The organism is Streptococcus hillyeri (genome assembly GCF_003686955.1).
Lineage (GTDB): Bacteria > Bacillota > Bacilli > Lactobacillales > Streptococcaceae > Streptococcus > Streptococcus hillyeri.
This window is the reverse complement of sequence record NZ_RCVM01000002.1, coordinates 1-57,227: the sequence shown is the minus strand read 5'-3', so window position 1 is coordinate 57,227 and position 57,227 is coordinate 1. Positions and strand designations below refer to the sequence as shown.

Below are 57,227 nucleotides of genomic sequence, written 5' to 3'. Positions count from 1 at the left end.
ACTCCTCCTTCCTTTACACCGTAATCGCCCTGCAAGAATTTTTCGGAAAAAGTCAAATTCTCATGGGAAAATACTTTGAAACAGGACAAGTATTTACCCTTTATGCTATCGTTGCAGGAACCTACTTCCTCATCAATTTTGCCATTTCAAGCTACTCCCGCCACTTAGCCAAAAGCTGGGCAAGTAGTTTAGAGTAAACCAAAAGGCAGAACCCTTTGTTCTAGCCTTTTTTCATATCTTCTAGGGCAAATACAATCCTTTTTCGACACTTTGATCAATCATATCAAGTACCCATTGCCACAAATCTGGACTCTCAGCTTCAATGAAGGCTTTCTTAGCTAAGACCTGAGTTTTAGTCAGTCCGTCTGGATTATCACCTTCTTCTGCAATTAAAAGATGGTTCATCAGCGGTGCTATGGCATCAACACATCTTGCATATCTAGCCTCAACCGAATGACCTTTCTCGAACTCTTGCCAAAGATTTAGATAATATTCTTTTTGTTCCATTGGTAAAAAAGAAAAGGTCTGTGTTACTGATGCCAACTCTCGTTCATAAGAGTCTAACTTTCCAATCTCATCAAATGCAGAAGTATCACCTACTCCAATTTCACCGACATCATGCAAGAGTAACATGGTCATCACTTTTTCCATGTCAACTGTTTCTGAAAAATACTGACGTAGTGTGACCGCCATCAGCGCTAATTGCCAAGAATGCTCTGCCGAATTTTCAAATCGCTTGTCCAAGGTTTGATTTTGACGCGTAATGGTTTTAAGTTTTTCGACTTCGTTAAAAAAGTTCCATTGGGCTTGTAATTCTGTCACATTGTCCTCCTAGTCTCTCTCAACTGGCTGTGGACCAAAACTTTGTGAAGTTGGCATGATTTCAATGCGGTTAATATTGACATGTTCTGGTTGCTCTGCGATCCATAGAACGGTATTAGCAATATCTTCTGGCTGAATACTGTTAGCCCCTTCGTACAGCTTTTCTGCTCTGCTATTGTCCCCTTTAAAACGGACATTTGAAAACTCCGTGCCTCCGCAAAGTCCTGGTTCAACATTGGTCACGCGCACCTTAGTTCCTGCCAAATCCGCACGCAACTCTAAGCTAAACTGCTTAACGTAGGCCTTTGTCGCTCCATAAACATTGCCCCCTGGATATGGGTAAGTTCCTGCTGTTGAGCCGATGTTGATGATGTGACCGGACTGTCTTTCTACCATTTGGGGTAAAAGCTGACGCGTTAAATATGTCAGACCTACGATATTGGTCATAATCATGGTCTGCCAGTCTGCAAAATTGGCCTCATAAGCCTTATCAAGTCCCAGAGCAAGGCCAGCGTTATTAACCAAAATATCAATCTGCTGCCACTCTCTAGGCAAGCTAGCTAGCGCTGTGTCAATAGATGTCAAATCTGTCATATCCATCATCAAAGGGTAAAAATTCTCCCCATACTGCTCTTTTAAGTTCATCAGTTTCTCAAAGCGCCTTGCAGCACCAATCACTCGATAACCTTTGTTAATAAAACTTGCTGTCATCGCCGTGCCAAAACCAGCTGAAGCTCCTGTAAGCAATACCGTCTTTGTCATATCTCATCCTCCTTTTTAGTTATCATATCACTTTTTGTAAAAAAAATCATGTAAGTGCTTTACTTTTGTGTGACTAAAGTAGTATAATAAACAAAAAGATTAAAGGAGATTTTAGGATGATTACATTTGACCATGTTTCTAAGCAATATGGAGATAAATTTGCCCTTAGTGACCTTAATGTAACCATTGATAATGGGGAAATTTTTGGGCTCATTGGGCACAATGGTGCTGGTAAAACCACGACAATTTCTACGCTGACCTCTATTATTGAGCCAACCTACGGTGAGATTAGTGTTGACGGTATGAAACTAACTGAGCATCGTGATGAGATTAAACGTAAAATTGCCTATGTACCTGATTCTCCAGATATTTTCTTGAATTTAACTGCCGATGAATACTGGCATTTTTTAGCAAAAATTTATGGTGTTTCAGATGAAGAGACTGAAAAACGTATCGAAGAACTTGCTAATCTTTTTGACATCTATGATCGTCGCTTTGAAACCATTAGCAGTTACTCACACGGTATGCGACAAAAGGCTATCATTATCGGTGCCCTAGTGCCAAATCCTGATATTTGGATTTTAGATGAGCCTTTGACTGGTTTAGATCCACAGGCGTCATTTGATTTGAAAGAAATGATGAAAAAGCACGCTAGCGATGGCAATACCGTCATTTTTTCAACCCACGTTCTAGCTGTTGCTGAACAACTCTGTGACCGTATTGGTATTCTTCGTCAAGGAAAGCTAATTTTCGTTGGAACCTTGGAAGAACTCAAAGCAGACCATCCAGACAAAGATTTAGAAACCATCTATCTGGAACTAGCCGGTCGGAAAACAGAGGAAAAGGCAGGTGAGGCTTAATGAACTGGGCAATTATTTGGGAGTTGGTTAAAATCAACTTGCTCTACTCTAATCCTCAGGCCTTAGGGGCTATTCGTCAAAAACAATCAAAACGGCCAACCAAAAAGATTTCAGCCTACAAGAGCATGTTGCGTCAGCAAGTTTTTCTGGCACTTTTCCTAGGGCTCATCTATAGTGTTCTCTTCATCGGCATTGACTTCTCCAAGACACCAGGGCTGTTCACCGTTTACCTATTGACCTTCATGGGAATCTCTATCCTAAATGCTTTCCCGGCTGTCTTTACAGTTTTCTATGATAGCAAGGATAGCCAACTCTATCTTCCTTTGCCTATCAAACCGGGAGAGTTGCTTATTGCCAAAACTTTATCAACATTGGGCATGATTTTAGGATACCTTGTCCCTGCACTTGGGTTGCTTATTCTGTGTTACCTCCAGCTCAGTAACCCAGTCATTGCAGTTCTGCTAGGGCTATTCAATTTCCTTTTAATCACCCTAGCAGTGCTTGGGATTTCTGTGGTTTTGGTGAATCGTCTCGGCAGCATTTTGATCAAAAGCCCACATAAAAAACTAATATCAAGTACGCTATTGGTCTTATCACAAATCATTGCCTTTATTGGGATTATGTTTATCAACACCAATAATTCCAGAGAAGTTAGGGAGTCTGGTGGCAATCTGACTGCCTTGCCAGAATTACCATTATTTAGTGGTTTTTACCACATTGCAGATGCCCCATTCTCTATGGCTAGCATCATCAATTATGGTGCTTGGTTCCTACTTCTAGCCATTTTAATCGCTATTATCGCTAAAGTCGTTATTCCAAGCTATTATCGTCAGCTTTGGCAAATTGATAACGGACCCAAAACTATCCGCCAGCGGAAAACAAAGGTAAACCGAACAACCAACAATCTGTTGTTCCGCCACCATCTCAGCACTCTAAAAGTTCCTGCTTTGTGGTCTACAGTTTTCTTGACAGCTTTTCTGTACCTTTTCTTCTTAGCTGGAATGTTGACAAGTGGGCAACTTAATTTCGCTAGCATCACCCCTGATTTCTTTGGTATCTTGTTGATTTTTGGCATCTTAGTCGGCATGACGTCAACTGCACTGACAATGGTCGGAATCTCTCTCGAACGAGATAATTACACCTTTATCAGGACCTTACCTATTAACTTTAAACGGTTCCTAGTAACAAAATTCTGGATTTTATTTGCGATTCAAGCTGGGATTCCTGCTCTAGTGTACAGCCTTGTTGGAAGTCTCATTGGACTTCATCCAATCCTTGTCATCTCACTTGCTACCGGTATTCTTTTAGGGTCATTTGTCCCAGGACAATTTGATTACCGTAAAGACCTCAAACACTTGATGCTCAATTGGCAAAATGTTAATCAACTGATGACAAGAGGCAATCGCAACTTTCTCACTGCCTTACTAGGTATTGTACTTATTATCGGTTTTATCGCATTAGTTGTGTTTTCTGTTATCCTCGCCCATCAATTTGGTGCCCTAACAGTCAGCACAGTTCTCACGATTCTGACTATCATTATCGCTCTTTCATTCCAAATTTATATTTATCGCAACTTTTGGAAAAACTTGTAACATACTTTAGAGGTTGAGACGTAAATATCTCAGCCTTCTTTTTATATGATAGTGGAATGAATTAAAAATAGGGAACAAATATATAAAAATATAGAAAACAATTCTATTTCCCATCTCCTATTTTGCGTACTGTTATTGATTCAAATTACTATAGTAATAGCAGATTGACGCAGTGGTAAAAACGAGCGTCACTATTTCGCTATCCTTTCCTTTGACGGTCATGATTTCCAACGTCAGACTTAAGAATCCCCAATAGGCTCACCGATATCGGGTGCCCACAGAGGACTTCCACCTCAGATGGACAACATGCCCGTCGTACACACTATAAAAAACTCGCTCAGAATTGAACGAGTTTTTTTATTAATTATCCAAAGCTTGAGCAGCAGTGATAATTGACAATTTATAAATATCTTCTGCTGATGAACCACGTGACAAGTCATTGACAGGCTTATTGAGACCTTGTAAAATTGGTCCTACCGCTTCAAACATACCCAGACGTTGAGCAATTTTATAACCAATATTACCTGATTGTAAATCTGGGAAAACAAAAACATTTGCTTTACCTGCAACTGGGCTAAATGGCGCTTTAATTTTCGCTGTAATTTCATCAAAGGCAGCATCGAACTGCAATTCACCATCAATCGCAACATTAGGAGCTAGTTCTTTAGCAATAGCTGTCGCTTCTTGGACTTTAATTGCCTGAGGCGCATTTGCACTTCCCATAGTTGAGAAGCTGAGCATCGCTACTTTTGGTTCAATATCAAAGATGGCTGCTGTCTCAGCAGTATTGACTGCAATTTCAGCCAATTCTTGTGCATTTGGATCAATATTAATAGCACAGTCTGCAAAGATATAGCGTTCGTTGGTATTTTCACGGTTCATCAAGAAAACACCTGATGTACGAGAAATACCCGGTTTAGTTTTAATGATTTGAAGAGCTGGGCGAACAGTATCTGCTGTTGAGTGGATAGCACCTGATACCATACCATCAGCAAGACCTAGTTGCACCAACATCACACCAAAGTAGTTCACATCACGAAGCAGTTTATCAGCATCTTCAAGAGTTGCTTTCCCTTTACGAAGCTCGACAAATTTTTCTTTCATTTCTTCAAAACCATCATAGTTGTTTGGATCTAAAACTGTGATACCTGGGTCTGCAAAACCAAATGAGACTAAAAGATTGTGTACAGCATCTGGCTCACCAAGAATAATCGGCTCAATCAAACCTTCAAATTTCAAACGAGCTGCTGCACGCACCACACGTTCATCAATACCTTCTGGAAAAACAATTTTAACTTGTTTTCCAGCAATTTTTGCACGTAAATCGCCAAATAAATTACGCATAATTTCTCAACTTTCTTTTATTTTTTGTTGTAACTTTAGGATAACGCTTTCCATGTCAGCTGTCAAGGAACTCGTTTGTATTCTTTGTGTTCTTGTGAAGGGATCTGTGAAAGAGAGGTAATGGCAATGGAGCGCTTGTCGCTCAATACCATACGCCATTGAACCACCGTAAAGATCATCTCCTAAAAGCGGTTGCCCAATATGAGAAAAATGAACTCGAATCTGATGAGTCCGGCCTGTGTGAAGCTGAATATCAACTAACTTCACCTTTCCGTAACGCGCAACAACCTTATACGACGTGTGGGCATATTTCCCAGAAGGATGAACACAGCGTGTAATAATGGAGTCTTCAGGTCGAGCAATCGGAGCAATAATTTCCCCTTCATCCGGTAAATCGTCTTCACCTGCTACCAAGGCATAATAACGCTTTTCAATGACCTTTTTCTGTAACTGCTTATCCAGTCTGGCATGGGCGTAGCCGTGCTTGGCAAAAAGCATCAAACCACTGGTATCCTTATCAAGCCGCGTCACAATATGAACTTGCTTATTAGGATAATTTTGCGATAAATAATAGCCCTTAACACGATTCGCCATGGTATGAGAATGTAGAACACTGGGAATACTGGCAATGCCATGAGGCTTATTGAGGATGATAAAATGGTCATCCTCTGAAACAATCTCTAAAGGTTCATATATTGGTTCAAGACTGCCATTGATATCTTCTTCATCAGGAATTTCAATGGTTACCACATCACCAACATTTAAAACAAAGATAGCATTTTCTTCCTTACCGTTTACCCAGATATTTCCACCCTTAAACTTAATTTTAGCCAACAATGCTTTAGACACATCGTGCTCTTTTAAAAGACTTTTTACTTGGCAGGGTCTATGGGCAATATACTCAAATCTCATGTTCTTCTCCAACAAAGGCATCCTTGACCCGTTGCCAAAAACTCGTGTGGCGTGGAGTCGCTACAAAACTGATTTTAGCCTGATCAATTTCGTAAGTCACACGCTGCACATTGCGATGGTGATAGGTTTTATTATCCACGGTCAATACATAAGCCCCTACACGTTTAGGAACAATTTCAATCAGATCTTTTTTAGGTACGATAATTGGGCTTCCCAACGTGCGATAAACACGGTTATTTAAACTGGCAATCTCTGTTAATTGCAGAGCTTCAATCGTCGGATGAAGTACCGCCCCCCCAAGAGATTTGTTATAAGCTGTTGAACCAGTTGGTGTAGAGACAGCCAAACCATCGCCACGGAATCGGTCCAGAAGGACGTGGTTAACCAAAACATCTGCTACCATTGTTTTTTCAAGACGCTTAATCGTAGCTTCATTTAAAGCACGAGAGGTCACTATCCGCCCATCAGATAAGGTTAAGGAAACCTTTAAAATGGGATATGAAACCTTTTCACCACGATCTTCACGAAGATTACGTAACAATTCTTCCACTTCAAAATCACGGTAATCGGTATAAAATCCCAAATGCCCGGTGTGCACACCTACAAAACGAACACGTTCTAACTCTTTTTCATACGCATGAAAAGCCGATAAAAGCATCCCATCTCCTCCAATGGAAATCACAATATCGGGATTACGTTTTGTTAAATAAAAATCAGGATCGTCACGCAAAGCTTTAAAAATCCTGTCAGCAACCCGACGGCTCTGTGGCTTACCATTGGCGATGATTGCGACTCTGGTACTATCGGTATAATTCATCTGTGTCATCACTATTTCCTATTCCGTCACTTAATTTTCGACTATCGTGGTCAAATAAGAGTTGCGCTTCACGAATATCTTCACGAATTTTTCGCATTTCTTCATCCAACTCAAGAGCAATCTTTGCCGTAATCTCCAAACGACGTTTAATTTCATCTGGATAGGCACCACGGTACTTGTAATTTAGAGAATGCTCAATCGTTGCCCAAAAGTTCATTGCAAGGGTACGAATCTGAATCTCTGCTAAAACTGTCTTAGGTCCGTCAATGGTATTAACAGGATATGAAATAACAACATGATACGAACGGTAACCACTCATTTTCATATGATTGATATAATCCCGCTCACGCACAATGGTCATATCCGTTCGATGACGAAGTAACTCTAGGACTTCGTCGATGTCATCCACAAATTGAACCATAATACGAAGTCCCGCAATATCTTCAACTTCCTCAGCCATATTTTCAAAGGCAATATTTCTGCGGACTAATTTTTCTTGAATACTTTCGATAGACTTGACACGCCCCGTAACAAATTCAATAGGTGAATGCCTATTTTGTTTCCGGAATTGCTTACGAATGCCACGTAACTTAATTTTTAATTCCCCAACCGTCTGGATATAGGGATCAAGAAAACTTTCCCAATCAAAATTCATCTTTAAACTACCTCAGGATGCCTTAGCCTACCAAATATCTCTGACAATGATTCTGTCTAATGGTCAGCTAGATTATAGAAAATTAAAACAAATTCAATAGCCACTTAGGACCACTATCATTTTAGCACTACATCCCATGCTCAGTTTGCCACATGTCGCGACGAAACTGAACATTCCTTTCTAGTGTTGCCGTATAAACTCTTCCACTCTTTCTTGTCAAAAAGCTAACTTTTAGCTACAATGAACATAACACTTAATTATACCATAAATTCAGAATTTTTAGAGAAAGAAATAGCAATCATGACAACCCTTGAAATCGAATACAAGACACTCCTCAACCAAGATGAATTTAATCGTTTAGAGAGTCGCTTATCCCACATCAAACCTGTCACACAGACCAATTATTATTTTGATACCGCCAATTTTGACCTTAAAGCACACCGGATGTCTTTGCGTATTCGCACGTTTTCAGACAAGGCTGAGCTGACGCTTAAAATCCCTCAAGAAGTAGGGAACGTCGAATATAACCAAGCTCTGCTTTTATCCGAAGCCAAAAAAGCCATCAAAGAGGAAAAACTCCCTAAAGGCGAGATTCTCAATATCTTAACCAATGAAAATATCCCATTAGAAAACCTTAAAGTGTTGGGACACTTGACTACTGTCCGTCGAGAAACACAGACACCAATCGGCCTTTTAGCCTTAGACTATAACCAATATGCAGGGCTCAAAGATTATGAATTAGAACTAGAAGTCTCAGATGCTACTCAAGGAAAAATCGATTTTGACAACTTCCTAGAGCAGCATAACATCTCGTTCAAATACGCCAAAAGTAAGGTCGCCCGCTTTTCAGCTACCTTAAAAAATGCACACTGATAAGCTAAAGACAATAACATTATCCATCATACACTAGAAACTGGTGAAAAACATCAGTTTCTTTTTTTGTGCAATCAAATCTCTAAAGTAATAACTATTTTCAATGGCTTCATGCTTTTATAGTGATTTTATCGGTTCCATTAATGCTTTTTATCAGATTTTTTGGTAAAATAATAAACGTAAAACTTTCATGTCAATTTAAGAAGGAGCTTAAAAATGTCCGACAAACAAATGAAACTTTTCTCCCTCTCATCTAACCATGAGATTGCTGAGCAGATTGCTAAAGCTGTTGGTGTCCCACTAAGCAAGCTATCTTCACGCCAATTTGCTGATGGTGAAATTATGGTGAATTTGGAAGAAAGCGTGCGCGGAGTTGATGTTTACCTTATCCAATCAACGAGCTATCCTGTAAATGATAATCTCTGGGAATTGCTCATCGCTATCGATGCTTGTAAACGTGCCAGTGCATCTAGTGTGACTGTCGTTATGCCTTACTTTGGCTACTCACGTCAGGATCGTATTGCTAAAACACGTGAACCAATTACTGCAAAATTGGTAGCTAACATGCTCGTCAAAGCTGGTGTTGAACGTGTCGTGACACTTGACCTTCACGCTGTCCAAGTACAAGGATTTTTTGATATTCCAGTAGATAATCTGTTTACTGTTCCACTTTTTGCTAAACACTATATTGATAAAGGCTTAACAGGTTCTGACGTTGTTGTCGTAAGTCCTAAAAACTCAGGTATCAAACGTGCTCGTAGCCTCGCAGAATACTTAGATGCCCCGATTGCTATTATTGACTATGCTCAAGACGATTCAGAACGTGAAGAGGGGTATATCATCGGTGATGTTGCAGGGAAAAAAGCCATTCTTATCGATGACATTTTAAATACTGGTAAAACCTTTGCTGAAGCGTCTAAAATTTTAGAGCGTGATGGTGCAACTGATATTTATGCCGTTGCTAGTCACGGACTTTTTGCAGGCGGTGCTGCTGACATTCTTGACCTTTCTCCAATCAAAGAAATTCTCGTCACAAACTCAGTTGTAACTAAAGAACGTCAGCCTGAAAAAATTCTTTATCTCTCTGCAAGCGAGTTGCTCGGTGAGGCCCTTGAACGTATTCACGAACACCAACCAGTCAGCCCACTTTTTACTTACAAACCAGGAAAATAAATGATTTATTTTGACAATGCAGCGACAACTCCGCTGACCCCCTCAGTTATTTCAGCGATGACTGAAATCATGGAGACAACATTCGGTAACCCTTCTAGTCTCCACACCTTTGGTAGACAGGCTAATCAGCAGTTACGTGCCTTTCGCTCTGCTATTGCCCAAAGTCTTAAAACCATTGACCGTCATATTATCTTTACCTCAGGTGGTACAGAAAGTAACAACACTGCCATTATTGGTTACGCTCTTGCGAATCAAGATAAGGGCAAACATCTCATCACAACAGCTGTTGAGCACCATTCTGTCCTTCACGCGATGACATATCTTGAAAATCGTTTCGGTTTTGAGATTACTTACCTGTCTCCTGTTGATGGCAATATTTCAGCCAAACAGGTGCAAGAAGCCCTGCGTCCTGATACAATCTTAGTGTCAATTATGCATGCTAATAACGAGACTGGGACCATTCATCCCATTTCTGAAATTGGTCAAGTTTTGGCTGACCATCAGGCTGTTTTTCATGTTGATGCTGTGCAAACGGTTGGAAAAATCGAAGTCCTTCCTGAAGAATGGCATGTTGATTTCTTGTCTGCCTCTGCCCATAAATTTCATGGACCTAAGGGCGTCGGATTGCTGTTTGCCAAAGAACACTACTTCGATAAGTTGTTACACGGAGGCGACCAAGAAGAGAAACGCCGTGCTTCTACCGAAAATATGATTTCCCTAGCTGGTATGGCAACTGCCCTTAGTGAAAGTATCAACCATGTGGAAGAGAATTATCAGCATATCAGCGATGTCCGTCAAGCCTTTTTAAATGAATTATCAGGATTAGACTACTATATCAATGCTGGCTCAGAGACGCTTCCTCATGTCTTAAACATCGGTTTTCCCAATGGAAATAACGGACTTCTTCTCACCCTACTGGATTTGGCTAGCTTTGCTGTGTCCACTGGCTCTGCTTGCACAGCTGGCGCCGTTACACCGAGTCATGTGCTAACAAGTTACTACGGACCAGAATCGCCTAAACTTCGCGAATCTATCCGAATTAGTTTTGGAGAACAAAATACAGTTGAGGAAGCTCAGCTTTTAGCACAAAAATTAAAAGAATTATTAACATAAACTCTAAAAATAGGAAAGGAACTGAACTTGGTCTGTACCACGGTTGTATAAATCAAATTCTGATAACTTATTATGGCATTTGAAAAAGAAATCCACTTGACTGACTGTCGCTTCTCATATGCGATTAGTCCAAATATTAAAAAATACACCCTACGTGACACCACTTTTATGCAAAATAAAGTTGGGAACTACGAGCTAAATCGTCTTTTAGAAATCGTTCCAAACTCTGGCGAAGGGTTCCCATTAAAAATCACTATCAACAAAGAATTAACAGCATTTAAACTGACGATTACAGATAAGTCTGGACTTCGTCTTGTCAATATCTTTAAAAAGGAAGAACACAAAATTCTCCAAGATAAATTCTACTTCCTAATGGATAGCTTAGTTGAGCGTGATATTTTTACCAAAACTGAGATTTAATACTCATTCAAAATCAAAATGGTACATTGTTAACATTTTTAGGAATTGTTCCTCAGCTGGTGAGAGGCGAAAGCGCTCCCCTAGAGACTGGACAAAAGCTCGAATTTTAGTTTTTCTCTTAACATTTGAACAATAGTAAATGGTTTAGAATCAACGTTTCTTAACGACGTTAATCTAAGCCATTTACTATTTTTAAAACGTTTTGCCAGCCTCTTTTACCACAACGGAAAACTCCCAATCTCAGGGACTTTGTCACCTTGATTACTGTCGCCTCCAATCGGAAAGCTGGAGAAAAAATACTTTTTAATACTTAACCAAATTCAAAAATTACTTTTGTTTTTTTCTTAAAAGTGCGGACGCTCCAAAGGTCTGGGAGACCTTTGGAGGTGGGAAATAGAGTTGATAAAGTCAACATCAAAACCTCCTTTTCCGTATGGACAGTGGTTTTGCGACGCCAAAACTCTATGATGTGATCGAAGACAGTGCCAATACTATCTCTTCAAACTCAAGAACAATACGGTGTTGAGTCGTTTGGGGGATTTGTCTCTTCCTAGCCTTGAAGATGAGGAGTTAACAATTCTTCCTCATGCTTCTTACTCCGAGGCTTTCTATCAAGCGGGTTCTTGGCGCTCTTGTCGTCATGTCTGCCAATTCTCTCATCGAAAAGAGGGGGAATTGCTTTATGATGTTGTCTCTCTGGTTACCAATATGACTGGTGGAAGCAGTGAAGAGCACTTTCAACTCTACCGTCAGCGTGGGCAAGCAGAAAACTTTATTAAAGAGATGAAACACGGCTTTTTTGGTGATAAGACAGACAGTTCTACTATGCTCAAAAATAAAGTTCGGATGATGTTGAGTTGCATCGCCTGCAACCTTTTCCTTTATATGAAACATCTTGTTGGTGGAGGTGTGGAGAGATTAACCATTAAACGTTTTCGTCAACTGTATGTGGCGATTGCTGGAAAATGTGTTCAAACTGCTAGAAAACAGATCCTGAAATTGTCACAGTTGTATGCTTATCAAGAGCAGTTTAGGAGCCTATTTCATTGCATTTCCAACTTGAATCTCCGATTACCTGTCGTTGTTCAGGCGGGAAGGCAGTTACTCGACGGATAAGATGACCTATTTTTTAAAATCGATGAGCGCACCAAGGGGGAAGCCTGCCCTTTTTTAGAAAATAGGAACTGGTTCTCCTATTTCACCGAGTCTTAACGATAATAAAACGTTAAAATCCTCAGAGAAATGATTAGGGGTGGTTCTCAGTTCTAAGGATTTTTTGTTATGTTGGAGAATCTTGAAGAAGGTGTGAATAATTCAGGTTAAACGCTTGTGTAGCAATAGGTAGTCTACCTCCTATAAAATCATCTTATTCCCATTCACTTTCTCTTTCATACTCATCCAATCATGGCTACAATCCAAGCTATTTGGGATTACATTGGATAACATATCCTTTTAAAATAGTATTTATTTTGTCTTTTTAGAAACTGTTTTGTTGATTTTTTCACAAAGTTTCATTATAATAAAAGGTATCATAAGCATGAAAAAGAGGGGCATTATCCTCAACTATTTTAGAAAGAGACTATTATATGTTAGAAAAAAATATTCCAAATGCTACTGCTAAGCGTCTTGCCTTATACTATCGTATTTTCAAACGCCTAAATGCAGATAACGTTGTCAAAGCTAGTTCTCAACAAATCGCGGACGCGATGGGGATTGATCCTGCTACTGTTCGTCGTGACTTTTCTTATTTTGGTGAACTCGGACGTCGTGGGTTTGGTTACGATACACAAAAATTGATGAATTTCTTTGCGGAACTCCTAGGTGATCACTCGACAACAAATGTTATGTTGATTGGGGTCGGAAATATCGGGCGTGCCTTGTTACACTACCGCTTCCATGACCGTAACAAAATGCAAATTGCTCTTGCTTTTGATACCGATGATAACGAATTAGTCGGTACAAAGACAAGTGATGGTATTCCCATTTACGGCATCTCTAGCCTAAAAGAGCACCTTGCTGAAACACCTATTGAAACTGCTATTTTAACGGTTCCTTCGACTAAAGCGCAGGAAGTCGCTGATATCTTGGTTGAAGCTGGTATCCGAGGTATTTTAAGCTTTTCACCAGTCAATTTACAAGTTCCTAAAGATGTCATTGTGCAATATGTTGACCTAACGAGTGAACTTCAAACCCTACTTTACTTTATGAATAATTAACCCCACTAAAAAACTGAGGAGAAAGACTTGACTCCTCGGTTCTTTTTTTATATTATCAGATTACTTGTTTTTATAAGTTATCGTTATTTCAGTCTCTATTTGATAAACTTGATAAGTATAATACTCATTCGAGATGAAATAGCAATAGCTCCAAGCAAAGTGAGTAGATTTAATGAGTGAAAAGATGAGAAAGGAAATTGTTATGTCAAAACAACCTATTATCGGTATCGCTGCCAATCAACGTCAAGTCGAAATGGATACCTTGCCTTGGTCTTATGTGCCATCAGGTTTTCCAAATGCTATTATTGAAGCAGGTGGAATGCCTTTAATCCTTCCAATCAATAAGCCTGAAATGGCTAAGCAGTATGTGACAATGATTGATAAACTCATTTTAACTGGGGGGCAAAATGTCACTCCTGATTTTTATAATGAGGAAAAAGATCCAAATGCTGAGGATGACTATCTCCTTGAACGGGATGAATTTGAAATTGCTCTCATAAAAGAAGCTATTGCTCAAGGTAAACCTATTTTTGCAGTCTGCCGTGGCATGCAACTGATGAATGTAGTATTAGGGGGAACTCTCCATCAAAATATCAAAAACCACTGGCAAACAGAGGATTCTGATATCACGACTCAATCTATGGAAGTTGTTGACAAAAGCATCTTTTCGGATATCTATGATAACAATGGGATGATTAATTCTTATCACCGTCAAGCGATCAAAGATTTAGCACCTGATTTGAAAGTTATTGTTAGATCTCCAGAAGATGGCATTATTGAAGCTGTTGAATCAACTAATCCTAATATGCGTTATATAGGGGTTCAATGGCACCCAGAATTATTGATTTATAGCGATAAAGAGCACAGCAAGAAGCTCTTTGATTTCCTTGTTAATCACTTCTAAATACTGTCTGTTTCCTCACGAAAACTGAAATAGGTATTTCTACCAACAATAAGATGGTCTAGAAAAACGACACCTAAATCATCACAACAACGCTTGATTTTATCGGTAAACTGAAAATCATTTTCACTAGGTTCTATGACTCCTGATGGGTGATTATGAACCACAATTAATGATGTTGCCATATGCTTACAGGCATAATGGAGAATTTCTCTAGGCTCTGCAACTGATCGTCTCACTGTTCCTATAAAAATTGTTTTTTGGGCAATGAGGCGATTTTGCGTATCAAGATACAAAGCGACTAAGTGCTCCTGCTTTTTATCCCCTAGCTCCAACATCATACGTTTAGCCAATCGTTCACTAGACATAATGCGCTCTTGTTTTTCGATTTCTGCAGTTTGAATACGGCTAGCTAATTCTATCATAGCCTTGAGTTCAATAGACTTCACGCGACCAATCCCTGACAACTCTTGGAGCTCTTCAAGGGAAAGCTGGCGTAAGTCCGCTAAACTATTGAGACGATTTAAAATAGAATTCGCCAAAGAAAGCACATGCTCCTTCTTTGTTCCCGTTCTTAGACAAATAGCAAGCAGTTCTTGATTACTGAGGTGCTCTGCTCCTTCTGTTATTAATCGCTCCCTGGGAAGCATGGCCTGTTCTTTAAATTGAATACTGTACATGATGACCTCCTATATTATTATTCGTAGCGCCAGCAAAAAAAGACCTCAATTGAAGTCTTTTTTTATTATTCTTAGGAACAAGCTGGGCAGATACCATAAATTAAGAATTGTTTTTTAGTCACCTTATAACCCGTTTTTTGCTCTGCTTGTTTTACCAAAAGCGACGTATCCGCATCCAAAAAATCTGTAATCGAACCGCAAACCTCACAAACCACATGGAGATGCTCATGCCCCATAAAGTCAAAATAAGTGGTGTTGTCATTACTTACCTTAACCTCAGACACAAATCCTTCCTCAATCAAAATCTTCAAATTATTATAAACAGTTGCTAAACTCATGTGAGTGTACTTGTCTTGTAAGTCATGAAAAATTTGTTCTGCACTAGGATGATGGTGAGCTTCAATCATGTAGGCAATGATTGCTTTACGCGTTTCTGTCAGACGAATCTGTTTTTCTTTCAAGTGCGCTAAGACATGGTCGTAAGTTTCTTGATGATCTGGGTGAACCGAAATGTGAAACAAACCTTAAAATCCTCTCAATAATCTAATATACCTATTATACACTAAAATGTTGGTATCTACCACAGTAAAAAAATAGGAGACTAGGATATCGGAATCCCAGCCTCTTAAAAGGGGAGACTAATTATCTTATCTGTCCTGTTAGCAAAAAAGATAACTAAAAACAATATACAACTAAAAGAACCAGTCATTGTCATCTTTTACAGGTTCTGCTTCTTTTCTCTTCCTTGGTCCAGTACCATAGCGTTCTTTTTCAATATCTTCCTTATAAGGAAGGAAAATAGCCAACACAATATAGAGGAAGAGCCCAAAACCAAAGGAGAAATACATAAAAATCGCTGTCAAAATTCGGGCTAGGGATACATCCCAATGAAACTTATCCGACAAACCAGCTAACACGCCACTGATAAATCGGCCTTCACGTTTTTTGTAAAAAACAGTTTCCATAAAATCCTCCTCTATTAATGATACTTATATTTTATCCTTTTTCGGTTGAAAACAAATCAGTCCTACGACTGATTTTATACATTAACGTTTTAGTTATCTCTAGGCACCATAAGATACGTTCTGCCCACTCATTTTTCTATTATACTTATTCTGCTATATCAAGTTTTCCCCGACACTTACCACAGCGGTATTTTCTCACATCAATGCGACGCTTTCTCCAGTATTCTTGCCCACAGACTTTACACTCATAATGGTAACGATAAGCCTTTTGAGCCGACTGAGTCGGCGGCGCATACCGCAAACCATCCACTTTGGCTAGCAAATTTTTAAAATCTTCATCCCCATGCTTGTAGCCTTTTTTCTGAAAATACAGATGGTAATGGCAGAGCTCGTGGCGCACAATTTTTCGAAAAACATCAAGTCCATGCTCCGCATACAGTTTCGGGTTAAAATCCAGATGACCATCCTTTGGAAAAAATCGTCCTCCAGTCGTTTGAAGCCGATTATTCCAATGAGCTGTGTGGGTAAAGTCCCAGCCGAAATCGTCTCGTGAGACCTGCTGAACGTACTTAGTCAAGTCCATGTGGTTTTATTAAGCTTAGTCCGATGCGGTTGCGATCCAAATCCACTTCGGTCACCCAAACAGTAACAATATCTCCAACAGCTAAAATCTCGCTTGGGTGTGGATAAGGAAGCGGCCGTCCATTCTTATCACGTTTACGCTTAACGAGACGAGACTGGTGAATGAGCCCATCTTCGTGGACGCCAATATCAACAAAGGCGCCAAAGTCCACAATATTACGAACCGTTCCCTGTAATTCTTGACCAAGCTTCAAATCTTTAACATCTAAAACATCCTGACGAAGCACTGGCGCTTCAAACTCATCACGAAGGTCACGTCCAGGTTTTAAAAGGTCGGCGATAATATCTGTCAACGTTGCCTCACCAATACCAAGTTTCGCACTCATCTCAGAAACCGTTACCGACTGCAATTTGGTCTTGCTCGCATCATCCAAGGTCTTGATATCGAGAACCGCCAACAACTCTTTTACCGCTGGGTAACTTTCTGGGTGAACACCTGTATTGTCCAAGAAATTCTTAGCATTTGGAATGCGTAGGAAACCAGCTGCCTGCTCAAAGGCTTTAGCACCGAGACGAGGTACCTTCTTGATTTCTGCACGGGACTTGATTTCCCCATTTTCCTCACGGTATTTGACAATATTTTCAGAAATGGTCTTGTTAAGCCCCGCCACATGTGCTAGAAGCGCTGGACTGGCCGTATTAACATTGACCCCCACTTGGTTAACCACCGTATCGACGACAAAATCAAGATTTTCAGCCAATTTCTTCTGACTAACATCGTGCTGGTATTGCCCAACACCAATCGATTTAGGATCAATTTTGACCAATTCAGCCAGTGGGTCTTGCAGACGTCTTGCAATGGAAATGGCAGAGCGTTTCTCAACGGTTAGGTCTGGGAATTCCTGACGGGCTAGTTCAGAAGCTGAATAGACAGAAGCTCCGCTTTCATTAACAATCACATAAGACACCTCTGGGAAATCTTTCAAGACCTCTGCAACAAAGGCTTCACTTTCACGGCTAGCTGTTCCGTTTCCAATCGCAATTAGTTCGATCTGGTAAGTTGTCAATAGCTCCGCTAATTCTTTTTTAGCAGCTGCAATCTTGCCAGCACTTGCAGGTGGCACTGGATAAATCACATGCGTCGTCATCAATTTACCAGTCTGGTCAACAACAGCCAACTTAGCACCTGTACGAAAGGCAGGGTCAAAGCCAAGAACCATTTTACCTTTCAACGGAGCAATTAACAGAAGATTGCGCAAGTTTTCTGAGAAGAGCTTGATTGCCCCATCTTCTGCCACTTCTGACAATTCAGTGCGAATACGACGCTCCATGGCTGGAACAATCTTTTTCTTCAACGCATCTTGAACGACTTTTTCGATGTAGGTATTCTTTTCTTTAAAACGTACTTCATAAAAACGCGTCATCTTGTCGAGTTGATGGTCAAAGCTGATCTTTAAGATACCCAATTTTTCACCACGGTTAAGGGCTAGGGTCTTATAGCCTTGGAGTTTCGATACCTTATCGCTAAAGTCGTAATACACCTTAAAGACCTGTTTCTCATCAGCTTCTTCGTCCTTAACTTGAGAAACAAGTAAACTATTTGCCCAAATCTCATTGTAGGTCCATGAACGCAGTTTGGTATCTTCAGAAAGGGCTTCAGACAAGATATCACAGGCACCTGCTAAGGCTTTCTCAACCGTTTCAAAGCCTTCTGTAACAAATTTTTCTGCTTCTGCTTCAAGATTTGAGACATTTTGCAAGATTAAGCGCGCTAATGGGAAAAGCCCTGCTTCACGCGCAATCATTCCCTTGGTACGACGTTTTTCCTTATAAGGCAGATAAAGTTCTTCAACATCTGCTAATTTTGTCGCCGCTTCAATAGCTGCTTTGAGTTCAGGTGTTAATTTCCCAAGCTCCTCAATCTTATTCAGAACAGTTTCCTTACGCTCTGCTAAGCTTGTCAGAGACTTGTCCAAATCAATAATAGCCTTGATCTGCACTTCATCCAAATTTCCCGTTTTTTCCTTACGGTAACGAGCAATAAAAGGGATGGTATTACCTTCTTCGGTTAGCAAGAGAACTTGCTCAATTTGCTGTTCTGTCACTCCCAAATCTTGAGAGATTTTAATGATATTTTGATTTTCCATAACACCTTCATTGTACCAAAAAAATCAAGATTTCTCTAGTTTCAATAAAAACAAAGGTCCTTAGGAAAATCTCCCAAGGACTTTAAATTTTATCCGATAAATCAATTACCTTATCATATCTAGCCAATGTCTCATCGTCATAGTGATGGATGACTTCTACTAGAGGTTGGCGCATCGCCATCAATATCTCTGAAATCTGAGTCGCATTTGCCTTATCAAGATTGGATTTAATCTCATCAGCCAAGATCAGTTGGCTATCATGATACAGACTGCGTGCAATTTCTAAGCGCTGCTTTTCACCTCCTGATAACTGAGTGCCGTAGAGTAACTGATTTTTTAAGGATAAGAGATTAACGGAAGTTAACACTTCTGCCATTTTTAAGTCATCAAGAGGTTGTCCAAGTGCAATATTATCTTCGAGACTTAACCCATCAAAAACGTAAGATTCCTGCAAGATATAAGATACAGATTTAGAAATTTGCTCCTTTTCTAAGTGCTGTTGAGAAAAGGTCACCTCTCCTGAATCTGGTAGCTGTTCGCCATATATCATATTCAGAATAGTCGTTTTACCACTACCACTTGGACCGATTAGAGCAATCTTTTCACCTTCTTCAATATTAAATGTTAAGTCCTTAAAAATAGTGTGATTTCCCCGTTTTAGCCCAACATGGTTGATGGTAATCGGAAAGAGTGATTGAGAAGTTTTGGTAACCATTTCTTTGACATCATCTTCAAGTAAGAAAGCATAGCTATCTCTAAGCTGCTTCGTTGATTTGTAAGTATTGAGATAGTAAGATAACTCGTTAAACTGATAACCGATATTGTGCGCAACTAAATAAATCGCAACAAATTGGGAACCAGAGATATAATCATGATAAGTCATCACACCACCGATAATAATCGGAACAACCGAACAAAAGGCATCTATGCTATGGATAATAACATTATTTACGGTCCGTTGCTTTTCATAGCAAATATCTTGATGAACTCTTTTGGAAAGAACGTTCTCAAACCGTGCAAAGAAAAACGCTCTTGCACGATAATGTTTAATCACCCGTTCCCCACCAATAATATTTGTCACTTGGGATAGGTAATCTTGATTAGAATTAGCTCTAGCTTTTGAAAGACGATCTAATTTTTGACTACCAATCCCGCTACAAAGTGCTGGAATGGCGTAAAAAAAGATAAAAATTAGACCAAGGCCAAAATTCGTTAACAAGGCATAAGCTATGGAAACTGTCGTAAAACCGATAGATGATATGATAATAACACTAGGCTCAAGGTAATCATTTTCCAATTGTTTGACATCATTCTCCAGGTTAGACAGAATATCTACTGTATGGATTTTATTACCCGAAAGAAAATGATTAAAGAGCTTACGTTTCATGTTTAGGGTAAAATCGGCAACAATTCTGGCATAGTAATACCGCTTTCCAGCAAGTCCTATCAAAATAATAAAATTCCCAATAATCCCTATAGCTAGAGCAATCCCTAACTCATTAAGAGATTTTTTCTCAAAACTAGCCACAATACGAGAAACCAGGCTCGGCGTGATAAGTGCCTCTAACCAAGTAATCGCAATAAAGATAAAATACATGATTAAATGCTTTTTAGAAATCAATTTGCTAAGCACATCTGATAAACCTTTCAAAGTTATTTAGTCATTTTGAGAAGCGTTTGCTATCTCAACCCATTTATATCATTCACAATTATTCATCGGTATATCCTCTTCGTACGATTTTTCCCTGCTAGCATTTTATCATAGCCTGTCAACAAATCAAAGTGATTTCCTTCACAATTATCCTTTTACGTAATAATACTTAACAAAATGAAAAACTAGCTGCCTGTTTAAGCAACTAGTTCTTAATTGACCTTTTATCTTTTAAAATGCTGTCTGACTAGGGGGGCTACTTCCTCACCGTATAGCTTAATAGCTTTCAGCACCTCTTCGTGTGGCATTGAACCAATTGGAAGGTGAAGCATAAAGCGGTCTAGGGATAAATCTTCGATAATTCGAATGATTTTCTCAGCCACCGCCTTTGGATCACCGACAAACATTGCCCCATCAGGACCAACTGAATGAAGGTATTGCTCTTTGGTCATTTCGCTCCAGTGCGGGCGTCCTTTAGCAATGTTATCAACCGTTTGCTTGGTAGGATGAAAATAATTCTCGATAGCTGACTGATTATCTTCTTCAATCCATCCCCAAGAATGAGCAGCGACTTTCAACTGCTCTGGACGGTGACCATGACGGGCACCTAATTCTTTATAGATGGCAACAAGCTGCGCAAAATGCTTAGGATTACCACCAATAGTCGCATAGGCAATTGGAAGCCCCTGTTCTGCAATACGAACCGTCGAATCCAAATTACCACCTGTCGCAATCCAGATTGGGAAATCCTCTTGAACGGCACGAGGATAGACTGGACGGTTATCCACTGACTGGGTAAATTTCCCCTTCCACTTCAAGTTGGTCGTTTCTTTGATGGCTAAAAGCATATCTAATTTTTCATTAAACAATTCATCATAGTCTGCTAAGTCATAGCCAAACAATGGAAAACTTTCAATAAATGATCCACGACCAGCCATAATCTCTGCTCTGCCATTTGACAAAGCATCAATGGTCGCATACTGCTGATACACACGCACGGGGTCGATAGATGACAAAATGGTCACAGCTGACGATAAGCGAATGTGCTTGGTATTCACTGCACCTGCTGCTAAGACAATCTCAGGTGCTGATACTGCAAAATCTTCACGGTGGTGCTCGCCGATGGCATAAATGTCCAGACCAACTTGGTCAGCTAACTCAATCTCTGCAACCAATTCTCGAATCCGTTGATCATGGGGAATCGCTTCTCCTGTTTTTTCCAATACTGTTGTTTCTCCAAAGGTCGAAATGCCTAATTCAATCATAAGTTTACCTCTTTTGTGATGATAGAGATATCTTATCACTATGTAGTAATATTTTCAACTGTTTAAACTTGTGCAAATTCTTACTAGAGTTATTTAGACTTAACAAAAAAAGAGGTAACTGATAGTTTTTCTCGGTTACATCTCACATTTTCATCTTGCTAGACTATTTCAGTATTGCTAGCTTTCTTATTCATTAGCATGATTGCGTTCGTCTAGTTCAATCATCTTATTTGAAAGATTTTTTCGCTTTTCTTTGATATGTAATAAAAGCTAAAGCAGACTAAGGCTGATGACTAACAAAACTTCAAAAAGGACTATGGGTTCCCATTGACTGGGAGAAAGTGTCCACCAAGGCGGCGTGTAATGTCCCCTTTGGACACTTCTAATGCCTACCGTACCATGGATAAGGAAAAACCAATAGCTATAACTGTCCCTACTTGAGCAAAATTTCTCAAACGTTCTAAAAACGATTCCTCTTCTTTACCTGTAATCACATTAGCATATAAGGCAAAAAGAAGGAAAGCGCATTGAAACATTGGAAACAGGTAGTGGCCTTCTACTCTTGTCACTTTTAATACAGAGACAAGAAGATGAGACACCCACAGGCAAATCGCCAACATAGAAAAATTAACAATGATTTCCAACACAGGATGTTTCTTTAAAAAACGGTTAAACACTCTGTTAAACTTCCTTTTCTAATGAGTAACTGAAAAATCTGCGCTAACAAGTCTACTACAATTTGGAACACGAACACAGAACTCTAAGCAACTTTAAAATCGGTCAGGCAGAATGCTATTCCTCTGAACAAATCCCAAAGATAAGTTTAAAGGCTTTTTTATGCTTTTTCTGACGCTGATACCCTTCCTTGGTATCCAAAATCAAAACGGTATCACCTAGCCATAATCGCAAATAAATGGACTTGGGCTTGATTGGACCAACAATGCCTTTTTTCTCGTATTCGGTGCCATCTTCATGTTCAAATTCGGTTCGAACTAACCAACGATTGCCAATACCAAATTCAATAAATTTTGTCATTTTAGGGACCATCCGCCATCAACTTTAACGATTTCGCCTTGCAAGGCTTGCGCTTTTCCTGAAGCCAAAAATAGGGTTAAATCAGCAACTTCTTCTGGCTCTAACCAACGTTTGATTGGGGTTTCAGAGGCTACCCAATCTGCTAGTCCTCCTGGTTCAAAATCGGCTGCTGTCATCGCTGTTTTAACCGCACCAGGAGCAATTCCAAAAATTTGCACACCGTCCTTGACATAATCAAGAGCAAGCTGACGCGTTAAACCAGCCACGGCATGTTTTGAGCTGGTATAAGCTGCTCCGCCACCACCTGCAAGAAAACTAGCAATCGAGCACATATTGATAATGATACCAGCTTGTTTCTTGACCATTTTCGGTAAATAATAGCGGATAAGCTTAGCTGTCGCCAAAAAATTGACAGCGAAAATGTCTTCAAAGTCTCTCTCAGAAATATCAAGCAGTGGCTTGTAATCATCTAAAATACCGGCGGTATTACATAAAATATCCACATCAGATATGAACTCATCAAGTTGTGCTAAATCACCAGTCACATCCATTTGTAAAAAATGGAATTGTTCATGAGTCACATCTGGTTTGTCAGACTTATCAATCCCATAAACTGCGCAGCCATTTTCCAAAAAGGCACGCGCCTGAGCCAGTCCAATGCCTGAGGAAACACCTGTGATAAGGACAGTTTTAGTCATGCACTTCTACCCAGTCGGTCGCTAACACATCGCAAGGTGTCGGGCTCCACATGCTAAAGCCTTCACCGTCACCTGTCACGTTAATCAAGAAATAAGGGGTAGCTTCCAACTTTTCGCCGTTGACTTCGATGGTATCAAAGAGCTGCACATAGTTTTCAGCACCGCCCCAACCTGTACGAACGTATTTTTTCTTAGCCTTTAAGCCTGGTAAAATCTCTTCAAATGTCATGGTTTTCTCCTTTTATAATCCTAATTCACTGTAAGTTGTACGGTAGCCAATTTGTAAAACCTTGTCACCGTCCACTAAAATAGGGCGCTTGATCAGCATACCATCAGCCGCCAACAATGCTAGCGCCTCATCAACTGATAAGGTTGACAATTTGTCTTTCAGCCCTAACTCACGGTAGCTATTACCAGAGGTATTGAACAACTTCTTCAGCTCAACACCACTATCGAGCCAGCTTTTCAAAATAGCCAGCTGAGGAGGATTGGTTTTGATGTCAATCGCCTCCACTTCAATTCCTAAACTTTTCAATTCAGCCTTAGCTTTTCGGCAGGTCGAACATTTAGGGTATTCGTAAAAAATCATGATTTTTCTCCAATTCTAATAAGCTGCGCTTGCGTTCCAAACCACCCGCGTAGCCCGTTAACTGACCCTTAGCCCCTAAAACACGATGACAGGGCACCACTAGGCTCAGTGAATTTTTTCCTACGGCAGAGCCAATAGCTTGCGCAGACTTACAAGAGAGTTGCTCAGCTAATTGTCCGTAGGTTATCGTCTGACCGTAAGGAATCTCTGCTAGCGCTGCCCAAACCTTTTTTTGAAAAGCAGTTCCTTGAGGCGCTAGGGGTAATTGGGCAAGGTCTGGTTGCGCTCCTGAAAAATAACTGTCCAGCCACTGCTTGGTGACTTGCAAAAGCTCACTGTCCTGCTCTGCTATTTCCATCCCCTCAAAACCAGCCATAAAATACTTCTGGTCATCGAAATAAACGCCACATAGCTGATTATCAAAGGCAACTAAGGTCATCTCACCGAGTGGGGATTCGTAACGGCATTTTGACAACATCTAATCTACCATCGCAAATTCAGCAATTTCTTGATACTGTGCCTTTTCTGAACGCGTCTTAATCTTCTGATAAGCAAGACGTTCACCATCAAGAGGGACCTTGCCACAGTAAATATAGCCTAATTTTTCTAAAATGTGTTGCATGATGGTATTTTTCTCATGAGTATCACAGCGAAAATCTGGGCCATCATGCCCTTCAATAAGCCCTTGGATAAAAGTCTGAGCCACTTTTTGCCCACTGTGAGCACTTGACACTGCAATCCGGTGAAAGACTGTATAACGTGGGTGATTGTGGCGCCATTTCCCATCGTAAATCTTCTCATAGGCCTCTTCTTTACCAACAATGACCGCCGCATATGAAACAATCTCTCCTTCAATGAGACCAACCCATCCACGAGCCTGTAAAATATCATCAAAGATGTCCTCTTCAGCTGGATAAGCACCTTGCCACTGATCACTACCTGAGGCTTTCAAAAAGGCACGTGCTTCTTCAATAATCTCTAAAATGCGCCCAATCTCATTTGGGTGAGCTAACCGTAATTCCATGATATTCTCCTATTCACAATCTATTTTTCTATTATACTATTTTTCATCTTTGAATGCTTGCTTTGGTATCACTTATTTTGCTATACTTATCTCATAAAATCTCAAAGGAGTTCCCATGATTACAAAAGAATTTTGTGCTGAAAATTTAACAGATTTACACCACTTAGTTGGTACTGATATCACACGTGTTGAGCTTTGTGATAATTTAGCTGTTGGCGGCACAACACCAAGTTACGGTGTCATTAAAGAAGCTAACCGCTACTTACACGAGAATCACATTACCTCTGCTGTGATGATTCGTCCTCGTGGTGGCAATTTTGTCTACAACGATCTTGAGCTTCGTATAATGGAGGAAGATATCTTGCGTGCGGTTGAGCTAGAAAGTGACGCCCTTGTTCTCGGTCTACTCACTGAGGATAACCAACTTGATACTGAAGGTATTGAGTATCTCCTACCTGCTACTCAAGGATTGCCTCTCGTTTTCCATATGGCCTTTGATTTGATTCCAGAGGCTGAGCAAAAATCTGCGCTGGATAGCTTGATTGAGTTAGGGTTTACACGTGTTCTTCTTCACGGCTCTGCCATTCGCCGAGATATTTTTGAAAATGTGGACCACATCAAAGAGCTCATTGCCCACGCCAATGGTCGCATCGACATTCTCCTCGGTGGTGGGGTCACTGCTGATAACTATGAAAAATTGATTGAGCTTACTGGCGCAACACAGGTCCACGGAACAGGACTTGTCGCTGACTAAATCATCTAAAAAAGCACTGGAAAAACCCAGCGCTTTTATTGTGCTCAAAGATGACATCTCTATTTTTCCATTTTATGCCTGATAAACAAGTTTCCCATTACAAATCGTGTATTTGACAACGCCTTTGAGTTTGTCACCGATGAAAGGTGAATTAGCTGCTTTTGAATGGAAATGCTCTGAGATAATACGGTCTTCGTTATCAGAGAAAATCACAATATCTGCTGGGCCATTTTCCGCCAAATAACCGGCGTCAAAGCCGTAAAGTTCTGCTGGGTTGACGGTCATTTTTGCCAGTAATTCCGACAAGCTGAGGTGCCCTGCTTCAACCAAATGCGTCAGGCCTAAAGAGAGGGAGGTTTCTAAACCAGTCATGCCTGACGGTGCTTGGGTCACATCAGAGACCGCTTTTTCATCCGCATGGTGCGGAGCATGGTCGGTCGCAATCACAGAAATTACCCCTGATTTCAGCCCTTCAATAACGGCTAAGCGATCGCTTTCCAAGCGTAATGGCGGATTCATCTTGGCATTTGCTCCTTTTTCAAGAAGCAGGTCTTCGGTTTTTGAAAAATGCTGCGGTGCGACTTCTGCAGTGACCTTAGCACCAAGCGATTGGGCAAAGGCAACCACTTTCACCGACTCTGCTTTAGACAAATGCTGCACATGGAATTTATTTTGCACCTCATAGGCAATCATGACATCACGCGCCACCATGCTATATTCAGCCACGCCACGAGCGCCACCACAGCCAAAATGGTGTTTAGCGATGTGTTCATTGAGACCTAGAATGCCATTCAACTGAGGGTCTTCCTCGTGAAGCGCCACAACCACATCCAATGCCTTGGCTTTTTTGAAGGCCTCACGAACCACTCCAGTATCTTCAAGAGGAATCCCATCATCTGAAAAACCGACTGCACCAGCTGCTAATAAGGCTTCAAAATCCGTCAAAGTTTTACCATCAAAGTTTTTGGTTACAGTAGCGTTGGTTTTGATATGGATAGCTTCTTTTGCTGCTGACTCCAAAACCTCGGTCAAAGTCTCCACATCCGAAATGGTTGGATTGGTATTGGCCATCATGACCACAGTGGTAAAGCCACCTGCTGCTGCCGCCAAAGCACCTGTGTGAATGTCTTCCTTATGCGTCTGACCAGGCTCACGAAAATGCACATGGATATCAATTAATCCTGGAGCAACAACAAGCCCTCTGGCATCAATAACCTCTGCCTCGGGAACATCTATCGCATCAGCAATGCGAACAATTTTCTTCCCCTCAACAAGAACATCTGTCACCCTATCCAAACCCGTTTTTGGGTCAATCACTCGACCGTTTTTAATTAAAAGCATGTTTTCCTCCTATTTCAGTTGCGTGATTAGCTTTTCCACTTCAGCTACACCTACGGTATCTCCAATGGCTAAAAAGAGGTCTTTGGCCTTTTGGAAATAGCTGAGCTCCTGAGTGATTTCACCGAGACCACGATAAGCGCAGGCTTTAGCTACCTCATCATCGGTCTGTAATGCCAAATTGAGTGCCATTCTCATCTTAGCTTCCGCAGTAGTTTTGTCCCCCATTAAAAAATGTAGGTAAGCATCTTCATAGCCTGCTATTGACTCCGCCTGTTTCCAGTCACTGTCATCTAAGTCTAATTGTGCTATTAAGGCTTGTTCTTGAACAATATAGTCAAGAGCTTTGGGGTAGTCTTTGGCCTCTCGTTCGACATAAGCCAGCTGGTGAAGAGCGATATGCTTCATTTCCAAGTCACCAAGTTTTTCTGCTAGCCTCACATTATCCTGTCCAGTCTGCCTTGCTTCTTGTAATTGCGCCTTCTTCACGGACAAATAAATCCTATTGTTATTAGCCCAAAATTGTCCGCTATAATCAGTCTTATCGAGGTCATCATATAGCTTTGCTAGCAGCGCTTCTGCCTCTTCCAAACGGTTATCGTCCAGCGCTTCAAAAAAGAGTGCGGTTTTATCCATGTCTGTCATTGCTCTCACTCCTTACTGCAGCCAATCAATTTTACCCAGCCCTGCCTCTTCTAAATAGGCGTTAGCTCTTGAAAAAGGATTACTGCCAAAAAAGCCACGGTAGGCTGACAGCGGACTTGGGTGAGCCGATTCAATCACTTGATGATGGGAATTGGTAATCAAAGCTTTTTTCTTTCTCGCATAGCCACCCCAAAGGATAAAGACTACAGGCGTTTCTTTTTGATTAAGGACCTTAATCACCGCATCTGTGAATGGCTCCCAGATAAGATTCGCATGACCATTGGCATTACCAGCTGGAACCGTCAGACAAGCATTTAGCAATAACACGCCCTGATCAGCCCAAGGTGTTAAATCATGGGTTTCTTTCAAACCAATATCTTCTTGCAATTCTTTCAAAATATTTTGCAAAGATGGCGGAGCAGGTAAGTCATTAGGCACTGAAAACGATAGCCCTTGCGCTTGCTGAGGACCGTGGTAAGGATCCTGCCCCAAGATAACTACCTTAGTATCCTCAAATGACGTGTGGGTTAGAGCCGCAAAAACCTTTTCCCTAGGGGGATAAATCACGCCTTCCTGATAAACCTTATCCATAAAAGCATTGATCTGACCAAAATAATGCTCTGGTAGCTCTGCCTTGATTTTCTCATGCCAAGTGGAATGTTTCATCTTACTTACACCTCCTCAACGTGGAAGAACTCAGTCACCACAATACCATCTTCTGAAAACTCTAGACCAACAGTCGGTAAGTAACGACGCCAAAAGTCTCCAAAGATAGCTTTCCAATCGTCAATTGACCCATCGCCTTCAGCATTTGAACGAGCCGTTTCTTCTGAAATATCACAAAAACGTTCCAAAACTACCTTGTCTGTCACCAATAACACCTCTCTCTGAGGATTATCTGGATTGTCCAACATAATCGACCGACTGCCTGGCTGATCCAAGTCTTCTAAGTCACGATACTCTGCAAACCAAGACGATGTGGCACATTTTTGACCCGAGACTGTCAAGTCATACAAATCACTGTATTCTGCCGGATGTCCCCAAACTTCCAATTCGGGATACTTGGCCTGTAATTCACCATATTTTGCCATTCATTCCTTCCCTTCCATCCTATCTTTTCTTTATTTTATCATAAATAGCACTAAAAAAATCTCTCGCAACTGTCAATTGAGAAAGATTGTTCGTTATTTATTTTTTTGAAAAAGCTGCGCAAAGACAAAGACGCCTACCGCAAGCCAAATTGTCGCAAATCCTACCATTTCTCCACCAGTAATCCCCTCACCAAAGATAAAAACTGCAATAAAAAGTTGCAAGGTAGGATTAAAATATTGAATGAACCCTACTTGATTAAGCGGAGCGCGTTTAACAGCTTCCGCAAATAATAAGAGAGGGATTGCAGTGATTATTCCCGATAGAGCTAGTAAGCCTTGCTCAATCAAGCTTACATCAAACCAGCCAACTGGACTTAAAAAGATAAGATAACCTACCGCAAAGGGCAAAATAATCCCTGCTTCTACTAGCATCGCAACATCACTTGAAAGTTTAACTTGTTTTTTTAATAAGCCATAAATGCCAAAAGACAAGGCTAAAATAAAGGTTACAAGCGGCAGCTGACCTGTTAGTGCAATCAAGACAAGAACTCCTAAAGCCGCTAGAGCAACTGCAATCCACTCAAGACGCACCAGCTTTTCCCCTAGAAAAAGAATGGACAAAAGAACTGATACCAAGGGCATCAAGTAGTAACCAAGGCTAGATTCCGTAGCTTGACCGCTACCCACCGCATAGATATAGACTAGCCAATTGACAGCGATAAATAGGCTGGCAAAGATCATTGTCCATAAAGGCTTTGAAGTGTTTTTCAGATAAGTGAGCTCCTTAGTTAACTTACTAGTCTGTCTCGTCAGAATAAAGTAAGCTAACATCGTCACAAAAGTCCAAACAATCCGATAGGAAAAAGTCGTATGAGCAGGTACTCCGCCCAAGGCTTTCCAATAAAGGGATAAAAGCGCCCAAGCCAGATAGGCACAAAAGGCGTAAATCAGCCCTTTTCTACTCTCACTCAACACGCACACCCTCACGGTCAACTTCTAAGATAAAGCATTCACCATCAAATTTCAATGCCTCAATAGCTGATTTCATGTTGGCTGCCTTATCTTGTTCGGCTAAGACCATAATCGTTGGTCCTGCACCTGATAAATAAGTCGCATAGGCTCCCATTTCTTTAGCTAAAGTCTTAATCGGAAGAAATTCTTTGACCAAAGATTGGCGATAAACTTCATGGAAACGATCGCCCTCAATAGCCGCTCCTGCCACCTCTAGATTTCCTGATAAAAGCCCTGCTATAGCCACATTCGCAATGGAGGAGGCTGCGACAGCTTCTTTATAAGAAAGCTCTAGTGGTAATACCCCACGAGAATCAGAAGTCTTCAACTCATAACTAGGAATAAAAGCAATAAAACTACAAGTTGGAAACTCCGCAACAATCTGATTAACCTTGTCATTTACAAAAGAAGCAATGACCAAATTCCCAAAAATCGCTGGCGCAACATTGTCAGGGTGTCCTTCAATCTCAGTCGCTATTGCTAATTTTTCATCAGCAGTCATCTCAAGATGACCAAGCTGATTGGCTAACTCAATACCTGCCACAATAACTGACGATGACGACCCCAAGCCACGCGCCAATGGGATATCTGATGTCATCTCAATCACGTGTGGCTGTATATCAGATTTAATGTGAAGTGCCGTAGCAATTAACAAGTTACTCTCATCACTAGGAATATCGCCCAAATCATGCTTGATGAACCACTTATCAGACGGCTCCTTAATCTCAATCGTTAAATATTTTGACAGAGCTACTCCAACCGAATCAAAACCAGGACCAACGTTGGCTGACGTTGCAGGTACTGTAATTCTCATCTTACTCTCCTAACACTTTAAAGCTATTTAAGACCTTAAATTCAACCACATCTGCTAATTTAGCCGTCACATTGGCTAAGGCAGTTTTGCTCATTTCATGAGTCACAATGACCACACGAGCCGTTTCACCATTTGCCTTATGCTGAAGCACCTGTTCGAAAGAAATATTTTCAGCATTAAAAATCTCTGCTAAACGAAGGAGCTGTCCTTTCTTATCTGGGGTTTCAATCGCAAAGTAGTAACGGCTCTTAACATCTGAAAGGTCTGCAATCGTTGTCTCACGGGTAAATTCATTAAAGGCTTTACCAACAGTGGCATCATTCAAACGACGAGCAATACGTACAATATCTGCCACAACACTTGTCGCTGTTGGTTTTTGTCCAGCACCAGGTCCGTAATACATGGACTGACCGATACCAATTGACTCGACAAAGACAGCATTCATCACACCATTAACACTTGCCAAAGGATGAGATTTCGGCACAAAGCTTGGTGACACTTCTGCAAAGAGCCCTGATGGCGTTTCCTCAATCGAAACAATCAGCTTAATCACATAACCGAGCTGTTGCGCAACCGCAACATCATCCGTGCTAATCGTTGAAATGCCTTTGTGCGTCACATCTTCCAAACAAATCGTCATGCCAAAACCAAATTGGCTAAGGATAACTGCCTTATAGGCTGCATCAATCCCTTCAACGTCATTAGTAGGATCACTCTCTGCATAGCCTAATTCTTGAGCCGTTTTGAGGGCATCCTCATAAGACCAACCTTCATCAACCATCTTGGTCAACATGAAGTTAGATGTCCCATTCAAAACGCCTAAAATACGGGTAATTTTATCTGAAGTTAAAGAATTAGCTAAGGTCCGCAAAATTGGAATACCACCTGCCACAGCTGCCTCATAGTAGAAAGCCAACTGCTTTTCTTGAGCAAGAGAAATCAACTCCTTACCGTGACTAGCAATCAAATCCTTATTAGCTGATACCACATGTTTACCTGCTTCCAAAGCCTTTGTAATAAAGGTTTTTGCAGGCTCAATCCGTCCCATCAATTCAACCACAATGTCAATCGAATCATCCGAGACAATCTCATCAATACTTGTCACAAAATGATAATCGTGCCCTGCTGCTAACAAACGATTTTTTTCCTCATCATCCTTGACCAATACCTTAGCGATTTCAATCTGTCGTTTCGCTGCTGCTGTGATTTTTTCACCATTTTCTTCTAATAAAAACGGAATACCGCTCGCTACAGTACCAAATCCAAGCAATCCAAGTTTAATTGTCATATTATTACCCCTAAAAAGATTTATTACGTCCTATTATAACAAAAAATTCTGAATTGACAGTCTTCTCATTCTCAGATTTTTGATATAATAGACAAAAAACAACAAAGGAGCCTCATATGTCCAGACCCTCTCGCCGTTCGAGACACCGTCGTTCGCCATTCCTAGGCGTATTACTCTCCCTCATCATCCTGCTTAGCTGCTTTGCTCTTTTCTTCTTTTGGAAAATGGCTGACGCTAAAGAAGCTAATCAGAAAACAACTCAAACCAGCTCTGCTATTTCCCAAGTCCAAGAAACAACTGAACAAGCCCAACAAATCGAAAACACCTCTGAAACGGAAACCGTCACTTGGACGACACAAGAGCAACCTGTCAGCATCCCAATTCTCATGTATCACGCTATCCATGTCATGGCTCCTGAGGAAGCTGCTAATGCTAATCTTATCGTGGCACCAGATATTTTTGAGAGCCATATCAAGCGCCTAAAAGATGACGGTTACTATTTTTTAAGTCCTGAAGAAGCCTATCGTGCCCTTACTGAAAATAGTCTCCCTGCTGAAAAGGTTGTCTGGCTTACCTTTGACGATAGCCTCTGGGATTTTTATGACTACGCCTATCCGATTCTTGCTAAGTACGGTGCTAAAGCCACCAACAATGTCATCACAGGAACGGTTAATCACGAAGGAAATTTAACCGTGGAAGAAATGCAAGAAATGAAGGCAAATGGTATTTCCTTGCAGGGACACACTGTCAATCATCCAGATTTAGAGTATTCAACGCCAGATACTCAAACCTCCGAACTCAGCGATTCAAAAACCTATCTTGATCAAACCTTTTCACAAGACACTATCGCTGTTGCCTATCCAGCTGGTCGGTATTCTGATACGACAATTAACATCGCGCAGCAACTGCATTATAAACTTGGTGTCACGACAAACGAAGGCGTTGCTAGCGCAGCAAACGGATTACTCACCCTTAACCGTGTACGGATGTTCCCAACAACAACTGCCGATGAACTGATTAGTCGAATTGAATAACAAGAAAACACTCCGTTCAACGTTGAATGGAGTGTTTTACCATAACAATTTAGAACAAGATACTAACTTATTCGAGTGAGATGGAATAAGTTGATTAGTATGTTTTTTATCATCCTATTCTTGATTCAAATTACAGTACTAATTATCTCATCGTTACAAATTCTTCGGCACCTGTTGGATGAATGGCAACGGTATTATCAAAATCTTCTTTTGTTGCGCCCATCTTAATAGCAACTGAGAAACCTTGTACCATTTCATCCACGCCGTATCCAATACCGTGAAGCCCAATGATTTTTTCCTCTTCCCCAAGACAAACGAGCTTCATCTTACTTGGTTGACGGTGTGTTCCCAGAGCTGTGTACATTGGTGTAAAGGTTGAACGGTAAACCTTGATGTTTTCAGCACCAAATGCAGCGATGGCTGCTTCTTCTGACAAACCGATTGAACCAATGGCTGGGTGACTAAAAATAACGGTTGCCACATCCTTATAATCCATCTTAGCATTCGTTTTACCGTTGAATAAGCGCTCTGACAATTGACGACCCGCTTTAACAGCAACAGGCGTTAATTCTAATTTACCAGTCACATCCCCAAGGGCATAAATTCCTGATACGTTTGTATTTTCATAGTCATCGCTAGCAATATAACCTTGGTCTGTCAAAGCAACACCTGTTTTTTCCAAACCAAATCCAGTTACATTAGGACGACGCCCGATGGCCCAGATAAGCGTATCAACAGTGTAGCTCTGCCCATTTTCTAAAACCAAAGTCAACGACTCATCAGCATTCTTAATCACTTCTTTAGGAACAGACCGCGTATGTAAAGTAGGACCATTTTCTGCCATATAATCAGTCAATGTTCCGATAATTTCTTGGTCAAAATTGCGGAGCGGACGGTCCTGACGGACAAAAAGATGCGTCTCCGAACCCAGAGTATGGAGAACACCAGCCACCTCTACCGCAATATAGCCTGCGCCTACAACAGCTGTACGATTAGGAACAGCATCCAGCTCAAAGAATCCATCAGAGGTGATACCATACTCAGCACCCGGAATGTCTGGATAGAGGGCATGACCTCCTGTCGCAATCAAAATATGAGGCGCTGTATAACGTTGCCCAGCCACTTCTACCGTATGAGCATCTACAAAAGTCGCGTATTCATACACACGTTCCACACCATTATTATCAAATCCACGCTCGTAAGACCCGTGAATTCGGTCAATATAAGCCTGACGATTAGCCTTCAATGTTGAAAAATCAAAGTTTTTCGTCTCCACTTCAAAACCATACTCTGCCGCATAATGATTGAGGGTTTCAGCAACCTGAGCACCATACCACATGACTTTTTTAGGCACACAGCCGACATTGACACAGGTTCCTCCGACTTCTTTTCCTTCAAACAGGATGACCTTAGCACCATGCATGGCTGCACGGTTAGCACTAGCAATACCTCCTGAACCACCACCGATAACGATATAGTCATATTGTTTTACTTCTGACATATTTTCTCCTTTTTTAAACTAGACCGATTGGTACAATTTTCTTTATTCTAACATAAAAAAAGGTAGCAGACAAAAAACTGCTACGACATTTTTGGGTTAGATAATTTCAGGTAATTCATCATCATTATCAAAGTCCTCAACCTTATCTTCACCAGGAAATGGTTTTTGAAGGCGTCCCAAAATAAAGCGAGATATCGGGCCTGCGATGAGGAAATTAAGAGGAATAGCAGCTACAAAATTCGTCAGCCATGCTTTGCCATAAGCCCCTAACGTAATCACCGACCAAGGCAGCCCCTGACCAATAATCAAGTTAAAAATCAGACCATAGAGTGACATGAAAGTCACCATAAAGAGTGCCATTGTCCCTGAGATAGCCACAATTTTCACCCAACGCTTCTCGTGGTGACCGATATGATGTAACATCGTAAAAGCAATTTTCTTAGCAATTGGCCCTACCAAAATCACATCCAGAAGAAAGGCAACAGCAAATCCAGGCAAGTACCCCGCAAATACATGTCCCCAATGAACTGATCCTGTATTCATATAAAGGTTCCAGATTGACATCCCAAACACCATGATGCCACACATCATCACTGTAAACAACATCGCTTCTTTAAAATTTCTAGGCATTATAAACTCCATTTCTAAAACATTAGATTTTACTATACCATAAAAAATTTTTCTTCGTAAGCAATTTTTTCAAAAAATTACAAGATAATTTCCATTTCTGTATGTAAGGGTTTCATGCCTTGCTTTTGGTAAAAGCGGAGCGCCGAAACATTATCATTCCAAACATTCAAAGTTAGATGGTAACAACTTATTTCTTTGGCGTAAGCTAAGGCAAAGCTATACAATTCTTGACCAATTCCGCCACCTCGAACATCCTTATCCACACATAAGTCATCTATGAAGAGAGATTTTACAGGCTCAAGAACTGCTCCTTTAGCTTCTTTTATCTCTAAAAAGAGATGTCCGATAACAGCTTTGCCATTATCATAAACAAAAACAGGTTTGGTATCATCTGTTAAAAGCAACTCAAGCTCTTCATCTGTAAACTTACCGCCACTACCTTTAAAAATATCTGGTCTAGCTTCATGATGAACCTGTAGAATCTGACCTAATAAGCGTTGAATAGCAGGAATATCGGCTGATGTCGCACGTCTAATCATTTTATAGTTCCTAAAAGCACTAAAACTAAAAGATAAGTTTTCCTCCTAGTTTAGCTGAGCTCCCTTTCTAATTTTTGTCCATTATATCAAAAATCGTGCTTCTTATGCTATAATGGAAACATGAAAACATTACTTTTTATTCTAATCGCCTATCTGCTTGGTTCAATCCCGACTGGTCTTTGGATTGGGAAGCAATTTTTTAAGATTAATCTCCGCGAACATGGTTCAGGAAATATGGGAACAACCAATACCTTCCGTGTCCTTGGAGTCAAAGCTGGGTTAGTCGTTCTTGCTGTTGATGTCCTCAAAGGGACACTAGCGACCTTACTCCCTATCTGGTTTGGCAGTTCCATATCACCTCTTATGATTGGATTTTTTGCTATTTTAGGACATACCTTTCCCATCTTCGCTCAATTTCGTGGTGGAAAAGCTGTCGCTACGAGCGCTGGGGTTCTCTTAGGCTTTGCACCGAGTTTTCTTCTCTACCTAGCCATTATTTTTGTAGCCAGCCTATACCTCTTTAGCATGATTTCTCTTTCGAGCGTCATTGCCGCCACCGCTGCTATCCTAGGAATCGCTATCTTCCCTGCCATTGATTTCATCCTAACAACCTACGACCCACTTTTTAGCCTTCTCATTCTCCTAATCGCAGCCGTCATTATGGTTCGACACAAAGAAAATATCTCTCGAATAAAAGCAAAAACCGAAAACCTCGTCCCATGGGGACTAAACCTTACCAAGCAACAAAAAAAATGAGCATTCACTTGATGCTTATTTTTTCTTCCTTAAACGATTTATTATGATAAATACTAGATTCAAAACCACTCGAAACAACACATCTCTAAAACATCTATATCTGTGTAAGACAAGATGAACTTGTGTTGGAACCATTCGAAACAACACAGCGAGTTAAAATAAGGCAGTGATTTTTAATCCAGTCCGTATCCAACTTGAAAAAGTGGGCACCGATTCGGTGCTTTTTTGTTACTCAATTTTGTATCCGATTACATATTATCACAATATGATTTTTATGAGCAACTTTCTCATCTTCATTTTTCATCAGCTCTTTTCCTAAATAAAGTCAACTGCTACACCAAATCATTATCAGCACTAAGAACAACATTTAAAAAGAATCGCAAAAATTCAAATGCTTTATTTCCCTCGCTAGTCAATTGTTAATCTTATCTCACTGAATAATTTCACAACACCTCTTGGTTAGCCTATTTATCCACTTTATCCCCAAGGTAAAAGACAAGCCAGCCAACTACTGGTCAAAAGATTATGGCAAAATAGAAGAAGCTGGGCAAGTTTTTCCCAGCTTCTTCCTATTATCACTTTCAAATGATTGGCTACACACAGCTTTTACACTACCAATACCGATTTTTAATCACTTAGTTATCTTCTGAAAGGTCAGTATCAGACTGGTCAGTTAAATCGATGACAATATCTTCTTTAACAACTTCTTCTGGGACTTCAACGATAATGATATCCTCTTCTGAGACGGTTTGAACTGTCTCGCTAACTTTTTCTTTAACTTGTTCAACAGTTGCTTTTACTGCTTGCCCGATATTCTCAGCGCTAAACTCACCTGATTCCCATTTGCCTTTATACTCAGTAAAGGTTTCTGTTGCCAAATCTTTGTACTCAGCCACTTTTCCTTTAGCTGCTTCATGATAAGCATCAGGATTAGCCTTATAGTCGTCAAAATTTTCTTTTGCTTTAGCAACAAGTTCTTTCCCTTTTTCAGTTCCTAGAAAATAAGCTGCCGCTGCACCAGATGCTGCACCTAGAATAACACTTTTTAGAAATTTCCCCATGAGCTTATACCTCCGTTTTTTTATCTTTTTTACTAAATAGTTTTGAAGCCATACGTGCTGCGAAAGCAGCTTTGCCCGTATTAGCAACAACAGCTGTTCCCTTACTTGCTTTTGACGAAAGGTTGCGTGCCTGTTCATTCAAATCAGACACACTAACTGATAAATCAGCAATAGCTGTAAAGAGCGGATCAATCGTTGCGACTTTTCCATTCACATCATCTACCAAAACATTAGCCTTAGCTAAGATTTCATTCGTTTGGTAAAGGGTCACATTAACATCACTGGTCAATAATTTAATGGTTTGTTTCGTTTCTTCGACAGTTTCCGTTAATTTTTTGATAAAAAGAACCAAGAAAACAACTAAAACCACAACTGCAATTGCAATAATTAAAAGTGCAATGCCACCTAAATCCATAAGTCACCTCATTTCGTTTGATAGTAAGGAATATCATTCTTCTGACGTCGAATGACAACAAATACCACGCCTGTAATCACTAGAATAGCACTGAGCCATTGAGAGACTCGTAAGCCCATCAACATGAGACTGTCGGTTCTCATTCCTTCAATTACAAAACGGCCACAGCCATACCAGATAAGGTAAAAGGCTGTTATTTCTCCCTGTTTTAACAGATTTGGACGACGGCGAAGTCCCATAATCACGAGAAATCCTAAGAAATTCCAAAGGCTTTCATACAAGAAGGTAGGCGTTCGATAGCTCACATCAATATACATTTGCTTTTTGATAAAGCTGGGCAGGTAATCGAGATGCTGCACCGCTTTTCCATAAGCCTCTTGATTGACAAAATTTCCCCAGCGTCCAATACTCTGAGCAATCATCACTCCTGGAGCTGCAATATCCAAAAAGTCAATCGGCTTAATCATACGGTAGTAAGAAAAAGTAAAAAGTACCACCGCACCGGTCAGAAGACCTCCGTAAATCGCAAGACCACCATTCCAAATGGCAAAAATTTCATTAAGATGCTTGCTGTAGTACGACCACTCAAAGATGACATAATAGAGCCTTGCTCCCAATATGGCAAGAGGGAAAGCAACGAGAATAAAATCTGTCACATCATCTGCTGAAATCTTCTTTTTGGGCCCTTCTTTACTAGCAAGATAAACCGCTAGCGCTACACCAGTCATAATAATCAGGGCATACCAGTGAATGGCGATAGGACCTAATTTAATAGCAACTGGATCAATCATTAGTAGCTCCATTCTGGCTAATGAGAGCTGTCAAACGATCCTCAAAAGTCTTTGTCGCATCGTAGCCCATCAGACGAGCTCTGTGGTTCATCGCAGCAGCCTCAATCACAACAGAGACATTTCGACCTGTTTTAACCGGAATACGTACGCGAGGAATTTTGACACCTGCAAATTCAATTTCTTCGTTGCTATTTCCCAAACGGTCAAAAACCTTACCTGCTTCAAAGTTTTCAAGGTAAATCGCTAATTGGATTTGAGAAGAGCCTTTCACCGCACTAGCACCGTAGAGGCTCATAATGTCAATAATCCCAACACCACGAATTTCCAAGAGATGGCGCAAAATCTCCGCTGGTTCACCCCATAGAGTTTCTTCATCTTTAGCATAAACATCAACTCGGTCATCAGCCACCAATCGGTGGCCACGTTTTACCAATTCAAGACCTGTTTCACTCTTACCAATTCCAGAATCCCCTTGGATTAAAACACCCATTCCGTAGATATCCATCAAGACACCGTGAACACTGGTTCTTTCTGCAAGACAGGAATGAATGTACCAAGACATTTCACCTGAAAGGCTACTGGTTGGAATACGCCCACGTAAAACAGCGGTGCCTTTTTCTTTAGCAGCCTGAAGCATTTCCTCAGGAATCTCTAAATTGCGAGCCACGACAATTGCTGGCGTTTCTGGCTTAAACATTTCACTTAGGACTGCATAACGATTATGGCTAGTCATACTCATTAAGTAAGACCATTCTTTCATCCCTAGAAGTTGAACACGTTCTGGTGAATAATAGGTAAAATAACCAGTCATTTCTAGACCTGGGCGTGAAATATCAGACGTTGTAATCTCCTTATTCAGAAGTTCCCAGGTCCCATAAATCACTTCTAATTTGACCTTATCCACTAACATTTTTACAGTAAGTGTCATAAATTTCCTTTCCAAAGTAAGCGCTTTGCACTCTATTTTATTCATTATAGCATTTTTTAAGGATTTTTGAAAATGCTAGCCCCGTTTTAAAGAGCTCTTCTGTTTGTCAGTCCAACGTTAATCCGTTTGAACTCCCCTAAATTTTCTCTCAAACATCGCTACTAGCCAACCAACAGCAATATCACCTATGCTTTTCTAATCATTTGAGAAAAACGTCTGACTTCTTTATTGACTAACCTCAGACAAGGATAAGCTGGTTTAGTCCGTAAAAAACTCCGCTTACTATAGTCACTCCATGTAGGGGCTACAAATCCTCTCCTCACCTTCCAACGAAAATCAGGGTCGTGGGGACTGACAGGCATCACATCTAGCTCCCAGTGCCGTTGATTGTTTCGTGTCGCATAATTAAAACTCGCACCATTAACCACACCAGCCACCGTCATTTTTTCAGGATCAATCTCATTTAAAAAACACCCCGAACTGCTCAGAATAAACTCCGTGTGGAACCTTTGAAGGATTTTTATATTGTAACTAACCTTACCGTCTGGATAATAAGGCACTCCGTCTTTTACCATGACTTTATTGTGAAGACGAGCAGATTCTAAGAGGGTGTAGGAACGGTGTTTCAAATAACGTGCCAAGCCCTCTGCATCTGTTTGATTTTTATGGCGAAAATGCTGGCGCACATACTCCGCTTGGTGACAAGAGATCAGATAGCGCAGCTGGTGTACTTGCCTTGCCAACTTCCCTTCTTGAGCCAAACTCTCTCCAGGAAAAGCCTTATCTACCTGCTCTGCGATGTCCCACCAAAAGGTATCATCTGGAGCTAAACTAGGAGAAATCAGTGATAAGAGATAACGAGTCTGTGCCATATCTCCCGTTAACTCTGGAAAATCAAGCAAACTCATGATTAGCTTTAATAACTGTTTGGGAGAAGAATGCTTTTTTTCAATAGTCCAAAGTTTCTTGAAAGTTGATGAACCCAGACGTGGATCAATGGTGGTCATATTTTTCAGTTCTTCTATACTCTGCTGTGACCAAGGTAACTTAAAAAAGCGTTTCAATTGCAAATACCTTTGCCAAATCTCTTGCATTGTTTCTCCTTTCCTAGAATTATCCCAAGTTATCCCCCTCATTATAGCAAAAAAGAAAAGCTCAAACGAGCTTTTCTAACTGTTTATCTTATTTCGCTTTACGAAGGTAACCAAATAGGACACCTGAGATGATTGCTCCGACAAGGACAAATGCAAGGTAAAGGAATGGATTTGATGTCAATGCGATAACGAAGATACCACCATGTGGCGCCATCAATTTGATACCAGCAAGACCAACAAGTCCACCTGCAATCGCAGAACCTGCGATAAAGCTTGGGATAGCACGCGCTGGGTCAGCAGCGGCAAATGGAATCGCACCTTCCGTAATAAATGAAAGACCCATGATGATGTTCGTCAAACCTGAATCACGTTCTTCATCAGTAAATTTATCTTTGAAAAGAAGTGTTGCAATGAAAACTGCAAGAGGTGGAACCATACCACCAGCCATAACAGCCGCCATCACGATTGAACCACCGTTTGTCACAGAAGCTGCAAGTGTACCAGTACCGAAAACATAAGCGGCTTTATTAACTGGACCACCCATGTCAATCGCCATCATACCACCAACAAGGAGACCAAGAAGAACAGCTGAGCTTCCTGACAAACCGTTCAAGAAGTCATTAAGTGCTGTATTGATTGCTGACATTGGGATATTAACTGCCAACATCGCAAGACCTGTCAAAATAGTACCAAAGAGTGGCAAGATCAGAATAGATTTTGCACCTTCCAATGAACGTGGCACTTTCACGTATTTTTTAAGTGCAAGAACAAGGTAACCAGCAAGGAAACCACCTACAAGAGCACCAAGGAAACCTGATGGCACACCTGCAAGACCTGCTGTCGCTTCTCCACCAGCAGCGTAAGCAATTTTACCATAAGCCAAACCATTTGAAGCAATGGCACCAGTAACAAAACCTGCAACCATACCTGGTTTTTCAGCGATTGAGTAAGCCACATAACCAGCAAATACTGGAATCATGAAACCAAAGGCAGCTTGACCAATCTTCATGAAAGTTGAAGAAATTTCATGATATGATCCAAGATTTCCAAGCTGATCTTTAGGAACACCTAAAATGTTATCAAATAGAAAAGCTAAGGCAATCATGATACCACCACCGATAACGAATGGAAGCATTTGTGATACACCACTCATCAAGTGTTTATAGAAAGCTTGACCTGCTGACATTTTTTCTTCTGAAGCAGCCGCTTGAGCGCCGTCTTTAGCCACATAAGTTTCTGCTTCACCGTTTAAGATGATGTTGATTAGCTCTTCTGTTTTCTTGATACCATCAGCAACTGGACGGCTCACAAGTGGTTTACCATTGAAACGAGGCATATCAACTGCTTTATCAGCTGCAATGATAACCCCTTTAGCTTTGGCAATATCTTCAGCTGTCAATTTGTTACCAACACCTGAAGCTCCATTTGTTTCAATTTTAATAGCAACACCCATTTCAGCAGCCACTTTTTTAAGTGATTCTTCTGCCATGTAAGTGTGGGCAATACCAGTTGTACATGCTGTAACTGCTACGATGAAATCTTGACCTTCTGCTGGAGCAACAACTGTTTCAGCCTCTGCTTTTTCAGAAGCAGCATCGAAAACTGCAATCACTTCTTCTGGTGTGTTTGCCGCACGAAGTTTATCCGCAAAACCATCTTTCAAAAGGTATTGTGACAATTCAGCAAGGGCTGCTAAGTGTGTGTCATTTGCCCCTTGAGGTGCCGCAATCATAAAGAACAAATCAGTCGGTTGACCATCAAGTGATTGGTAATCAACACCCTTGTTTGATTTTGCAAAAAGAACTGCTGGCTCAGCTACCACAATATTTTTAGCGTGTGGCATGGCAATTCCATCACCAAGACCAGTTGTCATTTGCTCTTCACGAGTCATGATACCTTTTTTGAAGATGTCAAAATCGTGCACAATATCCTTTTCAACGAGTTTTGTAATCATCTCGTCAATCGCCATTTCTTTTGAAATTGCTTGAAGATCAAGCAACATCAAATCTTTCTTCAATAAATCTTGAATTTTCATCGTTTTTCTACCTCTACTTTTTCAAAAGTTTCTTTAATAAAGTCAATGCTTGCCAAATCATCTGAGAAAGCTGTCGCTGTTCCACAGGCCACACCCCATTTGAGCGCTTCAAGTGGATTTCCAGTAGCGACAAATTCACCAGTAAAGCCAGCCACCATTGAGTCACCAGCACCAACTGAATTTTTTACTTGACCCTTAATTGGTTTTGCAAAATAAGCCGCTTCTGGCGTCACTAGGAGCGCACCGTCACCTGCCATTGAAACGATAACGTTTTTAGCTCCCTTAGCTAAGATTTGACGTGCGTAGGTTTCAATGTCATCAATGCCATTTAGCTCTACACCAAAAATCGCTTCGAGCTCATGGTTATTTGGTTTCACCAAGAGTGGCTCATAAGCTAAGCTATCAAGCAATGTTTGTCCTTCAAAGTCACAAACCACTTCTGCGCCAGCTTTTTTCACCAAAGGAATCAAGCGGTTATAAACCTGATTACCAAGGTTTGACGGAGCTGAACCGGCAAAGACCACCACATCATCTGGCGTCACTTGTGAGAGGACGGTTTCAAGCTCTACCAACTGACCTTCCGTGATGACTGGACCTGTCCCATTGATTTCAGTCTCATGATCCGCCTTAATTTTAACGTTAATGCGCGTGTCTTGATCCACTTGAACAAAATTAGTCTTGATGCCTTCAGCCACCAAACCATCTGTTACAAATCGACCTGTAAAACCACCGATAAAACCAGTAGCCGTATTGTCGTAACCTAGCTTTTGCAGGATACGACTAACGTTAATCCCTTTTCCACCCGCATACTTATCGTCACTATCCATACGATTAACAGCGCCAATTTCAACACTGTCAAGACGGACGATAAAGTCAATGGATGGGTTTAGGGTTACCGTATAAATCATACTTCTATTACCCTCGTTTTTTCTTTTATTTTTTGGAAAATGGCAGAGCTACTTTCTGATGTCAGCAGCGTTACCTTTTCAATTTCTGCAACCTTAACAAAGGAGATATGACCAAATTTTGAAGAATCGACTAGGACAAAGCACTCTTTAGCATTTTCAATAACCGCTTTTTTGACCATGGCTTCCTCGTAATCAGGTGTCGTCAGGTAAGCTGAATCCACACCATTCATTCCAATAAAAGCCTTATCAAAATTAAGCTGGTTAATTTGTGCCAAAGTCGCTTGACCGACACTAGCATCCGTGGTTTGCTTCACAAAACCACCAATGATAATTGTCCGAATGCCTTTATCAATCAACTGACTGGCATGGTGTACCGAATTGGTCACCACCGTCACCGTCGTGTCTGTCAAAATATCTACCAAGAGCGCCGTTGTCGTTCCAGCATCTATAAAAATCACATCATTAGGATGAATCTCTTCTAGAGCTCGAGTGACAATTTGTCGTTTTTCTTGAATGTTTTTGACAGATTTTTGAAGGTTGCTCGGTTCATCTCTCAACGTCTGTAAACTCTCTGCACCGCCATGAACACGGCGGAGCTTATTTTCAGACTCCAACTGGTCCAAATCCCTTCGAACCGTTGACTCCGAGGTCTCTAGTAAACCCACTAACTCTTCCAAGGTCACAAAATGTTCTTCTGACAACCTATCCATAATCAGCTGTTTACGCTCAGATTTTAAAATAGGGGCACCTCCTCTGCAATCGTTTACAGAATTCATTCTACACTATTTTCTAGCAAAGTCAAGCAATATCTCTCAAAAACTCCCAAAAAGCACGAAAAGCACAATAGTCATCAAATTAATGCCTAAATCGCTCCTAAACCAACGTTCGATTCAAAAGGTTAACAGTCATATTCTTACACCATAACCATGACACCTACAAAAAAGCTAGATCAGCTGTGCCATTCTCTGACCATCCCCCAAAAAAACACCTCACTATTATCAATATCTTCCTATTTATTGATAATAAAGCATCACATTACACCGAGCCGACTTTAGTTTCAAGCTGCTCTTTTTCTAAAAATAACATTAAGAAAATAAAGAAAACCTTAATAATATGAAATTAACATAAGTTATATTAAGATAGTCTATGGTTAACCTAATAAATAGACAAATTCATGAAATGTGTATTGATAGATAGCTGCTATTGCAGTATAATGACAAAGATTTTGAGACAGGAAAATTGTCCTAAAATTAAAATAAAAAATGGAGGAATCATTATGATTAAATCTAACACAGTCAAAAGACTTATCGGAACAGGCGCTATTGCTTTTGCTTTCTTTAGCGCCAGCCTAGCAATGGGGACACCAGTGAAGGCGTAGGGAGCTTCCGTATCTTCTCAGGTAAAGGATCCATTTTTAAAAGGGCGTGAAGACGGTGGATTTCAAGGTTTTTACGATGCTGTAGACAATAAATTCAATGGTCAACATCCCGATTTCGAACATATTTATCCTGAAGGTAAAGATATGCCTAAATATGAAAGAAATGAAGATAACGAAAATTATCTACGCAGTTACAGAGACAGTTACAAGACAGAATATACAGCAACATATCAAAGTAAATACGGCTCTAAAGTTCCTGAAGTTAGCGGTCCTGAAGTTAGCGGTCCTGAAGCAGAACAAAATAGTACGGAAGCTGAATCAACAATTTTTGACACTATTATTGGTGTCGCATTGACAGTATTAAGTTGGTTTTTTCCCATTAATTAAATCCATATAATCGTTTTGCTTCACTCTCCACTGAGTTAGCAAACTTCTTTAACATTTTAGCTGAGATACTTACTGATTCTAAAACCACATTAACTTGATTTATCCTCAGCTATCCAAGGAGCAAAAAAGCCAAGAATCATTATAGAGGGATTCTTGGCTTTTGGCTTTCATCATAGTAAACACTAAAAATCCCCCTCAAACTGTAATTGACAGGACTGTCACTTATTAGCCATAAAACTTGACTACTATATTCAACAAATTTGCACTAAGATTCTTTTAACACCTTAAATGAAACACAAAAACGGAGAAATCATGATAATGAAATCTAAAGCAATCAAAAAACTTATCGGAACAGGCGCTATCGCCTTCGCCTTCTTCAGTTCTAGCCTAGCAATGGAGACAACCGTAATTGCGGACTCAATCGATTCAGCATTGAAACAGCAACAATTTGAAGAACCAAGTAACCAAGGTTTTATCGATGGGTACGATTTAGGATACAAAAATGGTAACAAATCTGGTGCTAAAAATCCGTACGATTCCCCTCCATTAGACAATCTTCCAAGTTACAAGGAGATTAATGAGGATTATTCCAGAGGATTTAAAGAAGGTTATAATTTAGGTTATTGGAATGGTTGGAGTCGTTTAACTGATCCAAATTTTATTATTGATCCGGTATTAGACCCAGATTTACATGGTCAACAGCATACGGAACAGCCAGAAAACTTTATTGATACTATTTTTGGCTTTTTCGCTGATATTTATGCTCAGGTGACCACATTTTTTTTATAGCATTTGGTAAATTGATTTTACTATTTCCTGATTCATCCTCAGCTAACATGATATATAACAAAAGCCCAAGAATCGCACGCTGATCCTTGGGCTTTTGTACTCATACTCATTTTTACTTAACAACAAGTAAACACTGTCAAACATATTACAACGATCATCCGAACGTTTAGTAGTTTCTAAACAACCTTATTTGAACAACTTCTGCAACTGTGTTAAAATAACAAAGTAAATAAGTTATGACGGTAGCTGCAACCTATCAGAAAGGTGGTGGTGCTTATGAATGTAAGTACTAAAATCTGGATAGAAAGGAGTAGCAACTTTTGTCTGTAGCAGAGGCTTTACAGTTGATGTTGAACTTTGGTAATCTTATCATTGCTCTACTAACACTTGTTATAGCACTCATTTTGCTTAATGATAAAAAGAAATAACCGTCTTATACTTTAGCCGATTTGACGATTATTTCTTAATTATTCAATTGGCTACCGTCTTAAACGGATTTACACTAGGAGTTGTTGACGCAACTCCTTTTTATATCTTCATTATAAAGCATTGACTGATATTTTGCAAGCAAGACTTAGTTAAATGTGCGACAACGATTATCCGAACGTTTAGCAGTTTATAGACAAACTTATTTGAACAACTTCCGACGACATGTTAAAATAACAAAGTGAATAAGTTATGACGGTAGCTGCAACCTATCAGAAAGGTGGTGGTGCTTATGAATGTAAGTACTAAAATCTGGATAGAAAGGCAAGTCGCTAACGTTAATCGCTATGGCGATTTAACTACTCCTTGCACTAGTTCTTGGCGTAAAAAATATCGTTTTACGCCAAGAAACGTCGGAGTAGCACTTTTTGACTGCGTTTGAAGTTGTGCAAACTATCTTAGGTTTTGGTACCTTTACCATTACTTTGATTGGCTTGTGCTATAAAATCTTCAGCGATAAAGACAAAAAGAAATAACCGTCCTAAACTTTAGCAAGTTGACGGTTATTCTTTAACCCAAAATTAGCTACCGTCTTAAACGGATTTACACTAGGAGTTGTTAGCGCAACTCCTTTTAGTATTCTTATTATAAAGCATTGACCAACATTTTGCAAGTGAGACTTGCTTCAAACACATGAAAAAATCGTCTATCCTATAACATTTACTCATTAATTAACGAGGTTGAATGTACTGGACGGTTGTCCTTGTCTGGGTGCGCGTATTTGATAGCTTCGTTTACTGCGATCGGCGCTTCACCAAATCCTGTGGCAATCAGCTCAACTTTGCCTTCATAATCTGCGGCATCACCGATTGCAAAAACACCTTCTTGACTGGTTTCAAAGGTACGAGATACGTTGATTGAGGTGCGTTTGTAATCCACATTCCAATGTTTAAGATTTTTATTATTAGTTGAAAAGCCGAAGCTGACAATCAAAGCATCTAGTGGTAAGTCAAGTGTTTCTTCTGATTTCACTTTTTGGACTGTCAAACTGGTCGCTCTGCCATTTTCCCCAGAAATTGAAAGAGGAACATAAGGAGTTAGTATCTCCACAGAAGAGTTTTCCATGACCTCTACACTGTGTTCATGAGCTCGAAAGCTATCTCGGCGGTGAACAACCGTGACACTCGCAGCGATACTTTCAAGGGCATTTGCCCAGTCAACTGCCGAGTCCCCACCACCACAGATAACCACTTTCTTGCCAGCAAACTGATCCAATTTGTGAACATTGTAGAAAATAGTCGTATCGGCATAACGTTCTTCACCGTCAACGCCCAAAGGACGTGGCGCAAAGGCCCCATTACCGCATGCAATAATAATAGAACGGGATAAATGCTCAGCTTTATTGGTTTTAATATGAAAAATACCATCTACCTTTTCAAAAGTTTGTACTTCTTCTTTAAGGCAGATTGTGGTCTTGTCCTTAAAACGCTCTAACTGTTCCAGCAATTTCTCAGTTAATTCAGCACCTGTTGTGACTGGATAGCCCGGAATATCATAAATCTTCTTTCCAGGATAAAGGATGGCAGGCTGCCCGCCAAGCTCTGATAAGCTTTCAATAATCTGCACGTTCATGCCACGTAAGCCAGCGTAGAAGGCTGCCCAAAGTCCTACAGGACCCCCACCAATAATCGTAATATCATGAATAGTCTGTGTCATACTTACTCCTTACTTTTCTTGAATACGTTTAAATAAGGCTTCGGAATAAGGGTGAACGAGCGCAATTGCACGACCAGTTAACACCATCGAAATAATGGTCCCTACTCCGATACCAAGTAGCGGTTGACCCGCTAGAAAACCAATCACTAATGCCAACACAATGTGAATAGCATCTAAAAGATTTTTACCATAACCAAATCCTCTTTTAGCTACCAAACCAATCACATCCGCCAAAGCATCCGCAGGATTAGGAATTAACTGCATGGCAATCATAAGTGAAGCTCCAATCGCAATTAAGACAACCGCAAGGAGCAGAAAAATCCCTTGTAGGACAACCCCTTCGGCAGCTGGCATTAACCCATCAAAAACTTCAATAAAATAACTGGTCAGTACACTTGCAATAAGCTGAAGCAATTGAATCGGTCTAAACGTTTTCCCCAATAAAATCGCCTGTAAAAGCAACATCACACAGTAGGAAATAAAACTCGTTGTACCTAGTGAAATACCAGATAATACCGTTGCAATATAAGGTAAAGTTGTCACCGGAGAAACCCCTAAGAGACTCTTAGTATTCAGCGTAATCCCCGCCGCTAAAATGATCACTCCAAGCAAATAGACAGCACACTGTGCCCAATTAATACGTTTATCCATCAATTTCCTCTTTTTTTATCTTATTTAATAGTTCTTTTTCTTCTTCAGTAAAATGGTACACCTCAAGTAGATCTGGTCTACGTTCCAAAGTTTTTCTGAGGCTTTGTTCCAAACGCCAAAGGCGGATATTCTCATGATGTCCAGACATCAAAACATCAGGCACAGTCATGCCACGAAAATCATATGGACGGGTGTACTGTGGGTACTCCAAAAGTCCAGATGAAAAACTATCATCTTGATGACTGGCCTCCTTACCAATCACGTCTGGAATAAGGCGCACCGTCGCATCCACCATGGTCATGGCTGCAAGTTCACCACCCGTCAATACAAAATCCCCTAGTGAAATTTCATCCGTCACGAGTGTCTTAATCCGCTCATCATACCCCTCATAATGACCACAAATAAAAATCAACTCGTCTTCCTGAGCCAATTCTTCTGCGTAAGCTTGATCAAAGGTACGTCCTGCTGGATCAAGGAGAATCACACGAGGGTTTTTCGCTTCAATTTTTTCAATGGTATCAAAAATGGGCTGAGCACGAAGTAACATTCCTTGACCGCCACCATAAGGCTCATCATCGACATGACGAGCCTTTTCTGCATTTTCACGAAAATTATGGTAGTTAATCTCAAGCAAACCTTTTTCTTTAGCCTTACCGACAATGGAGTGCTCAAGCGGTGCAAACATCTCAGGAAATAGGGTCAGAATATCAATCTTCATCATCAAGTCCTTCCATGATTTCGACATCAACACGGTTCCCCTCAATATCCACATTTAGAACAACTGGCGGAATGTAAGGAAGTAATAAATCGCGTTTTCCTTTACGCTTAACGACCCAGACATCATTAGCTCCTGGTTGTAGAATTTCTTTAACCTGACCAATCAGAACATCATTTTCATAAACATCGAGACCGATGATTTCATGGTAATAGAAATCCCCCTCTTCTAATTCTGATAAATTTTCCTCAGCCACTTTGAGTGAAAATCCTTTGTATTTTTCAACATCGTTAATATGGTAAAGCCCTTTGAATTTCACAATATCAAAGTTTTTTTGCTTACGATGCGTTGCAACTTCAACTTCCATCACAAAGTTGTCCTTGTCATCAAACACTGATAAACAGCTACCTTTTTTAAACCGTTCATCCGCAAAATCAGTGACACTCATCACGCGCAACTCACCTTGCAAACCTTGGGTATTAACAATTTTTCCAACATTAAAATAATTCATTTTCTCTCTTCTTTTCTACTTAGAAATCACTCTTTATTTTACCACGAGAGCTCTAAAAAAGCCAACTTTCGTTAGCTTTCTTTTATTTCCAGTTTAATCCGACTAAGTCGTTCATTTCCTGATAGGCAATGTCAACCTTCTCTTGGATATCAGCTGGTATCTCTGACCGGTATTTACCGCCTTCTAGAAAATCTTCCAAAATCATCACTCGGTAATCAAAGTTTGGATAGTTATAGGTTGGATTATAGGTTCCTTTGTGCCAAGCCCAGACCATTGTTGGATGTGCCTTAGCTGTTTTGATAACAGTCTTATCTCCTGTTTTTTCAAAGGTAACATCCATAAACAAACCACGCTCTGTCCAGTAGTTTCCAAGCATTTCATAGGTTTGATTGGAAATAAAGTTTCCCATTGAGTAGATGATTAGCTTTTTGTCACCCTTATGATTAACAATTTCTGACGGCTCTGCCACGTGAGGATGTCCACCAAATACAACATCTGCTCCCCAATCAACCATCTTATGATACAAGTCTACCTGCTCTGCCGTTGGTTCCAAAGAATACTCAACACCCATCTGAGGCATGACAATGGTCACATCAGCCAATTTCTCAGCCTTCTTGAGCTCTTTCTTAATCTTCTCCTCATCCAAATCAGACATGTGCTTTTGATACTCTTTTTCAGTGAGATTAGCTTCCATGCCATTATAGCCATAAGAATAACCTAGAATCGCAATTTTAATACCATTAACTTCTCTGATAAGAAAATCCTGTTTCTCCCGATTCTCTGTATAAACACCAATCGTATCTAAACCAAGTTTATTGAATGTTTCAACCGTATTCAAAGCTCCAGATAACTGCGAATCCAAAATATGATTATGCGCCAAATCGATAACATCATATCCTGTATCTTTTATCGTTTGAGCAATTTCTGCTGGCGCATTAAATAGTGGATAGCCCGCTAGTGGAAAATCAGGACTAATCGTCCCCTCATAGTCACCGATGGCTAAATCTGCTTTCTCAATCCATTCTTTAACATAGGTGAAATAAGGATCAAACCGATAAGACCCATCCTCCTGATAAGCTGACGTATAAAGAATATCGTGAATCAAGATATCGCCGTTGGCAACAACACGAGCTGTACGTACCTTCGATTTTTCTGCTTTTTCTTTCTCTAAAGTTGTTTTAATCGTATTGTTTAAAACAAAATCTCCCGTACTTAGACGTCTTTCCAGTAAGAATGCTAAAAAGAGTATTAAAACTAACAGACTAAATAACAATCCCAGTCGGCGTTTTTTTTGATGTCGTCGTTGCACGTGTCTTTGATCCATAATCCGTCCTCCTGTTTGATTATTATAACATTTTTGGAAAAGATAAGAAAGCGGTTTATAACATGAGGTCTATTGACGAAAAATCCCCACAGACGAGTGAGGAATTCCGTATTAAGCAATCGCTATATACCGTCTATTACCACTAAAACCAATATAAGAAATCCATTGGCGTCCTTCAGAAGTTAGCACCTTATCATAATTAACTGTTTCTCCAGCATCATAGTAAGCTAGTTCTGAACTTGACATCTTTGGTTCTGCTTTGATTGAAGACCGTTTGGTAAAGGTATAAACACCTTGTGGAGCAATAGCAGTTGAGCTTGGTTGTGGCATAACCGCCGGGCTCTTATAGTCTCCTCCAGAAAAGCCATAATATTCTTCCAAAGTTAGGCCAGAGTCATAGACCTCTTTAGCTTCTTTTCCGATATATCTCACATGCCATGGTTCTTTCCATATAACCTGTGACAGCTTCTTTTCCTGGCAAATATCTCACCACAAAACCATATTTATGAGCATTCTGTTGCAACCAATCTGCCGCTGCTTTGTCCTCAAGTAAGCGACCTGATTTATCTGTAAAATCATAAGCTAAACCAGTCTGATGTTCACTATGTCCTGCCCTGGCTGAGTAACGGTCTGCTGCTGCAGAACCATCACTATTAGCATACGTTTGATAAAGGGATTTCTGTATCTCGTAACTCCTAAAACCGCTATAGGTTTTCCCAACATTAAATCCTTGGTTAATCATGTCATTTCGTAAGCGGATAAAAGCTTCTCTCGCTTTTGGATTTTCTCCAGGGTTATAGGTTGATGCTAAAGGATATTTCTTATTAGCGATGACAATCTCATCATATTTTCCTTGAATACTATAATATGAACCTTTGTAAGTCACTTCCTTATTAGCCGTAGACACTGCAGCTTTAACCTCTGTTGTCGTTTTAGTCACAAATGTTAACTGTCCGTCATTTTGACGATAATACAAGTGAATATTGTACTCACCAGCCTTATTTTTGTGGTTGCTGATGTTCACAGAAACCTTGTAACGACCTGTGGCTTCTTCAGTTGCTTTATACCATTGAAGGTCATCTTGACCATCTTGTGTCGTCCAAGTAGGCACAAGAATTTCAGATAATTTTTTAGGGGTTGAGATATCACTAATCACAATGTCAAAACCTTTTTCTGATTGGTTTTCAACGTGAATATTACCAGTGAGTTTTACTTCTGTCGGTTTAGATATGGGGGAAATAGCAGAGCTATCAATCTCTTTTCCCTGACTTGACGAATCACCCTTAGTCACTTCTCTTGTCACCACCTGACCCAAATCAACATAGCGACGAGTACCGCTATAGCTAATATAAGAAATCCAGTTATGGTTATCATTGGTTAAAACCTTATCGTAGTTAACACTCTCTCCCTTATCAAAATGAAATTGAGTAGTTGCTGCAACACGTGCTTCATTCTTAACCGCTGCAGTCTTCTCAAAACGATAAGTTCCTTGTGCTGGAATACTCAGTTTAACAGTCTCTTTAACAACTGGCTGAGCTTCTGCTTTTGGTGTGGTTTGAACTGTTGGCTTTGTTTCTGATTTTGGCGCCACTACCTTAGTTTCAACTTTACCCAAATCCGCGTAACGGCGCATACCATTGAAGCTGATGTAAGACAACCATTGGTGCCCATCATTTACTAAAACTTTATCGTAATTGACCTTGTCCCCTTTTGGATAGTAGAATTGCGTTGATGCTGAAACTTTCGCTTCATTTTTGACCTCTGTGTTTTCCTTGAAGGTGTAGGTTCCTTGTGGCGCTAGAGTTAGAGCAACTGGCTGAGTTTTTGCTTTTGGTGTAGGTTGAACTGTTGGCTTTGTTTCTGATTTTGGCGCCACTACCTTAGTTTCAACTTTACCCAAAGCTGCGTAACGGCGCATGCCATTGAAGCTGATGTAAGACAACCATTGGTGCCCATCATTTACTAAAACTTTATCGTAATTGACCTTATCACCTTTTGGATAGTAAAATTGCATCGGTGCTGAAACTTTCGCTTCGTTTTTGACCTCTGTGTTTTCCTTGAAGGTGTAGGTTCCTTTGTCAGGAAGACTTGGTTTTACAGTCTCTTTAACAACTGGCTGAGCTTCTACTTTTGGTGTAGTTTGAACTGTTGGCTTTGTTTCTGATTTTGGCGCCACTACCTTAGTTTCAACTTTACCCAAATCGGCGTAACGGCGCATGCCATTGAAGCTGATGTAAGACAACCATTGGTGTCCGTCATTTACCAAGACTTTATCGTAATTGACCTTATCACCTTTTGGATAGTAAAATTGCATCGGTGCTGAAACTTTGGCTTCGTTTTTGACCTCTGTGTTTTCCTTGAAGGTGTAGGTTCCTTTATCTGGGAGACTTGGTTTGACAATTTCTTCAACTACTACTGGTTGGGTTTCAACTTCACTCTCCATGACCTTTGGCTCTACAGACTCTACAGCTGTATCAGTATTGATTTCTGGTGACTTTTCAGGTGTGAGTCGATTTGTCGTAATCTCCACAGAAGATGTCAAGGCATTATCTGCTGACTGTGCAGAATTAACTTTATTAAGTTCACCCGCTTGTGTCACTTCTTCTAATGCTGGATTTTCTACCACACTATTAGTATTTTCTACTGGCTGATCTATCGGACTTGTATGGCTTATTTCTGTAACCATGTGATTTTTCATAGAACAAGCACAGCAACAATGAGACATATCGTCTGCCATTGCGGTCTTATTCCCAAAAAGCAACAGGCTACCAAGTAATACTGAAGCAGCTCCAAAGGAATATTTCCTAATGGAAAAACGTTGTTTCTGATGCCCAAAAAATTCTTGTTTCATAACTACTTCCTCACTATTCTTTTTTTTCGCCTTCATTATAATCCTTTATATTTTCATTGTCAATATATAACTGTAATGTTTGTCATTTTTTTGTAATATTTGTAAATAGACTTGTAAACTAATCTGATGAAAATAGCACAGCATTACTGGTAATTGCTAATCAGAGATCGGTTTTATTCTCTTGATTTTAAATCCCTCATATAACTATTCGATTTTCTGTGACATTTTTAGTGTAAAAAATCATTTTCTACAATATTTTTAGAAAAAGGGAGGCTTACAAGAATAAACCTCCCAAAATATTAATGTTGGATGTCAGAGTAGGCAATGTAGTATCGTGCTGATTTTTCCCTATCTTGAACTACAAAAGAATACCACCAGTCACCGTTATCTCTAAAATATTTATCCACGACAAACGCATGAAGAAAATATCGCTTTCAGATAACGATTTTTCATAAAAAGATATATTTTTAGCCATGAAATTTTGTTATAATATAGACGAAAAAGAGGCTGAATCGATGTATGTGTGTAAATGTCGTGAAAATATTTTGAAAAAATGCATGTAGCTAGAAAATGGTTACATGCATTTTCTTCATGCGTTTGTCCTGAATATTTATCCCATTCTACTTGACTACCAACAGGTTTAGTAAAGACAATCTCACTTGATTTATCAGATGCAACATAGACTGAAACTTCTTTATCTATATCTAAAATACCCGAAGTCGCTTCCCAGACTCCTGTTCCTCCTTGAAGCTGAGTTGCAGCTTCACTTACCTGTGATTGGGAAGTATTCTCATTTTGACTTGTCTGTGCTTCAATCTGGCTTGTTGACTCAATCCTTTTACTTTCTAAACTCTCCGTTGTGGTGGTTTGCTTTTTAGGATTTTTAGAAGACTGACTATTTTTCGAGGTTGTTTGGCTTGTTTTAGATTTATACTTAACAAAAATCAAAAATTACTTTTTGCTTCTTTCTTAAAAGGTGCGGACGCTCAAAAGGTTTGGGGAACCTTTTGAGACGGAGTTTCATTGCTACTTTTTGAGCCTCTTTTTTCACAGTAGATGATTGGCTGTACTTGTCGACTACTCGACAGCGTCTAACCTAATCATCCTTGCGGGGAACTACTACGAAATTGACTTTCAATTTCTGTAGTTCTCCCAAAAATCCGTTCTTATCAAGCAAATTCCCCTCGCTCTTTTATTTCTGAGCTTGGGCTAAAACTGTCCACTGGACAGTTTCACTAATAAGAATACCACCATGGCGAAAGAAGCTCTGATAAATCAAACCATTTATTGGTTCTTGATTTTACTTAAACTGCTAATTTTGATTTTGGATGAGTATAAGTCACAAGTTGTAGACGTGCTAGATAAACTTTATCAATAGTTTGCTCCTTTTCAGATAAAAAGAAAAACCGCTACTCCGAAGAATAGCGGTTTAATCATGTTTTAGGCTACTTGAGTAGTTGCTCTATTATTTAAGAGTAACTGAAGCTCCAGCTTCTTCAAGTTTAGCTTTGATTTCTTCAGCTTCTGCAGTTGCAACGCCTTCTTTAACCATAGCTGGTGCACCATCAACAAGTTCTTTAGCTTCTTTAAGACCAAGACCAGTGATTTCGCGAACAACTTTGATAACGCCAACTTTTTTGTCGCCAGCAGAAGTCAACTCAACGTCGAATGAGTCTTTAGCTTCTTCAGCACCAGCACCAGCAGCTGCAACAGCAACTGGAGCAGCAGCAGTTACGCCAAACTCTTCTTCGATTGCTTTAACAAGGTCGTTAAGTTCAAGGATTGTAGCTTCTTTAATTTCAGCAATAATGTTTTCAATGTTCAATGCCATTGTGAATTTCCTCCAAATAGGTATTTTTATAATGTTAAGTGTAGCTTTAAGCTGCTACAAGCTGACGCCATTTGATTAAGCTGCGTCTTCTTTTTCTGCAACTGCTTTGACAGCGTATGCAACGTTGCGAACTGGCGCTTGAAGTACAGAAAGGAGCATAGAAAGCATACCTTCGCGGTTTGGCAATGTAGCAAGTGCTTCGATTTCAGCTTTAGTTGAAACTTTACCTTCTACAGCACCACCCTTGATTTCAAGAGCGTCAGCAGTTTTAGCAAAATCGTAAACGATTTTAGCTGGAGCAACAGCATCATCTGAGAATGCAACAGCTGATGGTCCTACGAACATTTCAGCCATTCCTTCAAGACCAGCTTTTTCAGCAGCACGACGTAGGATAGAGTTTTTAATCACTTTATACTCAACGCCTTCACCACGTAAGTTACGACGAAGAACAGTATCTTGCTCTACAGTCAAACCACGTGCGTCAACAACGACGATTGAAGTAGCTGCTTTCATTTGCTCAGCAACAGCGTCCACAAGTTCCGCTTTTTTAGCAATAATAGCTTCTGACATTTAAGTTTACCTCCGTTTTTATTTTTGGCTAGGCACAAAAAAATCGTACCTAAACCTAGACACGAAAGTACAAAATACACATAATAGATATGGTTTTTTGTCCTCGGTAGGATGTTTATGAGTCCAGCTCCCCTACTGTCTTAGGTCAGTTTTATTTAAAACCTTAATCATTTTACCATGTTAGTATATAGGTGTCAATAAAAAAACTTTATTTTTTTCAATTTGGTAATTTCCCAAAGTAATTTCCACTTTAGCTTTCGAAGTGGAAATTAGTCTAAAACGGATTTTTATGGTGGAATTAAGTCTGAGACGTTTGTGTTAGAAATGAGTCCTTACTATGACAAAATAT

Annotated in this window: 63 protein-coding genes, 2 pseudogenes and 1 other annotated feature (1 of these 66 running past the window's edge); of the genes and pseudogenes, 17 read left to right on the top strand and 48 right to left on the bottom strand. The window is 40.2% G+C overall.

Features of this window, described 5'->3' with window-relative positions; translation table 11 throughout:
- Positions 1–197, top strand: partial view of an amino acid ABC transporter permease gene (locus EAF07_RS01865; protein WP_121834604.1) — the 3' end only. It extends 454 nt beyond the left edge of the window; 197 of the gene's 651 nt are visible here — the last part of the coding sequence; the start codon falls outside the window, past its left edge; the stop codon is at positions 195–197.
- A 43-nt stretch (positions 198–240) separates the two neighbouring features.
- On the opposite strand, the gene EAF07_RS01860 is transcribed toward EAF07_RS01865, so the two are convergent.
- Both EAF07_RS01860 and EAF07_RS01855 read right to left on the bottom strand, forming a co-directional pair.
- Positions 241–822: an HD domain-containing protein gene (locus EAF07_RS01860; protein WP_121834603.1), complete on the bottom strand. Its 582-nt coding sequence runs from the start codon at positions 820–822 to the stop codon at positions 241–243.
- A gap of 9 nt (positions 823–831) precedes the next feature.
- A complete protein-coding gene (locus tag EAF07_RS01855; protein WP_121834602.1) occupies positions 832–1,584 on the bottom strand; it encodes an SDR family oxidoreductase in 753 nt (250 codons plus the stop codon).
- 116 nt (positions 1,585–1,700) lie between these two features.
- Here EAF07_RS01855 and EAF07_RS01850 point away from each other — a divergent pair, with 116 nt between their 5' ends.
- Both EAF07_RS01850 and EAF07_RS01845 read left to right on the top strand, forming a co-directional pair.
- A complete protein-coding gene (locus tag EAF07_RS01850) occupies positions 1,701–2,444 on the top strand; it encodes an ABC transporter ATP-binding protein (protein ID WP_121834601.1) in 744 nt (247 codons plus the stop codon).
- Entirely contained in the window at positions 2,444–4,036 is a 1,593-nt protein-coding gene (locus EAF07_RS01845; RefSeq protein ID WP_121834600.1) for an ABC transporter permease, read from the top strand. The genes EAF07_RS01850 and EAF07_RS01845 overlap by 1 nt, the downstream gene beginning before the upstream one ends.
- 360 nt (positions 4,037–4,396) lie before the next feature.
- On the opposite strand, the gene pta is transcribed toward EAF07_RS01845, so the two are convergent.
- Genes pta through EAF07_RS01825 form a run of 4 tightly spaced genes read right to left on the bottom strand, consistent with a single transcriptional unit; the run spans position 4,397 to position 7,764 of the window.
- Complete coding sequence (gene pta, locus EAF07_RS01840; protein WP_121834599.1) at positions 4,397–5,380, bottom strand: phosphate acetyltransferase; 984 nt, start codon at positions 5,378–5,380, stop codon at positions 4,397–4,399.
- 6 nt (positions 5,381–5,386) lie between these two features.
- On the bottom strand, positions 5,387–6,292 hold the full coding sequence (locus EAF07_RS01835) for an RluA family pseudouridine synthase (RefSeq protein WP_121834598.1): 906 nt from the start codon (positions 6,290–6,292) through the stop codon (positions 5,387–5,389).
- Positions 6,282–7,118 (bottom strand): NAD kinase, encoded by an 837-nt coding sequence (locus EAF07_RS01830; RefSeq protein ID WP_121834597.1) that lies wholly within the window; start codon positions 7,116–7,118, stop codon positions 6,282–6,284. The genes EAF07_RS01835 and EAF07_RS01830 overlap by 11 nt, the downstream gene beginning before the upstream one ends.
- Positions 7,093–7,764 carry a GTP pyrophosphokinase gene (locus tag EAF07_RS01825; RefSeq protein WP_121834596.1) on the bottom strand — a complete coding sequence of 224 codons (672 nt, stop codon included), beginning with the start codon at positions 7,762–7,764 and terminating at the stop codon, positions 7,093–7,095. The genes EAF07_RS01830 and EAF07_RS01825 overlap by 26 nt, the downstream gene beginning before the upstream one ends.
- Before the next feature lie 300 nt (positions 7,765–8,064).
- On the opposite strand from EAF07_RS01825, the gene EAF07_RS01820 reads away from it, so the two are divergent.
- The 7 genes and pseudogenes from EAF07_RS01820 (at position 8,065) to EAF07_RS01790 (ending at position 14,463) form a co-directional block, all read left to right on the top strand.
- The gene (locus EAF07_RS01820) at positions 8,065–8,637 is read left to right on the top strand and encodes a CYTH domain-containing protein (RefSeq protein ID WP_121834595.1); all 573 of its coding nucleotides are present in this window, start codon (positions 8,065–8,067) and stop codon (positions 8,635–8,637) included.
- Positions 8,638–8,853: 216 nt separating this feature from the next.
- Entirely contained in the window at positions 8,854–9,810 is a 957-nt protein-coding gene (locus EAF07_RS01815) for a ribose-phosphate diphosphokinase (protein WP_121834594.1), read from the top strand.
- Positions 9,811–10,923, top strand: a complete 1,113-nt coding sequence (locus tag EAF07_RS01810) for a cysteine desulfurase family protein (RefSeq protein WP_121834593.1) — start codon at positions 9,811–9,813, stop codon at positions 10,921–10,923. It begins immediately after the preceding gene.
- 72 nt (positions 10,924–10,995) lie between these two features.
- Positions 10,996–11,343, top strand: coding sequence for a DUF1831 domain-containing protein (locus EAF07_RS01805; RefSeq protein WP_121834592.1), 348 nt, complete (start codon positions 10,996–10,998; stop codon positions 11,341–11,343).
- Positions 11,344–11,764: 421 nt separating this feature from the next.
- Positions 11,765–12,459 (top strand): annotated as a pseudogene (locus EAF07_RS01800) (transposase); the annotation flags it as partial.
- A 470-nt stretch (positions 12,460–12,929) separates the two neighbouring features.
- Entirely contained in the window at positions 12,930–13,559 is a 630-nt protein-coding gene (locus EAF07_RS01795; protein WP_121834591.1) for a redox-sensing transcriptional repressor Rex, read from the top strand.
- Between the two features lie 202 nt (positions 13,560–13,761).
- Positions 13,762–14,463 carry a gamma-glutamyl-gamma-aminobutyrate hydrolase family protein gene (locus EAF07_RS01790; RefSeq protein ID WP_121834590.1) on the top strand — a complete coding sequence of 234 codons (702 nt, stop codon included), beginning with the start codon at positions 13,762–13,764 and terminating at the stop codon, positions 14,461–14,463.
- On the opposite strand, the gene radC is transcribed toward EAF07_RS01790, so the two are convergent.
- From radC to EAF07_RS01720, 14 genes are all read right to left on the bottom strand, one after another.
- Complete coding sequence (radC, locus tag EAF07_RS01785) at positions 14,460–15,140, bottom strand: RadC family protein (RefSeq protein ID WP_121834589.1); 681 nt, start codon at positions 15,138–15,140, stop codon at positions 14,460–14,462. The two genes, EAF07_RS01790 and radC, sit on opposite strands and share 4 nt — an antisense overlap.
- A gap of 71 nt (positions 15,141–15,211) precedes the next feature.
- Positions 15,212–15,661, bottom strand: a complete 450-nt coding sequence (locus EAF07_RS01780) for a Fur family transcriptional regulator (RefSeq protein WP_121834588.1) — start codon at positions 15,659–15,661, stop codon at positions 15,212–15,214.
- A gap of 171 nt (positions 15,662–15,832) precedes the next feature.
- The gene (locus tag EAF07_RS01775; protein WP_121834587.1) at positions 15,833–16,105 is read right to left on the bottom strand and encodes a PspC domain-containing protein; all 273 of its coding nucleotides are present in this window, start codon (positions 16,103–16,105) and stop codon (positions 15,833–15,835) included.
- 145 nt (positions 16,106–16,250) lie between these two features.
- The gene (locus EAF07_RS01770; RefSeq protein WP_121834586.1) at positions 16,251–16,688 is read right to left on the bottom strand and encodes a SprT family protein; all 438 of its coding nucleotides are present in this window, start codon (positions 16,686–16,688) and stop codon (positions 16,251–16,253) included.
- Complete coding sequence (locus EAF07_RS01765) at positions 16,675–18,834, bottom strand: Tex family protein (RefSeq protein WP_121834585.1); 2,160 nt, start codon at positions 18,832–18,834, stop codon at positions 16,675–16,677. The genes EAF07_RS01770 and EAF07_RS01765 overlap by 14 nt, the downstream gene beginning before the upstream one ends.
- Positions 18,835–18,916: 82 nt before the next feature.
- Positions 18,917–20,467, bottom strand: coding sequence for a streptosactin export ABC transporter GggC (gggC, locus tag EAF07_RS01760; RefSeq protein WP_121834724.1), 1,551 nt, complete (start codon positions 20,465–20,467; stop codon positions 18,917–18,919).
- 242 nt (positions 20,468–20,709) lie between these two features.
- Positions 20,710–21,750, bottom strand: a complete 1,041-nt coding sequence (locus tag EAF07_RS01755) for an LLM class flavin-dependent oxidoreductase (protein ID WP_121834584.1) — start codon at positions 21,748–21,750, stop codon at positions 20,710–20,712.
- 389 nt (positions 21,751–22,139) lie between these two features.
- Positions 22,140–22,427 (bottom strand): hypothetical protein, encoded by a 288-nt coding sequence (locus EAF07_RS01750; RefSeq protein ID WP_121834583.1) that lies wholly within the window; start codon positions 22,425–22,427, stop codon positions 22,140–22,142.
- Between the two features lie 115 nt (positions 22,428–22,542).
- Positions 22,543–22,785, bottom strand: coding sequence for a DUF3977 family protein (locus EAF07_RS01745; RefSeq protein WP_121834723.1), 243 nt, complete (start codon positions 22,783–22,785; stop codon positions 22,543–22,545).
- Positions 22,782–23,483, bottom strand: a complete 702-nt coding sequence (locus EAF07_RS01740) for a 3-oxoacyl-ACP reductase (RefSeq protein WP_121834582.1) — start codon at positions 23,481–23,483, stop codon at positions 22,782–22,784. The genes EAF07_RS01745 and EAF07_RS01740 overlap by 4 nt, the downstream gene beginning before the upstream one ends.
- Positions 23,476–23,712, bottom strand: coding sequence for a DUF2829 domain-containing protein (locus tag EAF07_RS01735; protein WP_121834581.1), 237 nt, complete (start codon positions 23,710–23,712; stop codon positions 23,476–23,478). Before EAF07_RS01735 ends, EAF07_RS01740 begins: the two co-directional genes overlap by 8 nt.
- A 12-nt stretch (positions 23,713–23,724) precedes the next feature.
- Positions 23,725–24,075 carry an arsenate reductase family protein gene (locus EAF07_RS01730; RefSeq protein WP_121834580.1) on the bottom strand — a complete coding sequence of 117 codons (351 nt, stop codon included), beginning with the start codon at positions 24,073–24,075 and terminating at the stop codon, positions 23,725–23,727.
- Positions 24,050–24,550, bottom strand: coding sequence for a methylated-DNA--[protein]-cysteine S-methyltransferase (locus EAF07_RS01725; RefSeq protein ID WP_121834579.1), 501 nt, complete (start codon positions 24,548–24,550; stop codon positions 24,050–24,052). Before EAF07_RS01725 ends, EAF07_RS01730 begins: the two co-directional genes overlap by 26 nt.
- Positions 24,551–25,096: a GNAT family N-acetyltransferase gene (locus EAF07_RS01720; protein ID WP_121834578.1), complete on the bottom strand. Its 546-nt coding sequence runs from the start codon at positions 25,094–25,096 to the stop codon at positions 24,551–24,553. It lies immediately after the preceding gene.
- Positions 25,097–25,211: 115 nt separating this feature from the next.
- On the opposite strand from EAF07_RS01720, the gene EAF07_RS01715 reads away from it, so the two are divergent.
- Positions 25,212–25,850 carry a copper homeostasis protein CutC gene (locus tag EAF07_RS01715; protein ID WP_121834577.1) on the top strand — a complete coding sequence of 213 codons (639 nt, stop codon included), beginning with the start codon at positions 25,212–25,214 and terminating at the stop codon, positions 25,848–25,850.
- Positions 25,851–25,922: 72 nt separating this feature from the next.
- Here EAF07_RS01715 and EAF07_RS01710 read toward each other — a convergent pair whose 3' ends face one another.
- From EAF07_RS01710 to EAF07_RS01680, 7 genes are all read right to left on the bottom strand, one after another.
- Positions 25,923–27,191, bottom strand: coding sequence for a dihydroorotase (locus tag EAF07_RS01710; protein ID WP_121834576.1), 1,269 nt, complete (start codon positions 27,189–27,191; stop codon positions 25,923–25,925).
- A 9-nt stretch (positions 27,192–27,200) separates the two neighbouring features.
- A complete protein-coding gene (locus tag EAF07_RS01705) occupies positions 27,201–27,833 on the bottom strand; it encodes a hypothetical protein (protein ID WP_121834575.1) in 633 nt (210 codons plus the stop codon).
- 12 nt (positions 27,834–27,845) lie between these two features.
- Positions 27,846–28,499 carry a uracil-DNA glycosylase gene (locus EAF07_RS01700; protein ID WP_121834574.1) on the bottom strand — a complete coding sequence of 218 codons (654 nt, stop codon included), beginning with the start codon at positions 28,497–28,499 and terminating at the stop codon, positions 27,846–27,848.
- Between the two features lie 5 nt (positions 28,500–28,504).
- Positions 28,505–28,924 carry an ASCH domain-containing protein gene (locus EAF07_RS01695; RefSeq protein ID WP_121834573.1) on the bottom strand — a complete coding sequence of 140 codons (420 nt, stop codon included), beginning with the start codon at positions 28,922–28,924 and terminating at the stop codon, positions 28,505–28,507.
- 93 nt (positions 28,925–29,017) lie between these two features.
- Positions 29,018–29,896, bottom strand: a complete 879-nt coding sequence (rarD, locus tag EAF07_RS01690) for an EamA family transporter RarD (RefSeq protein WP_121834572.1) — start codon at positions 29,894–29,896, stop codon at positions 29,018–29,020.
- Positions 29,889–30,749, bottom strand: a complete 861-nt coding sequence (gene thrB, locus EAF07_RS01685) for a homoserine kinase (RefSeq protein ID WP_121834571.1) — start codon at positions 30,747–30,749, stop codon at positions 29,889–29,891. The genes rarD and thrB overlap by 8 nt, the downstream gene beginning before the upstream one ends.
- A 1-nt stretch (position 30,750) precedes the next feature.
- The gene (locus EAF07_RS01680) at positions 30,751–32,037 is read right to left on the bottom strand and encodes a homoserine dehydrogenase (RefSeq protein WP_121834570.1); all 1,287 of its coding nucleotides are present in this window, start codon (positions 32,035–32,037) and stop codon (positions 30,751–30,753) included.
- A 116-nt stretch (positions 32,038–32,153) separates the two neighbouring features.
- On the opposite strand from EAF07_RS01680, the gene EAF07_RS01675 reads away from it, so the two are divergent.
- Complete coding sequence (locus tag EAF07_RS01675; protein ID WP_121834569.1) at positions 32,154–33,071, top strand: polysaccharide deacetylase family protein; 918 nt, start codon at positions 32,154–32,156, stop codon at positions 33,069–33,071.
- Positions 33,072–33,213: 142 nt separating this feature from the next.
- Here EAF07_RS01675 and gorA read toward each other — a convergent pair whose 3' ends face one another.
- The 3 genes from gorA to EAF07_RS01660 all read right to left on the bottom strand — a co-directional run bounded on the left by gorA (position 33,214) and on the right by EAF07_RS01660 (position 35,741).
- Positions 33,214–34,572, bottom strand: coding sequence for a glutathione-disulfide reductase (gorA, locus tag EAF07_RS01670; protein ID WP_121834568.1), 1,359 nt, complete (start codon positions 34,570–34,572; stop codon positions 33,214–33,216).
- Positions 34,573–34,668: 96 nt separating this feature from the next.
- Positions 34,669–35,202, bottom strand: coding sequence for a DUF2798 domain-containing protein (locus tag EAF07_RS01665; RefSeq protein ID WP_121834567.1), 534 nt, complete (start codon positions 35,200–35,202; stop codon positions 34,669–34,671).
- Between the two features lie 77 nt (positions 35,203–35,279).
- Positions 35,280–35,741 (bottom strand): GNAT family N-acetyltransferase, encoded by a 462-nt coding sequence (locus EAF07_RS01660; RefSeq protein WP_121834566.1) that lies wholly within the window; start codon positions 35,739–35,741, stop codon positions 35,280–35,282.
- Positions 35,742–35,861: 120 nt separating this feature from the next.
- On the opposite strand from EAF07_RS01660, the gene plsY reads away from it, so the two are divergent.
- The gene (plsY, locus tag EAF07_RS01655; RefSeq protein WP_121834565.1) at positions 35,862–36,497 is read left to right on the top strand and encodes a glycerol-3-phosphate 1-O-acyltransferase PlsY; all 636 of its coding nucleotides are present in this window, start codon (positions 35,862–35,864) and stop codon (positions 36,495–36,497) included.
- A 635-nt stretch (positions 36,498–37,132) separates the two neighbouring features.
- Here the strand turns inward: plsY and EAF07_RS01650 are convergent.
- The 8 genes from EAF07_RS01650 to EAF07_RS01615 all read right to left on the bottom strand — a co-directional run bounded on the left by EAF07_RS01650 (position 37,133) and on the right by EAF07_RS01615 (position 44,505).
- The gene (locus EAF07_RS01650) at positions 37,133–37,558 is read right to left on the bottom strand and encodes a YtxH domain-containing protein (protein ID WP_121834564.1); all 426 of its coding nucleotides are present in this window, start codon (positions 37,556–37,558) and stop codon (positions 37,133–37,135) included.
- A gap of 4 nt (positions 37,559–37,562) precedes the next feature.
- On the bottom strand, positions 37,563–37,973 hold the full coding sequence (locus EAF07_RS01645) for a DUF948 domain-containing protein (RefSeq protein WP_121834563.1): 411 nt from the start codon (positions 37,971–37,973) through the stop codon (positions 37,563–37,565).
- A gap of 8 nt (positions 37,974–37,981) precedes the next feature.
- Positions 37,982–38,764 carry a prolipoprotein diacylglyceryl transferase gene (gene lgt, locus EAF07_RS01640; protein WP_121834562.1) on the bottom strand — a complete coding sequence of 261 codons (783 nt, stop codon included), beginning with the start codon at positions 38,762–38,764 and terminating at the stop codon, positions 37,982–37,984.
- A complete protein-coding gene (hprK, locus tag EAF07_RS01635) occupies positions 38,757–39,692 on the bottom strand; it encodes an HPr(Ser) kinase/phosphatase (protein ID WP_121834561.1) in 936 nt (311 codons plus the stop codon). Before hprK ends, lgt begins: the two co-directional genes overlap by 8 nt.
- Before the next feature lie 185 nt (positions 39,693–39,877).
- Complete coding sequence (locus EAF07_RS01630) at positions 39,878–40,786, bottom strand: DUF3114 domain-containing protein (RefSeq protein ID WP_183121639.1); 909 nt, start codon at positions 40,784–40,786, stop codon at positions 39,878–39,880.
- An 88-nt stretch (positions 40,787–40,874) separates the two neighbouring features.
- Positions 40,875–42,821, bottom strand: coding sequence for a PTS fructose transporter subunit IIABC (locus EAF07_RS01625; protein ID WP_121834559.1), 1,947 nt, complete (start codon positions 42,819–42,821; stop codon positions 40,875–40,877).
- A complete protein-coding gene (pfkB, locus tag EAF07_RS01620) occupies positions 42,818–43,729 on the bottom strand; it encodes a 1-phosphofructokinase (protein WP_121834558.1) in 912 nt (303 codons plus the stop codon). The genes EAF07_RS01625 and pfkB overlap by 4 nt, the downstream gene beginning before the upstream one ends.
- Entirely contained in the window at positions 43,726–44,505 is a 780-nt protein-coding gene (locus EAF07_RS01615) for a DeoR/GlpR family DNA-binding transcription regulator (RefSeq protein ID WP_245962674.1), read from the bottom strand. Before EAF07_RS01615 ends, pfkB begins: the two co-directional genes overlap by 4 nt.
- A 746-nt stretch (positions 44,506–45,251) precedes the next feature.
- Between EAF07_RS01615 and EAF07_RS01610 the strand changes: the two genes are divergently transcribed.
- From EAF07_RS01610 to EAF07_RS01595, 4 genes and pseudogenes are all read left to right on the top strand, one after another.
- Complete coding sequence (locus EAF07_RS01610) at positions 45,252–45,494, top strand: hypothetical protein (protein WP_121834557.1); 243 nt, start codon at positions 45,252–45,254, stop codon at positions 45,492–45,494.
- 318 nt (positions 45,495–45,812) lie between these two features.
- The gene (locus EAF07_RS01605) at positions 45,813–46,283 is read left to right on the top strand and encodes a hypothetical protein (protein WP_121834556.1); all 471 of its coding nucleotides are present in this window, start codon (positions 45,813–45,815) and stop codon (positions 46,281–46,283) included.
- Between the two features lie 320 nt (positions 46,284–46,603).
- Positions 46,604–46,711, top strand: coding sequence for a putative holin-like toxin (locus tag EAF07_RS01600; RefSeq protein ID WP_245962673.1), 108 nt, complete (start codon positions 46,604–46,606; stop codon positions 46,709–46,711).
- A gap of 426 nt (positions 46,712–47,137) precedes the next feature.
- Positions 47,138–47,245: pseudogene (locus EAF07_RS01595) on the top strand (putative holin-like toxin); the annotation flags it as partial.
- A 184-nt stretch (positions 47,246–47,429) separates the two neighbouring features.
- Here the strand turns inward: EAF07_RS01595 and EAF07_RS01590 are convergent.
- From EAF07_RS01590 to rplJ, 10 genes are all read right to left on the bottom strand, one after another.
- Entirely contained in the window at positions 47,430–48,425 is a 996-nt protein-coding gene (locus EAF07_RS01590; protein ID WP_121834554.1) for an NAD(P)/FAD-dependent oxidoreductase, read from the bottom strand.
- A gap of 9 nt (positions 48,426–48,434) precedes the next feature.
- A complete protein-coding gene (locus EAF07_RS01585; protein ID WP_121834553.1) occupies positions 48,435–49,076 on the bottom strand; it encodes a YczE/YyaS/YitT family protein in 642 nt (213 codons plus the stop codon).
- Positions 49,069–49,794 carry a tRNA (guanosine(37)-N1)-methyltransferase TrmD gene (gene trmD / locus EAF07_RS01580; protein ID WP_121834721.1) on the bottom strand — a complete coding sequence of 242 codons (726 nt, stop codon included), beginning with the start codon at positions 49,792–49,794 and terminating at the stop codon, positions 49,069–49,071. The genes EAF07_RS01585 and trmD overlap by 8 nt, the downstream gene beginning before the upstream one ends.
- Entirely contained in the window at positions 49,784–50,302 is a 519-nt protein-coding gene (gene rimM, locus EAF07_RS01575; protein WP_121834552.1) for a ribosome maturation factor RimM, read from the bottom strand. The genes trmD and rimM overlap by 11 nt, the downstream gene beginning before the upstream one ends.
- A gap of 82 nt (positions 50,303–50,384) precedes the next feature.
- Positions 50,385–51,626, bottom strand: a complete 1,242-nt coding sequence (locus tag EAF07_RS01570; RefSeq protein WP_121834551.1) for a CapA family protein — start codon at positions 51,624–51,626, stop codon at positions 50,385–50,387.
- 111 nt (positions 51,627–51,737) lie between these two features.
- Positions 51,738–52,058 carry an SH3 domain-containing protein gene (locus tag EAF07_RS10715; protein ID WP_245962672.1) on the bottom strand — a complete coding sequence of 107 codons (321 nt, stop codon included), beginning with the start codon at positions 52,056–52,058 and terminating at the stop codon, positions 51,738–51,740.
- Entirely contained in the window at positions 52,033–54,477 is a 2,445-nt protein-coding gene (locus tag EAF07_RS01565) for an SH3 domain-containing protein (protein WP_245962671.1), read from the bottom strand. Before EAF07_RS01565 ends, EAF07_RS10715 begins: the two co-directional genes overlap by 26 nt.
- A gap of 399 nt (positions 54,478–54,876) precedes the next feature.
- Positions 54,877–55,425 carry a hypothetical protein gene (locus EAF07_RS01560; protein WP_121834550.1) on the bottom strand — a complete coding sequence of 183 codons (549 nt, stop codon included), beginning with the start codon at positions 55,423–55,425 and terminating at the stop codon, positions 54,877–54,879.
- Between the two features lie 517 nt (positions 55,426–55,942).
- Positions 55,943–56,308 carry a 50S ribosomal protein L7/L12 gene (rplL, locus tag EAF07_RS01555; protein WP_121834549.1) on the bottom strand — a complete coding sequence of 122 codons (366 nt, stop codon included), beginning with the start codon at positions 56,306–56,308 and terminating at the stop codon, positions 55,943–55,945.
- A gap of 75 nt (positions 56,309–56,383) precedes the next feature.
- Entirely contained in the window at positions 56,384–56,878 is a 495-nt protein-coding gene (gene rplJ / locus EAF07_RS01550; protein WP_121834548.1) for a 50S ribosomal protein L10, read from the bottom strand.
- 28 nt (positions 56,879–56,906) lie between these two features.
- Positions 56,907–57,041, bottom strand: a sequence feature (ribosomal protein L10 leader region).
- Positions 57,042–57,227 lie beyond the last annotated feature (186 nt).

Bases quoted from the DNA above. Each gene is read 5' to 3' on its own strand.
- EAF07_RS01855 (WP_121834602.1), bottom strand. From the start codon at position 1,584: ATGACAAAGACGGTATTGCTTACAGGAGCTTCAGCTGGTTTTGGCACG.
- EAF07_RS01850 (WP_121834601.1), top strand. From the start codon at position 1,701: ATGATTACATTTGACCATGTTTCTAAGCAATATGGAGATAAATTTGCC.
- EAF07_RS01845 (WP_121834600.1), top strand. From the start codon at position 2,444: ATGAACTGGGCAATTATTTGGGAGTTGGTTAAAATCAACTTGCTCTAC.
- pta (WP_121834599.1), bottom strand. From the start codon at position 5,380: ATGCGTAATTTATTTGGCGATTTACGTGCAAAAATTGCTGGAAAACAA.
- EAF07_RS01835 (WP_121834598.1), bottom strand. From the start codon at position 6,292: ATGAGATTTGAGTATATTGCCCATAGACCCTGCCAAGTAAAAAGTCTT.
- EAF07_RS01830 (WP_121834597.1), bottom strand. From the start codon at position 7,118: ATGACACAGATGAATTATACCGATAGTACCAGAGTCGCAATCATCGCC.
- EAF07_RS01825 (WP_121834596.1), bottom strand. From the start codon at position 7,764: ATGAATTTTGATTGGGAAAGTTTTCTTGATCCCTATATCCAGACGGTT.
- EAF07_RS01820 (WP_121834595.1), top strand. From the start codon at position 8,065: ATGACAACCCTTGAAATCGAATACAAGACACTCCTCAACCAAGATGAA.
- EAF07_RS01815 (WP_121834594.1), top strand. From the start codon at position 8,854: ATGTCCGACAAACAAATGAAACTTTTCTCCCTCTCATCTAACCATGAG.
- EAF07_RS01810 (WP_121834593.1), top strand. From the start codon at position 9,811: ATGATTTATTTTGACAATGCAGCGACAACTCCGCTGACCCCCTCAGTT.
- EAF07_RS01805 (WP_121834592.1), top strand. From the start codon at position 10,996: ATGGCATTTGAAAAAGAAATCCACTTGACTGACTGTCGCTTCTCATAT.
- EAF07_RS01795 (WP_121834591.1), top strand. From the start codon at position 12,930: ATGTTAGAAAAAAATATTCCAAATGCTACTGCTAAGCGTCTTGCCTTA.
- EAF07_RS01790 (WP_121834590.1), top strand. From the start codon at position 13,762: ATGTCAAAACAACCTATTATCGGTATCGCTGCCAATCAACGTCAAGTC.
- radC (WP_121834589.1), bottom strand. From the start codon at position 15,140: ATGTACAGTATTCAATTTAAAGAACAGGCCATGCTTCCCAGGGAGCGA.
- EAF07_RS01775 (WP_121834587.1), bottom strand. From the start codon at position 16,105: ATGGAAACTGTTTTTTACAAAAAACGTGAAGGCCGATTTATCAGTGGC.
- EAF07_RS01770 (WP_121834586.1), bottom strand. From the start codon at position 16,688: ATGGACTTGACTAAGTACGTTCAGCAGGTCTCACGAGACGATTTCGGC.
- EAF07_RS01765 (WP_121834585.1), bottom strand. From the start codon at position 18,834: ATGGAAAATCAAAATATCATTAAAATCTCTCAAGATTTGGGAGTGACA.
- EAF07_RS01755 (WP_121834584.1), bottom strand. From the start codon at position 21,750: ATGATTGAATTAGGCATTTCGACCTTTGGAGAAACAACAGTATTGGAA.
- EAF07_RS01745 (WP_121834723.1), bottom strand. From the start codon at position 22,785: ATGACAAAATTTATTGAATTTGGTATTGGCAATCGTTGGTTAGTTCGA.
- EAF07_RS01740 (WP_121834582.1), bottom strand. From the start codon at position 23,483: ATGACTAAAACTGTCCTTATCACAGGTGTTTCCTCAGGCATTGGACTG.
- EAF07_RS01735 (WP_121834581.1), bottom strand. From the start codon at position 23,712: ATGACATTTGAAGAGATTTTACCAGGCTTAAAGGCTAAGAAAAAATAC.
- EAF07_RS01725 (WP_121834579.1), bottom strand. From the start codon at position 24,550: ATGTTGTCAAAATGCCGTTACGAATCCCCACTCGGTGAGATGACCTTA.
- EAF07_RS01720 (WP_121834578.1), bottom strand. From the start codon at position 25,096: ATGGAATTACGGTTAGCTCACCCAAATGAGATTGGGCGCATTTTAGAG.
- EAF07_RS01715 (WP_121834577.1), top strand. From the start codon at position 25,212: ATGATTACAAAAGAATTTTGTGCTGAAAATTTAACAGATTTACACCAC.
- EAF07_RS01710 (WP_121834576.1), bottom strand. From the start codon at position 27,191: ATGCTTTTAATTAAAAACGGTCGAGTGATTGACCCAAAAACGGGTTTG.
- EAF07_RS01705 (WP_121834575.1), bottom strand. From the start codon at position 27,833: ATGACAGACATGGATAAAACCGCACTCTTTTTTGAAGCGCTGGACGAT.
- EAF07_RS01700 (WP_121834574.1), bottom strand. From the start codon at position 28,499: ATGAAACATTCCACTTGGCATGAGAAAATCAAGGCAGAGCTACCAGAG.
- EAF07_RS01695 (WP_121834573.1), bottom strand. From the start codon at position 28,924: ATGGCAAAATATGGTGAATTACAGGCCAAGTATCCCGAATTGGAAGTT.
- thrB (WP_121834571.1), bottom strand. From the start codon at position 30,749: ATGAGAATTACAGTACCTGCAACGTCAGCCAACGTTGGTCCTGGTTTT.
- EAF07_RS01680 (WP_121834570.1), bottom strand. From the start codon at position 32,037: ATGACAATTAAACTTGGATTGCTTGGATTTGGTACTGTAGCGAGCGGT.
- EAF07_RS01675 (WP_121834569.1), top strand. From the start codon at position 32,154: ATGTCCAGACCCTCTCGCCGTTCGAGACACCGTCGTTCGCCATTCCTA.
- gorA (WP_121834568.1), bottom strand. From the start codon at position 34,572: ATGTCAGAAGTAAAACAATATGACTATATCGTTATCGGTGGTGGTTCA.
- EAF07_RS01665 (WP_121834567.1), bottom strand. From the start codon at position 35,202: ATGCCTAGAAATTTTAAAGAAGCGATGTTGTTTACAGTGATGATGTGT.
- EAF07_RS01660 (WP_121834566.1), bottom strand. From the start codon at position 35,741: ATGATTAGACGTGCGACATCAGCCGATATTCCTGCTATTCAACGCTTA.
- plsY (WP_121834565.1), top strand. From the start codon at position 35,862: ATGAAAACATTACTTTTTATTCTAATCGCCTATCTGCTTGGTTCAATC.
- EAF07_RS01650 (WP_121834564.1), bottom strand. From the start codon at position 37,558: ATGGGGAAATTTCTAAAAAGTGTTATTCTAGGTGCAGCATCTGGTGCA.
- EAF07_RS01645 (WP_121834563.1), bottom strand. From the start codon at position 37,973: ATGGATTTAGGTGGCATTGCACTTTTAATTATTGCAATTGCAGTTGTG.
- lgt (WP_121834562.1), bottom strand. From the start codon at position 38,764: ATGATTGATCCAGTTGCTATTAAATTAGGTCCTATCGCCATTCACTGG.
- hprK (WP_121834561.1), bottom strand. From the start codon at position 39,692: ATGACACTTACTGTAAAAATGTTAGTGGATAAGGTCAAATTAGAAGTG.
- EAF07_RS01630 (WP_183121639.1), bottom strand. From the start codon at position 40,786: ATGCAAGAGATTTGGCAAAGGTATTTGCAATTGAAACGCTTTTTTAAG.
- EAF07_RS01625 (WP_121834559.1), bottom strand. From the start codon at position 42,821: ATGAAAATTCAAGATTTATTGAAGAAAGATTTGATGTTGCTTGATCTT.
- pfkB (WP_121834558.1), bottom strand. From the start codon at position 43,729: ATGATTTATACGGTAACCCTAAACCCATCCATTGACTTTATCGTCCGT.
- EAF07_RS01615 (WP_245962674.1), bottom strand. From the start codon at position 44,505: ATGAATTCTGTAAACGATTGCAGAGGAGGTGCCCCTATTTTAAAATCT.
- EAF07_RS01610 (WP_121834557.1), top strand. From the start codon at position 45,252: ATGCCTAAATATGAAAGAAATGAAGATAACGAAAATTATCTACGCAGT.
- EAF07_RS01605 (WP_121834556.1), top strand. From the start codon at position 45,813: ATGAAATCTAAAGCAATCAAAAAACTTATCGGAACAGGCGCTATCGCC.
- EAF07_RS01590 (WP_121834554.1), bottom strand. From the start codon at position 48,425: ATGACACAGACTATTCATGATATTACGATTATTGGTGGGGGTCCTGTA.
- EAF07_RS01585 (WP_121834553.1), bottom strand. From the start codon at position 49,076: ATGGATAAACGTATTAATTGGGCACAGTGTGCTGTCTATTTGCTTGGA.
- trmD (WP_121834721.1), bottom strand. From the start codon at position 49,794: ATGAAGATTGATATTCTGACCCTATTTCCTGAGATGTTTGCACCGCTT.
- rimM (WP_121834552.1), bottom strand. From the start codon at position 50,302: ATGAATTATTTTAATGTTGGAAAAATTGTTAATACCCAAGGTTTGCAA.
- EAF07_RS01570 (WP_121834551.1), bottom strand. From the start codon at position 51,626: ATGGATCAAAGACACGTGCAACGACGACATCAAAAAAAACGCCGACTG.
- EAF07_RS01565 (WP_245962671.1), bottom strand. From the start codon at position 54,477: ATGAAACAAGAATTTTTTGGGCATCAGAAACAACGTTTTTCCATTAGG.
- rplL (WP_121834549.1), bottom strand. From the start codon at position 56,308: ATGGCATTGAACATTGAAAACATTATTGCTGAAATTAAAGAAGCTACA.
- rplJ (WP_121834548.1), bottom strand. From the start codon at position 56,878: ATGTCAGAAGCTATTATTGCTAAAAAAGCGGAACTTGTGGACGCTGTT.